The following is a 56,118-nucleotide window of genomic DNA, read 5'->3' as shown; positions in this document are numbered from 1 at the left end:
CTCTCCCCCCCCCCCCCCCCCCCCCCACCCCCCCCCCCCCCCCCCTCCCCCCCCCTTCCCTCCTCCCCCCCCCCCCCCCCCCCCCCCCCCCCCCCCCCCCCCGCTACGCCGTCAGTTCCTGGTGCAGCGCTTCCAGCAGGCGGGCGGCCCGCTCGGCCACCTCGGCCGGCCCCAGCTCGACCGCCCGCGCACACCAGCGCTGCCCCTCGGTGAGCTCGCCGCGTCGGGCGGCGAGCAGGGCGAGGCGCAGGGCGGCCCGGCCGTGCCCCTCGTTCGCCGCGCGGCTCCACCAGAGCGCCGCCTCGCGCTCACTGCCCTCGCGGGCCAGCAGCAGCCCGAGGTTGAAGGCGCCGTTGCGGCTGCCCGACTCGGCGGCCTCCCGGTACCAGTGCGCGGCGCTCTCCATGTCGCCGCGCGCCGCCGCGAGCATCCCGACCCGCACCTGCGCACGGCGGTGCCCCTGCTGGGCGGCCCGCTCGTACCACTCCTCGCACTCGGTCTTCTCCGGCATCGGCTCCCCGAGCGCGGGCGCTCCGGGCGGCGGCTGCCGCGCGTCCAGCAGACCGGCCAGCCGGAACGCCGCCTCGGCGCTCCCGCCGCCCGCGGCGCACCGCAGGTGACGCTCGGCCTCCTGGCCCTTGCCGTCGCGCAGCAGCGCCATGCCGACCTGGAGGGCCGCGTCGGTGTGCCCCGCCGCAGCGGCCCGCTCGTACCAGGCCAGCGCCGTACGGTCCTCGTCACGCCCCGCGTGCAGGATGCCGAGGTTGAACGCCGCGTCGACACTGCCGGCCTCGGCCGCCTTGGAGAACCAGGGCTCCGCCCCGGTGTGGTCCCCGGCCTGGAGCAGGAGCACGGCCAGCGCGTTGGCCGCCTCGCGGTGCCCGGCGTAGGCGGCACGGCGATACCACTGCTCGGCCTGCGGCGTCCGGTCCTGGGCGGCGCAGAGCAGACCGAGGTTGTACGCGCCGTTGACATCGCCCGCGTCCATGGCGGCCCGGTACCAGCGCTCGGCCGTCTGCTGCTCGCCACGGGCAGCGTGGAGTGCGCCCAGGGCGTTGGCGGCGTTGCCGTCGCCGTCCTGGGCGGCACGCAGCCACCACACGGCCGCGCTCTCCTCGTCGCCCGCGTCACGCAGCAGGAATCCGAGCGCGCAGGCGGCACGCGCCTCACCGTCCTTGGCGGCGGTGAGGTACCACCGGCCTGCCTCCTTCAGCTCACCGCGCTGTTCCAGGATGGCGCCCAGGTGCAGCGCCGCCCGCCGGTGCCCGCGCGCGGCGGCCTGGCGGTACCACTGCTCGGCCTCGCCCATGCGCCCGGCGGCCGGACCCGCCACCGGCCCGTCGTCACTCCGCCCGCGCTCGCCACCGGCCTTGCCGTCACCGGCCCTGGCCTGCTTGACGATGCCCGTGCGGGGAGCGCTCGCGGCCCCCTCGGTCTCCGGTGCCTCGACGATCTCGGGCGCCCCGAGCACATGGCCGGTGGCATGGGAGCCCGTACCGTGTCCGAGGCCGAAGGCGGCGTGCGGGTCGTCGAGGACCTTGCGCTCCAGGGTGCGTGCCAGGCGGTACGCGGCCTCCCGGTGCCCCTGCTCGGCGGCGGCCCGCAGCCAGCGCTCCGCACCGACGTCGCTGCGGTGCTCCAGCAGGTCGGCCAGGGCGTAGGCACCCAGTGCGTGGCCCTGCTCGGCGGACTGGCGCAGCCAGTACTCGGCACCGGGCTCGTCGCCGCGCTCCCGGAAGTGCCGGCCGAGGGCGTGGGCGGCGGCCGCGGAACCCGCGACGGCGGCGATCCGCCACCAGCCGGCGGCCTCCTCCGCGTAACCGCGCTGGTGGAGCAGAACCCCCAGGTTGTTGGCCGCGGCCCGGTCGCCTTCCGCGGTGGCCGCGCGCAGATACCGCTCGGCGGCGTCCAGGTCGCCGCGGCGCAGCAGCAGAGCGCCGAGGACGCTCATCGAGGCGGTGTCACCGGCGTCGGCCGCACGACGGTGCCGCGCTTCGGCCTCGACGCCGTCCGCGGTCTCGGCGGCGTAGGTGGTGTCGGCTGCGCAGGTGGCGTCGGTGGCGTCGGTGGTCTCGGCGATGGCGGCGACAAAAGCCGCGTCCGACATGCTTTCCGTCTTCTGGACGCGTCGCTGCACAAACCGCCCTGTCTCCAACAGAGTTGCCCTGTCCCCCATAAATACCATCGTCGCACCACCTGTTACCCGCGTACACCTGGTATATCGCGGCCAGTGAGGTCACTTCAGCGTTTTGTCGACATGCCCACAGAGAGATAAGTCAAACACGCCCGGGTCCAACTCATGCCCCGCGAACCGCACTTCACGCGGATGGCTCCGGAAAGACTGACAACATGACAAAGGCCCGAATCCTGTTGGATTCGGGCCTTTGTCTTTTCAGTAGCGGGGACAGGATTTGAACCTGCGACCTCTGGGTTATGAGCCCAGCGAGCTACCGAGCTGCTCCACCCCGCGTCGTTGTGTTCAAACAGTACCACGACGCGGGGGTGGGTTTTCTCAGCTGCCCTGGTCAGCGCCCTTCTCATCGGCCTCGTCGGCCTTGTCGGCCGCCTTGTCGGCCGCCTCGGCGCCGTCCGCACCACTGCCCGGCTTGGGCTGAGCCGCGGCCGCCCTCCGCAGGGCGTCCTCCAGATCCGCCTGGGCCTTGCCGTAGGCGGCCCAGTCCTGCTTCTGGAGTGCCGCCTCGCCCTCCGTGTACGCCTTCTGGGCGTCCGCGATGGCCTTCTTCAGCGCGGCCTCCCCGGTTGCCGGAGGCTCGGTGGTGTCGCCCGGCGGCTCCGTGGGCTCCGTGGGCTCCGTCGGGCCGGTGTCCTCGACCCCGAAGACCGCGTTGAGCGCCTCACCGAGACTGTTCTCGAAGACGATCTTCGACCCGTAGGAAGCGGCCACCTTGCGCAGCAGCGGGTAGTTCTGCGTGCCACCGCGCGTGTACACCGGTTCGATGTAGAGGAAGCCACCGTCGAGCGGCACGGTGAGCAGATTGCCGTACTCGATGTCGGAGTCGGTGCCCTTGAGGTTTCTCACGAACTCGGCGACGTCGTCGTTGCCGTTGAGCTCACTCTGTACCTGACCCGGGCCCTTCACCGTGGTGGTGACTCTCAGCAGCCTCATGGTGCCGTAGTCCTTGCTGGCCGCGTCCGCGTCGACCGCCATGAACGCCCCGAGGTCGGGCCGCCCCTTCGGTGTGAACGTCGTGGTCAGTGAGAACTTCTGCGCGTCCTGGCCCGGCATCTTCATGCTCAGGTAGTACGGCGGAACGGCCCCCGGCTCCTTGTTGGTGGGGTCGTCCGGCACCTGCCAGGCGTCACTCCCGCTGTAGAACTGGGCGGGGTCCTGGACGTGATAGCGCGTGAGCAGCTCCCGCTGGACCTTGAACAGGTCCTGCGGGTACCGCAGATGGTCCATCAGCTCGGCGGGGATGTCCCCCCGGGACTTCACGGTCCCCGGGAACGCCTTGCGCCAGGTCTTCAGGACCGGGTCCTTGGTGTCCCACTCGTACAGCTTGACCTTGCCGTCGTAGGCGTCGACGGTGGCCTTCACCGAGTTACGGATGTAGTTGACCTGGTTCTGCTGGGCGACGACCGCACGCTGGTTGGTGGTCAGCGAGTCGGCCGTGGTGTCGCCCAGCGTCGTGCGCGAGGCGTACGGATAGCCGTTGGTCGTGGTGTAGGCGTCGACGATCCACTGGATGCGGCCGTCGACGACCGCCGGGTAGGCGTCTCCGTCGATGGTCAGCCACGGGGCCACCGCTTCGACGCGCTCCTTGGGCGTGCGGTTGTACAGGATCCGCGAACCCTCGCCGATGGCTCCCGAGTACAGGATCTGCGGCTCGCTGAAGGAGACGGCGTAGGCCGCGCGGTTGAACGCGTTGGCGAGACTGACGCCGCTGTCGCCCTTGTAGCTGGTGGTCTTCTCGCCGTCCTCCTCGTAGTCGAGCTCCTTCTGGGGCCCTCCGACGATGGAGTACTGCGTGGTCTTCTCGCCGTAGTAGATCCGCTGCTCGTACGTGCCCAGCTGGCCGCTGGCCGGCAGACCCGACTCGGTGAAGTCCGGAGAGCCCGCCGGGTTCGTGCCCGTCGTGGTCCCCCGGGCCGCGATCGCGCCGTAGCCGTGGGTGTACGTGAAGTGGTCGTTGATCCAGTTCCGCTTGGGCAGGCCTTCGAGGTTGAGCTCCCGAAGACCGATGACGGTGTCCTGCTCCTTGCCGTCCGGGCCCTTGTAGCGGTCGACGTCCAGCGTCTTGGGGAACTGGTAGTAGTTCCTCTTCTGCTGAAGCTGCTGGAAGGCCGGGGACACGACGTTGGGGTCCATCACCCGGTAACTGGCGGCCGCGTCCGCGTCGGTGCGCAGCTTGGCGTCGTCGGTCTCCGTGCTCTTGCCCGTGTAGTCGTCGACCTGCGCGTCATCGATGTCGTACGCGTCGCGTGTGGCGTCGATGTTCTTCGCGATGAACGGCGCTTCCTTGGCCTGCTCGTTCGGCTGGACCTGGAACTTCTGCACGATCGCCGGGTAGAGCCCGCCGATCAGGATCGCCGAGAGCACCATCAGCCCGAAGCCGATCACCGGCAGCTGCCAGGTGCGGCGCCACAGCGTCGCGAAGAACAGCACGGCACAGATCGCGGCGATGCAGAAGAGGATGGTCTTCGCCGGCAGGTAGGCGTTGGCGTCGACGTACCGCAGACCCGTCCAGTTGTCGGTGGCCTTGAAGTCGCTCGACTTCACCGCCAGGCCGTAGCGGTCGAGCCAGTACGCCACGGCCTTCAGCGAGACGAAGATGCCGAGCAGCACCGACAGATGACCGGTGGCCGCGCCGGTCGCCCGCGCGCCCGGACTGGTGATCCGCAGTCCGCCGTACAGGTAGTGCGTCACCGCGGCGGCGATCAGCGACAGCACGGCCGCCGCGAAACCGAAGCCGAGCAGGAAGCGGTACCAGGGAAGGTCGAAGGCGTAGAAGGACACGTCCAGTTTGAACTGGGGGTCCTTCTGGCCGAAGGCCACGCCGTTGACGTACATCAGCCACGTACGCCACTGGCCCGAGGCGGACGCTCCGGCGATCAGCCCGACGAGCGCGGTGATCGCGAGCAGCACCCACTTCTTGTAGGGGGCAACGCTCATCCGGTAGCGGTCCAGGCTCTGCTGTTCCAGTGACATCGCGCTCAGCGGCGGCCGGAGCCGGTGCGCGAGCCAGATGTTCACGCCGACGGCGATCGCCATCAGCAGTCCGAAGACGAGGAACAGTCCGATCTTGGTCCACAGAGTGGTGGTGAAGACGGACGAATACTCGACCGACCTGTACCAGAGCCAGTCCGTCCAGAACCCCGCGAACATGACGAAGGCCATGGCGAGGACCGCCAGGACACCCAAAGTCATGAGCAGGGTACGGACGCGCCGGGACGGGCGGCCGACTCTGATCCGTGGCCCGGTCGGGCCTCCGCCGCGGTCCGGCATCTGGAAAGCCAACGTGCGCACCTCGAAGTTCGCGGTCGTGTGGAGCAGGCCCAGCGATCGTAGAGCCCACCTATGCAACTTACTGAGGCTTTACCTAGTTCCCGTTACCGGGGCGGAAGGAGGCAGGATATTGACCATGCCCAACGTTTCCCCCTCCGGCCCTCCGATGGCCGCGAGCCCCCTCACTGTCGCCGTACTCGAAATCGACGCCTATGCAGCCAACCTCGGCTGGGACCAGCCGGCCCGGCTCTTCGCCCTGGTCGACACCGCCCGGCTGCGCGCCCAGGAGCCGGGTCTCGCCGCCCAGCTCGGTCTGGACGACACCGGTTCCACGACCGCGGCCCTCACACCGATCGAGCAGGACGAACTGCCCGCGGGCACCGCGCTGGACGAGTTCCTCGCCACCATCGCCTGGCCCGACGCGGTGGTCGGGTGCGCGATGACCGTGGAGCGGCTGATGCTGCCGCCGTCCGCCGAGGCTTCCGTACCCGAGGGGCTGAGCGATGCTCAGCTGACCAAGTGGGTCGCCAAGCACCCGGACCGCCAGGAGGTCCGGATGACGGTGGCCGTCCTGCGCGACGGATCGCGGGACTCGGCCGTACGGCTGCGGGAGAAGGACTCCCCCACCGAGGTGCTGACGGGCGCGGGCCTCGTGCCCGGGCTGGCCGAGGCGCTCGCCGCGACGTTCGAGTCCTGACCCCGGGGCCCTGACTCCGGGGCCCTCACGTCAGTGCCGTGACCTTCGCGTCCTGACCTTCGCGTCCCGGCCCCTCCGGCCCGGTCCTCCGGGCCGGAGGGGCCGGCCGTCAGCTCGCCGAGCAGCTCGGCAGGCCCGCGGTGTCTCCCGCCCGGATCTTCTCCACCGACTTCTTGGCGTCGTCGAGCGTCTTCACCCGTACCAGCGTGAGACCGCTGGGGATGTCGGACGCGGCGGCCGCGCAGTTGTCGTCGGGGGTGAGGAAGTACCGCGCTCCCGCGTCGCGGGCACCGACCAGCTTCATGTTGATACCGCCGATCGGGCCGACCTTGCCCTCGTCGTCGATCGTGCCGGTGCCCGCGATGAACTTTCCGCCCGTCAGATTCCCGGGGGTGAGCTTGTCGATGATGCCGAGGGAGAACATCAGGCCGGCGCTGGGGCCGCCCACGTCGGCGAGCTTGATGTCGATCTCGAACGGGAACGTGTGGTCCGTCCCGGCCTGGATGCCGACGATCGCCCGGTTCCCCTTCGGCGCCTTCTCCGTCGTGATGACGATCTTCCGGGTGGAACGGGGCTGCCTGCCCGCCTTCTCGGCGGCGGCCGCCTCCTTGGCCGGGACGACCGTGAAGGTGACGTCCTCGCCCGGCTTGTGCTTGGTGACGAGCTCGGCGACGTTCTCGGGCTGCCTGACGGCCGCGCCGTCGACCGCCTTGATCACGTCGCCCGCGTGCAGCTGCCCCTGAGCGGGGCTGTCCTTGATGACCGTGGACACCACGACCCGGGACGTGACGGGGATGTCCAGCTCCTCCAGGGCGGCGACCTTGGCGCTCTCCTGGGACTGGCTGAACTCCTCGGCGTTCTCCTGCGTCGACTCCTCCTCCGTCTTGCCGTCCGGATAGAGGGTGTCGTGCGGTACGACCACGCTGTCGTGAGCCAGCCAGCCGTAGACCGCTTCGACGATGTTCATCTCGTAGTCCGCACCGGTGACGCGGACCGTCGTCATGTTCAGGTGCCCCGAGGTGGGGTACGTCTTGCGTCCGCTGATCTGCAGCACCGGCTCGCCCCTGGCTTCACCCAGCGTGTTCACGGTCGGCCCCGGGGACATCTCGGCATACCGCACGGGAATCAGCACGCCTGCGCAGAGCAGCGCGATGAGGATCAGGGTGGAAGCGAGCATCGTCGCGGTGCGGCGTGGCATGGAACGACAGTACGGGAATGGCCTGTCAGTGCACCGTCGGGGCCGGTCCGTACGAGGACGGCGGCGAGGCGACGGGCGGCATCACGCGGCGAGAGGCGAGGTCATGCGGCATCGGAACCGGAGTGCGATTTCTCCATCGCGTCACGGAACCTTGCGTATCCGGCGAGTTCGGAGACATCGCCGGTCGTGCGGTTACGCGCGGCCCAGCTTCCCCATATCGCAGCGCCGACAGCAGCGAGAAGTGGAATCAGCAACCAAGCGAGTGCCGCCATGACGACCTCCCTACCCCGTGAGTGATCGCAAGTGACCGATCAGCAGATTAACGATCCGGAAGGCCAACGCTCACGGCAGGGGGGCGGTTACGCAAATCGGGGCTGATCCTCCCCGGTGCGGTTTGCGCTCAGCAGGCTCCGACCCACTCCTCCGTACCGTCCGAGAAACGCTGGTGCTTCCAGATCGGAACCTCGTGTTTCAGGTCGTCGATCAGCTTCCGGCAGGCGTCGAACGCCTCTCCCCGGTGTGCGCAGGAGACGGCGACGACCACCGCCAGATCGCCTACCGCCAGTTCACCCACACGGTGGACGGCGGCCAGCGCGCGGACCGGGAACTCGGCGACGACCTTCTCGGCCACCTTCCGCATCTCGTCCTGCGCCGAGGGATGACAGGAGTAGCCGAGCGCTCCGACGTCCTGCCCCTCGTCGTGATTGCGCACGGTGCCAACGAAGAGCGCGAGGCCGCCGGCCGCGTCGTCCCCGACTGCTCGGAAGATCTCGTCGACGGAGAGCGGAGTGTCACGGATCTCCAGCAGCCGGATGGGGTCGTGAGCCGCCTGCTCGCCGGGGTGGTCATGGGTGCGTGCCATGGGGTCCATCGTGCCGCACCGCACTGACATCGCGGAATAGCGTTTTCGACCGGCGGGCCGCCGGCCGTCTTGGAGCCTCCTACAGGCGCCCCTGAGCGGCCCCGCCGCCCGACCGACGGGACCAGGGGCCCGTCCGTCGGATCAGGGCCGGGGCCACACCCCCTGGCACGGCGCCTCGCGGCGGGCAGACCCTAGATGCGGCGGCGTGCCTTCCGGGCGCGGCGGACCAGCGCGGCGGTGCCGAGCAGGGCGACGGTCGCACCGGCCGCGCCGGCCGCGGTGGCGTCCTTGCGGCCGAGCCGGCGTCCGGCGACCGTGTGGCGACCCTCCACCTCTTCGAGGAGCGCCCCGAGGACCTCCTCGTTGGTCCACTTGGGCCGCCATCCGACGTCGTGCAGCCGGCTCACACTGACCACCCAGGGATGCATGGTGTAGGCGAGGTCGCCCGCCGGGGACGGCGTGAGACCGATCCGGTGGAGCCGTGCCGCCGCGCCGAGCGCGACGGCGGACGGGAGCTCCATACGGCGTACGCCGCTGAGCTCCTCGACCTCCTGCTGCTCCAGCCACCCGTCGCAGCCGACGGCGAACTCTCCGTCGATCTTCTCCAGGGCGGCGTACTCCAGAGCGGTCACCAGGTCGTCGACGTGGCAGAACTGCCAGGTGGGACGTGATCCCGCGACGACCAGCAGCCGGGGGGACTCGAAGTAGCGGGTCAGCGCCGTGTCCGTACCGCCGACCAGGACCGTGGGCCGCACGACGGTGACGTTGAGCCCGGGGTGGGCGCGCGGCGCGCGCCTGCCGAGACGTTCGATCTCCAGCAGGTCCCCGACCCCGGTTGCCTCCGCCGTGGCGCGCAGCTCGGCGTCCTCGGAGAGCGGGATGTCGTTGTCCGGCAGGGCCCCGTAGACCATCGCCGAGGTGCACAGCACGACCCGGTGGACGCCCACCGCGGCGGCGGCCGTCAGTACGGTCTGGGTGCCGCGCACGTTGTACGCCGTACGGGCGGCGGGGTCGGTCTCCAGGTCGAGATCGAGCGCCAGGTGAATCACGACGTCCGCGCCGCGCAGCTTCTCCGCGATGGCGGGGTCGCGTACGTCCAGGATGTGCCAGGTCGCCTCCGAGACGTCGCCCCGGCGTTCGTCGATGGCGATGACCTGCTTGATCTCGTCGGATGCGACGAGATGTGCGGTGAGGAGCTCACCGACGCCGCTCGCGGCACCGGTGACCGCGACGACGGGGCCCCGGCTCCTGGAGCGCTTCTTTTCGGGCTTGCTCTCGGACGAGGGGTCGGCCAGGTTTCGCGCTGCGCGAACCTGTGGATCTGGGGAACTCACCGGGCGTCTCCAGCGGTTGTCTTCAGTACGTACCCGAATGACGCGTACGTACCAGGTGGCGTCCATCCTGCCGCAGGCCGGGAGCCGGCGGAGCACTGAGGCCCTAAGCGGGCTTGGTGTCTACGCTGGATGGTGATGTCGGGCAGTCGCCGTCGGTTCGAGCCGGCGGCCCTACGAGCCGAGGAAACCCGTGAGTGACACCCCATTCGGATTCGGCCTTCCGCCGGAGGAGCCGGAGAACGGCGACGAAGGCAAGAAGAAGGACCCCACCGGAGGTGGGCAGGGTCCGGGCGGTCCGGGCAACCCGCTCGGCTTCGGTCCCGGCGCGGGCGGTGACAATCCGTTCGCAGCCATGTTCGGTTCGATGAACCCGAACGACCTGGGCGCGGCCTTCCAGCAGCTTGGCCAGATGCTCAGCTACGAGGGCGGTCCCGTGAACTGGGACATGGCCAAGCAGATCGCCCGCCAGACGGTCTCGCAGGGCACTCCGGACGGCACCAAGGACGCGAGCGTGGGTCCGGCGGAGCGGACTGCGGTCGATGAGGCGCTGCGGCTGGCGGACCTCTGGCTGGACGGCGTGACGTCGCTTCCGTCCGGTTCGGTCTCCACCGTCGCGTGGAGCCGCGCGGAATGGGTCGAGGCGTCCCTCCCCGCCTGGCAGCAGCTCGTCGACCCGGTGGCCGAGCGTGTCGGCCTGGCCATGGGCGATGTCCTGCCCGAGGAGATGCAGGCCATGGCGGGCCCGCTGATCGGCATGATGCGGTCGATGGGCGGCGCCATGTTCGGCCAGCAGATCGGGCAGGCCGTGGGCGTGCTCGCCGGTGAGGTGGTCGGTTCCACGGACATCGGGCTGCCGCTGGGGCCGGCCGGCAAGGCCGCGCTGCTTCCGCTGAACGTCGAGCTGTTCGGCAAGGACCTGAGCGTGTCCCAGGACGAGGTGCGGCTCTATCTCGCCCTGCGCGAGGCCGCCCACCAGCGGCTCTTCGCCCACGTGCCGTGGCTGCGCTCGCATCTCTTCGGTGCGGTCGAGGCCTACGCACGCGGCATCAAGGTCGACACCAGCAAGCTGGAGGACGTGGTCGGCCAGTTCGACCCGACGCAGCCCGAGCAGTTGCAGGACGCCCTCCAGCAGGGAATGTTCCAGCCGGAGGACACCCCGGAGCAGAAGGCCTCGCTGGCCCGCCTGGAGACGGCGCTCGCACTGGTCGAGGGGTGGGTCGACGCCGTGGTCCACGAGGCCGCCAAGACGCGCCTGACCTCGGCCGACGCACTGCGCGAGACCCTGCGCAGGCGCCGGGCCTCCGGTGGTCCCGCGGAGCAGACCTTCGCCACCCTGATCGGGCTCCAGCTGCGTCCGCGCCGGCTGCGGGACGCCTCGCGGCTGTGGGCCTCGCTCACGGACGCACGGGGCGTCGACGGCCGTGACGGCCTGTGGGAGCACCCGGACATGCTGCCGACGGCCCATGACCTGGACGACCCGGACGGCTTCGTGCACCACGAGCAGCTGGACTTCTCCGAGCTGGACAAGATGCTCGGTGAGGCCGCCAAGGGGCCGCAGAAGCCCGCCTCCGGCGCGGAGGGCACCGACGGTTCCGGCACCGACGGCCCCGGAACCGACGACAAGGACAGCAAGGACGACACCGACCAGTGAGCCTGCACGACGACGGCTTCCTCGTACTGAAGAGCTACGCCCCCGGGCCCGGCACGGCGCAGGACGGACTGCGCCAGGTCTACCTCGACCACCTGGCACAGCACCCGGACGGCATGTGGAAGGCCTGCGAGGCCGGGCATCTGACCGCCAGTGCTCTGGTGGTCGACCCCGGCCGCGGCAGGGTCCTGCTGACCCTGCACAGGAAGCTGGGGATGTGGCTCCAGATGGGCGGACACTGCGAGCCGCAGGACTCCACGTTGGCCGCCGCCGCCCTGCGGGAGGCGACGGAGGAATCCGGAATCGAGGGCCTCACGCTCCTGGCGGGCGGTCCGGTGCGGCTGGACCGGCACCCGATTCCGGCGCCCTGTCACTGGCACCTCGACGTGCAGTACGCGGCACTGGCCCCGGCGGGGGCCACCGAGCAGATCAGCGACGAATCGCTGGACCTGCGGTGGTACGCGTACGACGAGGTCGCGGCCGTGGCCGACGCCTCGGTCGTACGACTGCTGGAGGGGACCCTCGCGGCGCTGGAACAGCGCCCGTAGCCGTGCGCCGGTCCGCTACGGCGTAAGGGGCGGTCTCCTGAGAGACCGCCCCTTACGCGATGCCGCTGTGTACGGATCAGTTCCAGGCGTTGTTCTGGTTCTGAGCGTGCGCCCCCTGCTGACCGACACCGAACTGGGCGCGGGCGCCCTGCCCGATCTCGGCGTGCTGCGGGGGCATCACCTCGCTGGGCTGGACGAGAGCGAAGCCCTGTCCGAGGAAGCTGAGCTCCCAGCCCTCACCGGTGCTGCCACGACGACGCCTGACCCCGGAGGAGTGCGTCTGGGCCTGCATCTGGACGCGCAGCGAGCTGGACCAGGCCACGATCGCGTCGGCGTCGACGTTCACGTACTTGTCCGGCGTCACCTGCATCATCAGCGGCTGGCCGGAGGTCATCAGCGCGACCTTGCCGGTGCCGGTGATGCTGAGCTGGTACTTCCCGGTGCCCGAGACGCCGTACTGGCTGTCCACCGCGATGACCTCGGTGTGCAGCGTGGAGTCGAGGGCGAGGACATACGCGCTGTCCACGGTCATTCCCTCGTGGCCGACGTCCACGACGTGGATGTACTGGGCGAGGTTGGCCAGGTAGACGGTGCCCTGACCCGTGCAGCGCATCAGGTCGAGGCCCTCACCCGTGTTCGCACGGGCCCGGCGCTGGCCCTGCGAGCGGTACTCGCCGTCGAACTCCATCAGCCCCTGGTACGCGACCATGGCCCCCTTGCGGGCGAGGATGTCGTCGTGGCCGGTCAGCGAGACCCGCAGGAGCTGCGGGTTCTGGATGGTGTACCGGCCCTGGGACTGCTGCTCGGTGTGAGCGAAAAGCGGACTCTGCATGGTGTGTTCTCCTCCCCCTCAGTTCCGGACCCGAAGGCGGTCGGTACTGTCCTCGCTCGGCTGGACGACGACGATGCCCTGTCCCGAGAAGGCCATCTGGTACGCCTCTCCGCTGCCCCGCCCGATGAGCGAGGAAGCCTTGAAGCTGCGCTTGCCCTTCACCTTGAGGTTCGGGGACCACGCGACGAGGGCGTCCGGGTCGACGTACGTCTCGTCCTCGCCACGGCCGCAGTCGACGACGATCGGAGTGCCGCGGGAGGTGATGGCGACCCAGCCGGTGCCCTGGATGCCGACGTTCCACAGGCCCTGGCCGGCGAACTTGGCGAGGCCCTTGACCCGTTCGACACCCCAGGTGAGGTGGGCGTCGAAGGCGAGGAGGTTGGTGCCGTTGACCGAGAGGGAGTCGTTGTCGAGGTTGATGACGACCACATCGGCGCCGTAGTCGGCGAGGTAGAGCAGTCCGTCACCCGAGCACTTCATGACGGGTGCGCCCTCACCGGTGACCCACTGGGACGCGGCCTGCCGGACGGCGGGCGGATTGGGTTCGTACTGGATGAAGCCCTCGTACGCCACCATCGAGCCGGTGCGTGCGTACAGGTCCTGGCCCGTGGCCATGGCGACCTTGAGCATCGTGCGGCCGTGATTCTCCATCCGGGCCGTGACGGGGGTCGGGGCGAAGCCCGCGAGTTGCTGGTTCATGACGGGCTCCCTCACACCTCGTAGGGCTGGACGACGATGAAGTTCCCGGGCGCTCCCCGGAACTGGAGGTTCACGGTCTCTCCGCTGTGTCCCGGATACGCGTTGCGGCGCAGCCGGACCTGGCTGGAGAGGATCACCTGGGACGCCGCCGACCAGGCGACGACGGCGTTGCAGTCGGCGAACGTGGTCGGAGTGACCGGCAGGACGACAGGGACGCCGTGGGTCTTCACGACCACGGTGCCTGTTCCCTGGAACAGCATGGTGAACAGGGCGCCGCCGGGAATGCCGTGGCCCTCGATCCTGCGGACCTCGTACTGGAGAGACTCGTCGAACGCGAGAACGCTCTCGGCGGAGACGCAGATGCCGTCGCCCTGCAGCTCGATCGGATGCAGATGCGAACCTTCCTCGGCGAGGAAGACCTGGCCCCGGCCCGTACAGCGCATCAGCTGCATTTCCTGGCCGGTGGCGTTACCGACCACCCGGCCCGCGAAACCCGCGCTCTTGTAACCGAAGTCGACCTTGCCCTGGTACATCACCATGCTGCCCTGACGGGCCAGCACCGGCGTGCTGCCCATGGTCAGGTCGACCCTCATGAGCTGCTGGTTCTGAGGGGTCCAGCGCTGGCCGGTCGGTGTCTCCTTGTACAGCTGGAGAGCGGCTTGCAGACCGGCACCACCCTGCGGCACCCCCTGGGGCACGCCGTGCGGCATACCGGGAGGCTGCTGTCCGTAGGGGGCGGGCGCCTGCTGGCCGAACGGGGCCGGAGGCTGCTGCCCGTAGGGGGCGGTGGGCGGTGCACCCTGGCCGGGAACCTGCCCGAACTGCGGCTGCTGCGGTGGCTGCGGCTGCCCGTACGGGGACGGGGCCTGCGGGGCCATCGGGGCAGCCATGGTCGGCGCGACATGCATCGGCTGCTGCGGCGGCGCGGGCGCGGCTGCGGCGGGGGCGCCGAAGGACGGTGCGGGCTGAGGAGCCTGCGGGGCCGGGGCTCCGAAGGCCGGGGGCGCGGTGGCCTGCGGGGCCGGGGCTCCGAAGGCCGGGGGCGCGGTGGCCTGCGCGGGAGGCGCGAACGACGGGGCGGCCGCCTGCGGTTGCGGAGCGGCCGGAGCCTCTTCCGCGACCTCGCCGCCGAAGTTCTTCAGCAGCGCGTCCAGACCACCGTCGAAGCCCTGCCCGACGGCGGCGAAACGCCAGACGTCCTTGAGGTAGAAGTCGCCCAGCATCACGGCGCGCTCGGTGGTGAACTCCGAGCCGGTGAAGGCGTACCTCACCACCTCTTCGCCGCCTGCCACGATCCGGATGTATCCGGGTCCGACCTGCGACATCTGTCCCGCACCGTCGAGAGTCGCGGTGAACGACAGCTTGTGGATGTTCGCCGGAATGCGGTCGAGCGTGACGCGGAACGACTCGGTGTCACCGGACTGGGCGCCCAGCAGCTGAATGGACTCCTCGGGCGACTTCGGCTGGTTGAAGAAGATGAAATACCGGTCGTCCGAGAGCTGCTCATTGGCGTCGAGGCCGAAGCAGCTGATGTCGAAGGTCAGTCCGGGTCCGGCGATCTGCACACCTACGTACAGATCCGTACCTGGCGTGAGGTCACTGATCTTGGCCTTGTGGCCGCGTTGGAATTCCCTGGCCATGCGTAACGACCGTCCCCCATCCCGAATGTGAATGCGTCGCGTCAGGCTAACCGCAAACGACGACATCGAGCCAAGTCGGTACACACCCGGTACAGAATCACCGAACGTCACTCCTCGCGCGCGGCCGGCAGGTGCGGAAGCCGGTCGGCCGCCACGACACCTTCGAGATAGCCCCGGGCCCGCTCGGTGCGCGGGTACGCCTCCAGCAGCCGCCAGAAACGCGGGCCGTGGCCGGGCACGAGCAGGTGGGCCAGCTCGTGGACGAGTACGTAGTCGACGACGTACTCCGGCATGCCCTGCAACCGGTGCGACAGACGGATGGAGCCCTCGGCAGGGGTGCAGGAACCCCATCGGGTGTTCTGGTTGGTCACCCACCGCACGGAAGCGGGCCTCGCACGGCCCTCGAAATACTGGGCGGACAACCGCTCGGCGCGCTCGGCCAGCTCGCTGTCGCCGATGACGCGCTTGCTCTCCTGGGCGGCGAGCTTGTCGAGCATCACTGTCACCCAGCGCTGTTCCTCCGCCTCCGACATCCGGGCGGGGATCAGCACGATGGTGCGGTCGCCCTCCCGGTACGCGGAGACCGTTCTGCTGCGCCGGGCACTCCTGCGGACCTCGACCGCGCTCGTCGCCGAAGCGCGGGGCCGACGGGCGGCCGCGCTGCGCTGATCGCTTCCGGCGCTGGGCGCGGGGGTCCCCCCGGCGAGGCCGGGTGACGGTTCGGCGGGCACGCCCCGACGTTACCCGCTGTCAGTGGCGGAAGTCCCGACTGCCGAACGGTTCGGCGTTGATCCGGTCCATGGCATGCACCATTTGAACGACTAATACCCCCCGCCTGTGGATAACTTTTCGCGGACTTCGCTCCGCCACCGCATTCTGGCAAAGGATCTTCACACCGACCGGGGAGAAGTCATGCATCCGATGCTCAAGCCCGCACTGCGCCGCGCATGGCGCGGACGGAACACCGTCCAATTCGGAGTGACGCCGGCTCATGCGGTGACGCTCGGCCCCATGGATATCGCCACCGGGAGCTTCCTGGAACTGCTCGACGGTACGCGCGGCCTGCCACTCCTTCGCGAACAAGCCCGGTCCCTGGACCTGTCGGAGCGTCATGTGGACGTGCTGGTCGCGCGGCTGACGGAGGCGGGGCTGCTGGACGATCCCCGGGGAGGCGGCCCGGAGGCCGATGCGTTACGCGATCGCGCCGACGCCCTGGAGCGGCAGCGGCCCGATCTGGCGTCACTCTCGGTCGTGCACCCGGAGCCCGGCAGCGGACTGCGGCGGCTCGCCGCCCGGCGGGCCATACGTGTACAGGTGAGGGGTGCTGGCCGGGTGGGCGCCGTGATCGCCGCGGTGCTGTCCGGAGCGGGGGTCGGCCGGGTCGAGGTGCTGGACGGCGGCCGCGCCGAGCCGTGGGACGTCGCTCCCGGAGGACTCCCGGCATCCGCGGTCGGGGAGCGGAGGGACACGGCGGCCCGCCAGCTCGTCCGCAGGTCCGCCGTGGGCGGGACCCCGCGCGCCACCGAGACGGCCGGGACGTCGGCCGGCGGTGAACCGGGACTGTCCCTGATCGTGGTCGCGCCCCGGGACGGCCTCGCGGTGTACGCCCCCGACCCCGCCACCGCCGCGCCCTGGATCGGTTCGGGAACTCCCCATCTCTACGCGGGTGTGATCGAGGCCACCGGAGTGGTCGGCCCGCTCGTGCTGCCCGGGGGCACGGGATGCGCCGGCTGTCTGGCACTGCACCGCGCCGATCGCGACCCGCAGTGGCCGCGGATGCTGGCGCAGTGGCGCTCCGGGCGCCGCAGCACCGTTCCGGCCTGCGATGTGGGCTTGGCGACGGCGGTGGCCGGGCTCGCGGCCGCGCATGCGCTGTCCTTCCTCGACGGGGAGTTGCCCGCGAGTACGGGCGCCCGGTGGGAGGCGGCGATGCCACTGCTGGACTGGCGGTCGGAGCAGCTGGGACCGCATCGCGACTGTTCCTGCGGCGCGGCCGGGCACACTGAGGGGGAGCTCACCTCCGAGGCGGGTGCCGCACACGACACAATGGCCGGGTGACCGCTGTCGACGGCAACGCCGAAGACTCACGCGGCACGGTCTGGGAACTGGAGGGGCACATGTCTGATCTTCCCCGGAAGGCGGTCACCCGTACCGCCAAGCTGGCCGCCCTGCCGCTCGGCTTCGCGGGCCGTGCCACGTGGGGCCTGGGCAAGCGGATCGGCGGAAAGTCCGCCGAACTGGTGGCCCGCGAGGTTCAACAGCGCACTGCCGACCAGCTCTTCCGTGTTCTGGGCGAGTTGAAGGGCGGTGCGATGAAGCTCGGGCAGGCGCTGTCCGTCTTCGAGTCGGCGCTGCCCGAGGAGGTCGCGGGGCCCTACCGCGCCGCGCTCACCAAATTGCAGGAGGCGGCGCCGCCCATGCCCGCGCGCACGGTGCACGCGGTACTGGCAGAGCGACTGGGTGAGGACTGGCGGGACCTCTTCCTCTCCTTCGAGGACAAACCCTCGGCCGCCGCGTCGATCGGGCAGGTCCACCGGGCGGTGTGGCACGACGGGCGGGACGTCGCGGTGAAGGTGCAGTATCCGGGCGCCGGAGAGGCACTGCTCTCGGATCTGACCCAGTTGAGCCGTTTCGCCCGGCTGTTCGGCCCGCTGGTTCCGGGGATGGACGTCAAACCGCTCATCAAGGAGCTGCGCGAGCGGGTTGAGGAAGAGCTGGACTACGCGCTGGAGGCGGAGTCGCAGCGGCAGCACGCGGCGGAGTTCGAGGACGATCCGGACGTCGTCGTCCCTGACGTGGTCCACCAGTCCGAACAGGTCCTCGTGTCGGAGTGGATCGACGGCATCCCGCTCGCCGACGTGATCGCCGAGGGCACCACGGAACAGCGCGACCGGGCCGGCCAGTTGCTGGCGCGCTTCCTCTTCTCGGGTCCGGCACGCACCGGCCTGCTGCACGCCGATCCGCATCCGGGCAACTTCCGGCTGCTGCCGGCCGCGGGGATCGACGACGGGGACGGAGCGGACGGGGACGGTCCGGGAGAGAGCGGCCTGGATGGGGATCCCGGGCAGTGGCGGCTCGGGGTGCTGGACTTCGGCACGGTGGACCGGCTGCCGGGCGGGCTGCCGCAGACCATCGGTGACTCGCTGCGGATGACGCTGGAGGGCGACGCCGAAGCGGTGTACGAGCTGCTGCGCGAAGCCGGCTTCGTCAAGGAGTCGATCGAACTCGCGCCGGACGCGGTGCTGGACTATCTGCTGCCGATCATCGAGCCGGCCCAGGTGGACGAGTTCACCTTCACCCGCGGCTGGTTGCGCACGCAGGCGGCCCGTATAGCGGACCCGCGCTCCCCCGCCCATCAGCTGGGCAAGCAGCTGAACCTTCCGCCCTCCTACCTGCTGATACACCGGGTGACGCTGAGCACCATCGGGGTGCTCTGCCAGCTGGGTGCGACCGTGCGTCTGCGGGACGAACTCGAGTCCTGGCTCCCCGGTTTCGTTCCCGAGGAGGAGGGCGCGGCCGTCGAGGCCTAGAGCCGGCGGTCGAACGTGGCGCGGGCCAGAGGGTCAGGCGGCCCCACCGCCGTCACCACCAGTCGGAGTCGAGGCGGCTCTCGATCGCTCTGATGTGAGCGCGGGAGCAGTCCTCGCACAGGTAGTGGCGGCTGCCGTCCTCCACGGAACAGCTCCAGGTCGGCGGTGCGGTCCCGCCGTGGGCGGTGGCTCCGCACCGGGCGCACACCACACGCTCGGCACCTGGCTGTACGGGCTGAGTCTCCTCGTCCACCTGGTGACGATAACGCCGTGAGGGCTGCGCGGCGCGGCACAACGCACCGCGGGGCCGGCCTGTTCGGACCGGCCCCGCGGAGGGGATGGCTGCTCACCGGGCAGAGCGGTTGCCCTGGCAGCCTGTTGTGCTTTCGGGGCTCGGCCCCGGGGTCTCCTGCGGAGTCCCTAGTGCATGACCGCCATGGCCAGCGCACGGCGGGCGCGCATGGAGGCGCGCTCCGCACGGCGGTGCATCCGCCGGGCGGCGACGAGGCGTACGGCCTGCCGTTCCGCCTCGGCCTCCCTCAGGCGGTCGTGCATATGGGCACGAGCCATGGCTTCTGGGATGAGTTGCATCTCGCGGGTCCTGTTCTGACGCGAGTCGTTCGCGCCGGTGATCGTGACGTTCGGGGTTGCGGAGCCGATGGGCTCGTTCGTGGGGGAGGTCATTGGTGCCTGATTCCGGGGGTCATGGGTGTGGGGACGGTCGATGGTTCCGATGCGCTGCATTCGTGCGGGGGCGGGGACCCCCAGGCTGGCGGTCACGCCGCGACCGGGTTCTTGCGGGGGCGGCCACGCGGCCGCTTGCGGGCGACAACGACACCCTGGACGAAGAGCTCGCCGCCCCAGACGCCCCACGGCTCACGCCGCTCCTTGGCTCCGGCGAGGCAGGCCTCGACGAGCGGGCAGGTGCGGCAGAGGGACTTGGCGTACTCGACGTCGGCAGGCGACTCGGCGAAGAACACCTCGGGGTCGTACGAACGGCAGGGGACGGGCACACCGAGGTTCTCGATGGCGTCGTCGAGCGCGGTGAGCGCGGTGAGGGGGATCAAGGTGGAGTCCTCCGTGAGGCCGGGCGGGGAGATCGTGTCGGAAGGCGGTACGGACGGGGCGTGCGTGTCGAGTTGCACGGTGGTGGTGTCCTCGTCTGGTCGTGCCGGCCTGTTGGCCGGTTGGCGGCTGGTACCAGGTGCTGCTTGTCCCGAGGCTCCTTCGTCACGTCTCATCCCGTTCGGACAAAACAAAAGGGCCGCGGATCCCGAGTGGGGTTCCGCGGCCCTGAAGGCGCCGGCCTGATGCTGGATCAGGCTGGATCGCTCCAGGGTTCAGGCCCACGGAAGGCCCACATCGTGTGGTGCTGCGTCGTCTGCTTCTTGGCTCCGGCACCGACGGCCGCAAAGGCATAGGCCGGGGCCTGTCCCTTCGCTACTGCTGCTGCCGGTGCCTCGATCGGTCGCTCATTGCGCTGCCGCATCACGGGCAGGAGAGCGGCCGGAGACATCGGACGGGCGGCGGAAATGCCGGACAGACCGGTGCCACGAAGCAGGGATTCCGAAGAGCAGGCGAGGCCGAGCGAGTACGCGGAGACGACCGAGAGATCGGTCATTTTGCTGGTGCTGATGATGCTGATCACAGGAATCGCCTCCTCTCGGCGTCTAGGGGGACCGGCCGGGGCCGGTCCTGCGTATTCGGATAAGTACAGCACGGAATCAGGGCTTCAGAGAAGTCGCTGTTCCCGTGGTTAAGAACCTATGGTGATGACTGGGGCGGGCGCAAACTATTTTTTCGACGAGTTTTTCTCACACCTCGCCGTCGCCCTCCTCAGCCTCCTCACCCACGGCCTCACCTGCGCAGATGGCCAGCACGTCGGCGCCGAACCGGATCAGCTTCCGGTTGCCGACGCCGGCGATGGTGACGAGTTCGCCCTCGGTGGCCGGCACCCCCTCGGCGATCGCCATCAGGGTCTTGTCCGTGAAGACGCAGTAGGCGGGCTGGCCGATCTCCCGGGCCTGGCCGGCCCGCCACTCGCGCAGCCGCCCGTACAGCGCCTCGTCCATGTCGGACGGACAGTCCTCGCAGCGCATCAGCTTCATCTCACCGGCCTCGGTGAGCGTCCTGCCGCAGACCCGGCACCGCACGGGACCGCGGCGCGTCCGCCTCACCGCCGCGTCCGGGCCGCCGCCGGCCGTCCCCGTGCCGGAACCGGTACCTCGGTCGATGCCCCCGCCGCCGCCCGTGCCCCCACGGGCGCCGAGCGCGACCGATCCCGGCCGCAGTCCGTTCAGGAAGCGGGTGGGCCGTCGGCCGCCCCGGCCGCCGGGCGAGCGGGAGAGCGCCCACGACAGGGTGAGGTGGGTGCGGGCCCGGGTGACGCCGACGTAGAGCAGGCGCCGCTCCTCCTCGACCTGTTCGTCGGTCTTGGCGTACGTGATCGGCATCATGCCCTCGGTCAGTCCGACGACGAACACGGCGTCCCACTCCAGGCCCTTCGCCGAGTGCAGCGAGGCCAGCGTGACGCCCTGGACGGTAGGGGCGTGCTGGGCGGCCGCCCGCTCGTCGAGCTCGGCCACGAGATCGGAGAGCGTCGCCCCCGGCTTGGCCTGTTCGAAGTCCTCGGCCAGCCGCACCAGGGCTGCCAGCGACTCCCAGCGGTCCCGGACCGCACCGGAGCCGGCCGGCGGCCTGCTGGTCCAGCCCTTGGTGGAGAGCACCGCCCGCACCTCCGAGGGCAGACCTTCGGCCTGGTCGAGCAGGGAGTCGTTGCCTCCGGCCCGGGCTGCGCCGCGCAGGGCCATGCCCGCCTCCCGCACCTCCGCGCGCTCGAAGAACCGCTCCGCGCCGCGCAGCTGGTAGGGGACCCCCGCGTCGACCAGCGCCTGTTCGTAGACCTCGGACTGGGAGTTGACCCGGTAGAGCACGGCGATCTCCCCGGCCGGGACGCCCGCGGCGATCAGATCGCGGATGCGTCGTGCGGTGCCCTCGGCCTCCGCGGGCTCGTCCGCGTACTCCGTATAGACGGGGGCGGGGCCCTTGTCGCGCTGCGAGACCAGTTCGAGCCGGTGCTCGGCGGCCCTGCCGCGGGCCTGGCTCAGCAGACCGTTGGCCAGGTGGACGACCTGGGGCGTGGAGCGGTAGTCCCGGACCAGCTTGACCATGGTGGCGTTCGGATGGCGGGTGCGGAAGTTCAGCAGGTGGTCGGGGGTGGCTCCGGTGAAGGAGTAGATCGTCTGGCTGGCATCACCGACCACGCACAGGGTGTCCCGGTCGCCGAGCCAGAGGTCGAGCAGCCGCTGCTGGAGCGGGCTGACGTCCTGGTACTCGTCGACCACGAAGTGCTGGTACTGGGCGCGCACGTGGTCCGCGATGTCGTGGCGGTCCTGGAGGATGCCGACGGTGAGGAGCAGCACGTCCTCGAAGTCGATCACGGAGCGGTCGCGCTTCAGCTGCTCGTACGTCCCGTAGATCTGGGAGAGCTCGGCCGGGTCGCGCGGGGCGTCCCGCTGGGTCTTGGCGACCGCGGCCGGATAGTCGCCGGGCACCGTCTGGGTGACCTTGGCCCACTCGATCTCGCTCGTGGCGTCCCGCAGCTCGTTGCGGTCGAGCTTGAGGCCGCAGCGGGCCGCCGCCTCGGCGACCAGCTGGACCTTGCGTTCGACGAGCCGCGGAAGCTCACCACCGACTGCTTTCGGCCAGAAGTACTGGAGCTGGCGCAGGGCGGCGGAGTGGAAGGTCCGCGCCTGCACACCGGTGGCGCCGAGCTGGCGGAGGCGGCCGCGCATCTCCCCGGCCGCACGGTTGGTGAAGGTGACAGCCAGCACCGTCGTCGGCTGGAGTATCCCCGCGCGCACCCCGTACGCGATGCGATGGGTGATCGCGCGCGTCTTGCCCGTACCGGCTCCGGCCAGCACACACACGGGTCCGTTCAGAGCGGTCGCGACCTCGCGCTGCTCCGGGTCGAGCCCGTCGAGCACGGCGTCCGGGGACTCGGGGACCTGTGGGAAGAGGGTGGAATGCGTTGCTGCTGTCACCCCGCCATGCTGCCAGGTCGCAGGAGGCGGGCGCGGAAGTTGTCCACAGGCGTGAACGATCCGTCGTACTAATCCCCGGCGGCCCGACCGCGCCTCCGCCCGCCCGTCGTCGCCCGGCAGGCCCCGATCCCCCTGGGGGCACGGATTTCCCGGGGTGCGGCGGGAATGGGAGACGGGGTCCCGTACGTTCCCTTGCGTGCGGGAACGCACAATCTCAGCTTTACAGCGAGACGGACGAGACAGAGGAGCGCGAGACATGCAGGGCACTGTGACGATGTACAGCACCACGTGGTGCGGCTACTGCCGTCGGCTCAAGGGTCAGATGGACCGCGAGGGCATCGCCTACACCGAGATCAACATCGAGCAGGACCCGGAGTCCGCCGCGTTCGTCGAGAAGGCGAATGGCGGAAACCAGACGGTGCCGACCGTGCTGTTCCCGGACGGTTCGACCCTGACGAACCCGTCGCTGGCCCAGGTCAAGCAGAAGGTCGGCGTCTGACTCGCTGCCGCGTCCGCGCCGAAAAGCCCCCGCCGTCGCGGGGGCTTTTCGCTGTGCCCGTGAGCCGTACGGCGACACGGCGGGTCAGGCCGTGCCGCGCGGCCTCGGCAGCGGCTTGCCGTACCAGAGCTCGATGAGCCGGGCCGCGATCGAGATGCCGAACGGCGGCATGACCTCGCCCGACTCGAAGGCCGCCGTCAGGTCCTCGCGGGAGAACCAGCGGGCCTCCTCGATCTCCTCGCCGTCCACGTTGATCTCCGACGTGGTCGCCCGCGCCATGAAGCCGAGCATCAGGCTGGACGGGAAGGGCCACGGCTGGCTGGCGATGTACTCGACCTCGCCGACCGTGATGCCCGCCTCCTCGAAGACCTCGCGCGCCACGGACTGCTCGATCGACTCCCCCGGCTCGACGAAGCCCGCGAGGGTCGAGAAGCGGCCTTCCGGCCAGTGGACCTGGCGACCCAGCAGGGCCCGGTCCTGGTCGTCCGTGACCAGCATGATCACCGCGGGGTCGGTGCGCGGGTAGTGCTCGGCGCCGCATGCCTGGCAGCGGCGGATGTGACCGGCCGCCGCGATGACGGTGCGCTCGCCGCAGCGCGAGCAGAAGCGGTGCAGACGCTGCCAGTTCTCCAGGGCGACCGCGTGGACCATCAGTCCGGCGTCGCGGGCGCCGAGGAGGAGACCTGCCTCGCGCAGACCAGCCGGACGGGCCGACTGGTCCATGCGGCCCGGCAGGGAGTCCTTCTGGAGGGCGAAGTAGCTGACGCCTTCCTCGTCGGTGCCGAGGAAGTAGCGGTGGGTCTCGGTGACCGGTGCCTCGAAGGCCGGGGTCATCACGATCTCGGTGCCGCCGTCGGCCGTGTCGTCGATCAGCACCTGACCGCCGGAGACGACGAAGACCCTGGTCGTGGGGTGGCTCCAGGCTGCGGCCAGCCATGCCTCGTCGAGGCGGTGATGGGCGGCGCGGTCGATGCCGCTCGGTGCGGTGAGACCGATGGGCCGGTCTGCGGTCGCGTTGTCGAAGGTGCTCACAGGTGCTTCCTACTCCCCCGGGATGGATCGGGTGCCATGAGGTCTCAGCGGAGTGCCGCGGCCAGCTCGCCCCACAGATGGGCGGCGGTCTCCACACCCTTGAGAAGGAGGTCGAGCTCGACCTTCTCGTTGGGGGCGTGCCAGCCGTCGGACGGTACGGAGATGCCGAGGAAGAGGACGGGGGCGCCGAGCACGTCCTGGAGGTCGGCCGCGGGTCCTGAGCCCCCTTCACGGGTGAAGAGGATCTTCTTCCCGAAGGCCCGGCCCATCGCGCGGGTCACCGCTTGGAGCGCGGGGTGGTCCAGCGGCGTCAGACAGGGCCGGGTGGCGGGCGAGAAGGTGATGCGGTGGCGGATGCCCGGCGGGATCTGCGCCTCGGCCCAGGTCCGTACGCACTGCTGGACGTGGTCCGGGTGCTGGCCGGCCACCAGCCGGAAGCTGAGCTTCACGAGGGCGGAGGACGGGATGATCGTCTTGCTGCCCGCGCCCTGGTAACCGCCGCCGATGCCGTTGACCTCGGCGGTGGGGCGGGCCCAGATCCGCTCCAGGGTGGAGTGGCCGGCCTCGCCCGACGCGGCCTGCGACCTGGCGGTGCGCAGCCAGGTGGCCTCGTCGAAGGGCAGCTCCGCGAAGAGGGCCCGCTCGGTGTCGGTGAGTTCGGCCACGCCGTCGTAGAAGCCGGGGACCGCGACGCGCCCGTCCGCGTCGTGGAGCGCCGCCACGAGACGGGCCACGGCGGTCGCGGGGTTGGGGACCGCGCCGCCGAACGATCCGGAGTGGATGTCCTGCTCGGGGCCGTACAGCTGGATCTCGCACTCGGCGAGGCCGCGCATTCCGGTGCAGACGGTCGGGGTCGTCTCGTCCCACATGCCGGTGTCGGAGACGATCACCGCGTCGGCCGCGAGGCGGGCGGCGTGCTGCTCGGCCAGGGCGCGGAAGTTCGGGGAGCCGGACTCCTCCTCGCCCTCGATGAGGAGCTTGAGGTGGACCGCGGGGGTGGAACGGCCGGTGGCGGCGAGGTGGGCCCGGACGCCGAGGGTGTGGAAGAACACCTGGCCCTTGTCGTCGGCCGCACCGCGTCCGTACATCCTGCCGTCGCGGATCACCGGTTCGAACGGATCGGTGTGCCAGCCGTCCTCGCGGGCCGCGGGCTGCACGTCGTGGTGGCCGTAGACGAGGACGGTCGGGGCCTCCGGGTCGTCGCTCGGCCACTCGGCGAAGACGGCGGGGGCTCCGGGCGTCTCCCAGATCTCGGCGACGGGGAAACCGGTCTCCCTGAGCTTGGCGGACAGCCACTCGGCGCTGCTCCGTACGTCCCCGTCGTGCTCCGGCTGGGCGGAGACGGACGGGATGCGCAGCCAGGCGGCGAGGTCTTCGAGGAAGTCCGCACGGTGCGTGTCTATGTACGTACGGACAGCGCTGTCCGGGGTGTCGCTCATGGTCTTGAGCCTATCGGCCCGGCGAGGGTGGCTCGTCCAGCAGGATGCGTTCCAGTTCGGCTCGGCCCGGCAGGTTCGTCGGGCGGACGGTCTCTCCGCTGCGTACGTAGAGGAACGTGGCCGTGACCGAGTCGAGCGGCAGCCCGTGGAGCTCCGCCCAGGCGAGGCGGTAGACGGCGAGCTGGAGCGGGTCGGCGGTCCTGTGGCGGCTGGTCTTCCAGTCGACGATCTCGTACGTGTCACCTGTGCGGTAGACCGCGTCGATCCGGCCCCGGATCACCCGGCCCGCGAGGCTCGTCTGGAAGGGCGTCTCGACGCGGTACGGGGTGCGGCGGGCGTACTCCGTGCGCTCGAAGGCCTCCTTGAGCTCCGCGAGGTCCTGCTCGTCCGCGATCTCGGCGTCGCTCCCGTCGCCGCCGGGGAGCTCGTCGGGGCCGAGCATGGGCAGCGGCAGCTCCTCGTAGCGGGACTCCACCCAGGCGTGGAAACGCGTGCCCCTGCGGGCCGCCGGCTGGGGCGGCCGGGGCATGGGCCGGGCCAGCTCCTGGGCGAAGCCGTCCGGGTCCTCCGCGAGGCGCAGGAGCTGGGTGGCGGAGAGCGAGGCGGGGACGACCACGTCGCGCACGGTGGCGCGGGCACGGCGCAGCTCCCCGGCGAGCGCTTCGAGATCGCGGTCCCAGGAGGCGAGGGTGCGGGAGTCCTCCGGGGTGAGGGTCGCGGGACCGGGGCCGGGGACGGGATCGACGGGGGCGCGCGCCGCGGGGACGTGGGGGGCTTGCGGGGCTGTCGGCTCCGGGGGCGCCGGTGTGAGGGCGGCGGGCGGTTCGGTGGCGAGGGCGTCCCAGTCCGCGGCCTCGTCCGGATACGGCTCACCGTCCGGGAACGGGTCGTCGTACGGGGCGTCGTACACGTCCGGTACGGGGGCGACGGCGGCCAGTGCTTCCAGATGGGCCAGCACCGTGTCCCTGGCCGCGCGGCGGCGGGTCATCGCCGCCGCGTCCAGCGGCAGCGGCCACGCCTGGTCGGCGTCCTTCTCCTGAAGGGCGGGGTTCTCCTCGTCCTCGGCCGGTTCGTCGGCCCAGACCTCGATCTCGCCGTACCCGGCGGCGCAGTGCTCGTACAGCGCGTCCAGGAAGTCGGACGGTCCGCGCGTCTTCTTCTGGGACGGCCCCCACCAGTGGCCGGAGCCGAGGAGCAGCGAGCGCGGGCGCGTGAAGGTGACGTAACCGAGGCGGAGCTCCTCGGTGCGCTGATGCTCCTTCATCTCCTCCTTGAACGCCTTGAGTCCCCTGGCGTCCCAGGAGTGCACCACCGGGAGCGTGGCCGTGTCACCGCGCAGGGCGTGCGGCAGGACCTTGGACTGGGAGGTCCAGGAGTCCCGGGTCTGGCCGCTCGGGAACTGGCCGGTGACGAGCCCGGGCACCGCGACCACGTCCCATTCGAGGCCCTTGGACTTGTGCGCCGTGAGGACCTTGACGGTGTTCTCCCCGCCCGGCAGGGCGTTGTCCAGCCCCTTCTCGTACTGCGCGGCGGTGCGCAGGTAGCCGAGGAAGGCGAGGAGTGTCGCTTCGCCGTCGACGGAGGCGAAACCAGCCGCTATGTCCAGGAAATTGCTCAGGGTCTCCCGGCGTCGGGCGGCCAGGGCCTGCGGTGACGCGGAGAGTTCGACCTCCAGGCCGGTGGTGGCGAGGACGCGGTGCAGCACGTCCATGAGGGGATCTGCCAGGGAGCGGCGCAGGTCGCGCAGTTCGGCGGCGAGCCGGGCGAAACGGACGCGGGCCTCGGCGGAGAAGGGCAGGCCGTCGTCCTCGCCGCCACCCGATTCCAGGAAGGTGTCGAGGGCGTCGGCGAGGGAGATCACCTCGGCGGGATCGATGCCTTCGACGGCCTCGGCGAGCCGGCGGTCGGGGTCGGCGTCCTCGTCGTCGTGGGAGGCACGGTGCACGAGGAGACGGGCCCTGCGGCCGAGGAGGGCGAGGTCGCGGGGGCCGATCCGCCAGCGCGGTCCGGTGAGCAGCCGGACCAGGGAGGCGTTGGCCCCCGGGTCCTGAAGGACCTCGCAGACGGCGACGAGGTCGGCGACCTCGGGGAGGTGCAGCAGTCCGGACAGGCCGACGACCTCGACGGGGATGTCCCGGTCGACCAGCGCGGCCTGGATCTCGGCGAAGTCACCGGCGGTGCGGCACAGGACGGCGATCTCACCGGGCGCCCTCCCCGTCGCCACGAGATGGGCGATCGAGTCCGCGAGCCACGCGATCTCCTGCGCGTGGGTGCGGAGCAGGGCACAGCGCACGGTGCCGTCGTGCTCGGCGCCGGGGGCGGGGCGCAGGGCCTCGACGCCCTCGTGCATGGCGCGCAGCGGTTCGGCCAGGCCGTTGGCCAGGTGGAGGAGACGGCCACCGCTGCGCCGGTTCTCGCTGAGCGAGTAGCGCGTGGCGGGGGTGCCGTCGGCGTGCGGGAAGTGCACCGGGAAGTCGTCGAGGTTGGCGACGGAGGCACCGCGCCAGCCGTAGATCGCCTGACAGGGGTCACCGACGGCGGTCACCGCGTGCCCCGCCGCACCCTCCTCGTGCCCGCCGAACAGTGCGGAGAGAAGCAGCCGCTGGGCGACGGACGTGTCCTGGTACTCGTCGAGGAGGACGACCCGGAACTCGTCGCGCAGGATGGCGCCGACCTCGGGCCGGGTGAGGGCCAGCTCGGCGGAGAGCGCGATCTGGTCACCGAAGTCGAGGAGGTCACGGCTGCGTTTGGCCGCCCGGTAGCGCGTGGTTAGGCCGAGCAGCTCCCGGCGGGCCTCGGCGGCCTCGGGGAGCTTGCGCAGCTCCGCGTTGCTGAGTTTGGCCGTTTCGAGTGTCCGGAGCAGCTCGGTGTCGAACTCCGCGAGCTGCTCGGGGCGTACGAGATGTTCGGCGAGCTCGGCGTCGAGCGCCAGCAGATCGCTCACCAGGGTGGGGAATGACCTGGTCAGCGCCGGATAGGGGCCGGGTGCCTCGCGCAGTACGCGGGCCGCGAGCTGGTAGCGGGTGGCGTCGGCGAGGAGGCGTGTGGTGGGTTCGAGGCCGATGCGCAGCCCGTGCTCGGTCAGCAGTCGGCCGGCGAACGCGTGGTACGTGGAGATGCTCGGTTCGCCCGGGGGGTTGTCCGGGTCGATCACGTCCGGATCGGTGACTCCGGCCGCCACCAGGGCCTTGCGGACCCGCTCGGAAAGCTCGCCCGCCGCCTTGTTCGTGAAGGTGAGCCCCAGGACCTGCTCGGGAGCGACCTGTCCGGTGCCGACCAGCCAGACCACGCGCGCCGCCATCACCGTGGTCTTCCCCGACCCGGCTCCGGCCACGATCACCTGCGGGGCGGGCGGCGCTGTGATGCAGGCCGTCTGCTCCGGGGTGAACGGAATCCCGAGAAGCTCCTTGAGCTCCTCGGGATCGCTGATACGTGAGGACACTCCAGAAAGGCTAACCGGACCCACTGACAACGTGCGGCGAGCGCCCCAGGACCGCTCAGTCCACGACCTGGCGGCCCTCCGGCTGCGCACTGCACGCGTTACGGAACGTGCAGTGCGCGCAGTGCTGGCCGGCCGTGGGGGTGAACCGTTCGTCCAGGACCCGTCCCGCCGCCGTCGCCAGCAGACCGGAGACCCACTCGCCGGACAGGGGTTCCTGGGCCTGTACGCGGGGAAGAGCGTCGCCGCCCTCCTTCTTCGGGGCGGGCTGACGCAGCTGTACGAGTTCGGCGCCGCCGGACTCCGGCCGGCGCCCGTCGAAGACCTCGTCGACCGCGCCTTCCCTGACCGCCAGCTGGTACACGGCGAGCTGGGGATGGGCGGCCACCTCGTCCTTGGTCGGCGCCGCCTTCCCGGTCTTGAAGTCGACGACGTACGCCCGGCCGTCGGTGTCCTGTTCGACACGGTCCATGGAGCCCCGGATGCGTACCGCGTACTCGCCCGCTTCGAGCGTCACGTCGAAATCGTGCTCGCTCGCGACGGGGGTGCGGCCGGTGCGGTCCATGACGTGCCAGCGCAGGAAGCGTTCGAGTGCGGCGCGTGCGTGGTCCTTCTCCTGCTGGGACTTCCAGGGCGCGTCGAAGGCCAGCCCGTTCCAGACGGAGTCCAGGCGCTCCATCAGCACGGCCAGGTCGGCGGGGGTCCGGCCGGAGGCGACCTCGTCCGCCAGTACGTGGACGACGTTGCCGAAGCCCTGGGCGGCGGTCGCCGGGGCGTCGGCCTTCACCTCGCGTCCCAGGAACCACTGGAGCGCGCAGGTGTTGGCCAGCTGGTCGAGCGCGCTGCCCGAGAGGGCGACGGGGTGGTCCCGGTCGCGCAGCGGGACGGCCGAGCGCGTCGGTTCGTCCAGGCCCCACCAGCGGTACGGGTGCGCCGAGGGGACGAGCGGCTGGCCCTCCTCGTCGGTCAGCGCGGCCAGGCGGGCGAGCCGGTGGGCGGCGGCCTCGCGCAGGGCGTCGGAGGCGGCGGGGTCGACGGTGGTGGCGCGGAGCTCGGCGACGAGCGCGGCGACGGCCAGGGGGCGGCGGGGGCGGCCGGTGACGTCCCGGGGCTCCTCACCGAGCTCGGTGAGGAAGCGGGACGGCTGGTCGCCGTCGTCGGCCGGGGCCTTGACCGCCGTGACGACGAGACGGTCCCGGGCGCGGGTCGCGGCGACGTAGAAGAGGCGGCGTTCCTCGGCGAGGAGCGCGCCCGGGGTGAGGGGTTCGGCCAGACCGTCGCGGCCGATCCGGTCGGCTTCGAGGAGTGATCCGCGGCGGCGCAGGTCGGGCCAGAGCCCTTCCTGCACACCAGCGACGACGACGAGGCGCCACTCCAGTCCCTTGGCACGGTGCGCTGTCATCAGGCGCACGGCGTCCGGGCGCACCACACGCTTGGAGAGGGTGTCGGCGGCGATGTCCTGGGCGTCGATCTCCTCCAGGAAGTTGAGTGCGCCGCGCCCGCCGGTGCGCTCCTCGGCGCGGGCCGCGGTGTCGAAGAGGGCGCAGACGGCGTCGAGGTCGCGGTCCGCGTTACGGCCGGCTGCGCCGCCGCGCAGGGCGGACCGTTCGAGTCGGCCGGGCCACGGGGTGCCGTCCCAGAGCACCCAGAGGGCCTCTTCGGCGGTGCCCCCGCCTTCGAGGAGTTCGCGCGCCTTGCGCAGGAGGGCGCCCAGGCGCTGGGCGCCACGGGCGTACGCGGGGTCGTGCGCGACCAGGCGTTCGGGTTCGGCCAGGGCCCGGGCCAGCAGCTCGCCGGAAGGCGGCGGTACGCGGTTCCCGGCGGCACGCTCCTCGTCGCGCAGGGCGCGGCCGAGGCGGCGCAGGTCGGCGGCGTCCATGGAGCCGAGGGGGGAGGCGAGGAGGGCGAGGGCGGTCTCGGTGTCGAGCCAGGACGGCGCGTCGCCGGTCTCCGCGGTGTCCGTCGCCTCCGCGGTGTCGGTCGTCCCCGCGGCGGTGGGCGCCGTCCCGTGCAGGGCGGCCGTGGCGACCGTACGGAGCGCCGACAGAAGAGGCGCGACCGCCGGTTCGTGGCGCAGGGGGAGGTCGTCTCCGTCGACCTCCAGGGGCACGCCGGCGGAGGTGAGGGCACGGCGTACGGAGGGGATGGAGCGGCCTCCGGCCCGTACCAGCACCGCCATCTCGTTCCACGGCACACCGTCCTCCAGGTGTGCCCGGCGCAGCAGGTCCGCGATGTTGTCGAGCTCGGCCGACGCGGTCGGATAGGTGTACGCCTCCACCCGGCCGCCCTCCCGGGCCGCGACGAGCTCGCGGTGGGCGCGCACCTTGTCCGAAGGCAGCCGGGTGAGCGGCATCCGGCGGGTGAGCAGCCGGGTCGCGGCCAGCAGCCCGGCCCCGGAGCGGCGCGAGGTGGTGAGCACGGCGACCGGCGCCGGCGCTCCGTCGGCACGCGGGAAGGCGTCCGGGAAGTCGAGAATGCCGTTCACATCGGCGCCGCGGAAGGTGTAGATCGACTGGTCCGGGTCGCCGAACGCGACCAGGGTCCGTCCGCCGCCGGCCCCCGCACGGCTCCCCCGGTTCCCGGCCAGCGCGTGCAGCAGCCGTACCTGGGACGGGTCGGTGTCCTGGTACTCGTCGACGAACACCGCGTCGTAGCGCTCCGCCAGCAGGGCCGACACCTCGGGACGCTCCGCGAGCAGCACCGCCCGGTGGACCAGCTCCGCGTAGTCCAGGACTCCCTGCGCGTCCAGGACGTCCAGGTACTCGGCGAGGAACTGCGCGGCGGCGCTCCAGTCCGGACGGCCCGTGCGCCGGGCGAAGGCCGCCAGGGCGTCCGGGCCCAGGCCCAGTTCCCGGCTGCGCGCCAGCACCGCCCGGACCTCGTCGGCGAAGCCGCGCGTGGTGAGACAGGCCCGCAGTTCGTCGGGCCAGCGGACGTGGGCGAGGCCCTCCCGCTCCAGCTCGACCTGACCGGCGAGCAGTTCGCGGACGGTCACGTCCTGTTCCGGGCCGGAGAGCAGACGCAGCGGATCGGCGAACAGATCGGCGTCCTGGTGGGCGCGGACCAGCGCGTAACAGTACGAGTGGAAGGTGGTGGCCTGCGGTCCCCTGGCGGCGCCGAGGCGGGCCGCCATCCGGTCGCGGAGCTCCACCGCGGCCTTGCGGCTGAAGGTGAGGACGAGGATGCGCGCCGGATCGGTCCCGCCCGACACCTTCGCCGCGACGGCCTCGACGAGGGTCGTGGTCTTGCCCGTACCGGGTCCCGCGAGGACCAGAAGCGGCCCTCCGCGGTGGTCAACCACGGCGCGTTGCGCTGCGTCCAGGAGAGGGGGGCCCACGGAGCCCGGCGGGGTACGCACCAGTCGGTACGCGCCCGGGGCCCGCCGCCTGGCCTGGCGGTGCGGACTGTGCCGGGTGGAAGGGGAGGAGCTCACGTGGGTCGCCGGTCCTGGTGGGTGTACTCGGTGTACGGGTGTTTCGGGTGCGGTGATCTGGTGACGCGGGGTTCTCGGACGGTTCCCCGCCCGGTGCGACGAGGAGGCGGAGCGTGCCGCGCGTGAACGACGCTACGCCAGCCACGGCCCGGGACGCAGCGAGTCCGTTGCGTCCCTCGTCACGTGTCCGGCCGTCCGGGAGCGCACGGAACGCCGTGGACCCGACGCGCACCCCTTGCGGGCCCGGCGCCGCCCCTGCGGAGGGCGGATGGCCGAAGCTGTCAGATGTGAGCTTCCTCGCCCTCGTCGCCGCCACCGGTCCCGCCCGTGCCGCCGTCCCACCTCGCACGTCTCATGTCGAGGCGCGGGAGGTGCCCTTCAGCGGTGCGCGACGCCTCGCGCAGCGGGGTGCTCTCCTCGCGGTAGTGGTCCAGGGCCCGCAGTTCGTGGCCGGGCAGCAGCGCCCCGTCGGCCCTCACCACCCGCCACCAGGGCACGGCGGAGCCGTACAGCGCCATCACCCGGCCGACCTGCCGGGGCCCGCCCTCACCGAGCCACTCGGCGACGTCCCCGTACGTCATGACGCGGCCGGGCGGGATCAGGTCGGCGACGTCGAGGACCCGTTCCGCGTACTCCGGCAGGGCCGGGCTCATCTGCTCGGCGCCGCCACCGCTCGTCCGGTTCTCGCTCATCCGGCACATCCTGCCGTACGCCACCGACAGCGCGTCCACGGTCGTGTTCCCTCGGTCACAGCGCGTGCGCGGGCGGGCAAAGGGGCGTATCTTGCGCTTCGCGCGCCCATGGGATGCACCCTGATGCCCCCCTCTGTCCGCAGGCCGTGCCACCATCATGCGGGCGGTGACCGGTGATACGAGAACACGAAGACCAATCAGAGGCGACGAAGGAGCAGGGCGTGCAGCCACCGAAGGCGGCGGGCGCCTCTGATGCCGAGTCCCACCCGGACGCGCCGGACTCCCAGGGCAAGGAACCGGACACCCCGGGACCCGCGCCGGACCGCGCGGACCAGGAATCCGGTGATCTCTCCGGGTCGACCCTCTCGACCGCGGGCGACGAGCTGACCGACCGCGTATCCGGTGACGAACCGCTGCTGCCCGCCCGGGTGCACCGCCCCGCCGACCTGATGCGGCTCCTCGTCGGGGTCCTCGCCATCGTCGTGCTCTTCTCGATCGCGGCGTTCGCCCAGGGCACCACCACCGGCCTTGAGGACGACATCACCAAGGGCACGGACCAGGCGCCCGACCTGCTGATCAAGATCGCCGGACTGGTCTCCAGCATCGCGGTGCTGCTCGTCCCGGTGGCCTTCGCCATCGAGCGCCTCGTCAAACGTGACGGGCTGCGCATCGCGGACGGGGTACTCGCCGCCGTACTGGCCCACGGAGTCACGCTCGCGACCGACCTCTGGGTGGCCCGGTCCGCCCCCGGCACCATCCAGGACGCCCTGACCCAGCCCCAGCCCGGGGACGCGCTCACCGACCCGGTGCACGGCTATCTCGCTCCCGTCATCGCCTATATGACGGCGGTCGGGATGGCGCGGAGGCCACGCTGGCGGGTCGTGCTGTGGGTGGTGCTGCTCCTGGACGCCTTCGCGATGCTGGTGGGCGGTTACACCACACCGTTCTCCATCATCCTCACCGTGCTGATCGGCTGGACCGTGGCGTACGGGACGGTGTACGCGGTCGGCTCGCCCAATGTCCGGCCGACCGGCCAGCACCTGATGGCCGGCCTGCGCCACGTCGGTTTCCGCCCGGTCGCCGCGATGCGCGCCGACGACGCCCCCGACAACCCCGACCACAACGACCGGGGCCGGCGGTATCTGGTCACCCTGGAGGACGGGCCACCTCTCGATGTGACCGTCGTCGACCGCGAACAGCAGGCCCAGGGATTCTTCTACCGGGCATGGCGCAGGCTCACCCTGCGCGGCTTCACCCAGCGCCGCTCCATCCAGTCGCTGCGCCAGGCCCTGGAGCAGGAGGCGCTGCTCGCGTACGCGGCGATCGCCGCCGGGGCCAACGCGCCGAAGCTGATCGCCACGTCCGAGCTGGGCCCCGACGCGGTGATGCTCGTGTACGAGCACATCGGCGGGCGCTCGCTGGACGCGATGGCGGACGAGGAGATCACCGACGACCTGGTGCGGGGTGCCTGGCGGCAGGTGAAGGCCCTCCAGTCGCGGCGGATCGCCCACCGCAGGCTCACCGGCGACGCGATCCTGGTGGATCGTTCCGGCAAGGCGTTCGTCACCGATCTGCGCGGCGGCGAGATCGCTGCCGGTGACCTCATCCTGCGGATGGACGTCGCCCAGCTGCTCACCACCACCGGTCTGCGGGTGGGCGCGGAGAGGGCCGTGGCCGGTGCGCTCGCGGTGCTCGGCCCGGACGCCGTCGCCGACTCACTGCCGCTGCTCCAGCCGATCGCGCTCAGCCGCTCCACCCGGGCGACGCTGCGCAGGATCGCCCGGGAGCGCTCGCAGCGCGAACGCGAGGCCGTGCTGGAGGCTTCGCAGGCGGCCAAGCACGCCAAGGAGCCCGAGGCGGAACCGGCGGGCAACGGCGACCGCAAGGCCGCGCGGAAGTCCCTGCGTACCGAGAAGCAGGCGGAGAAGCGGGCGATCGACGACGCCCTCGACGAGGCCCGCGAGGAGGACCTGCTCGCGCAGATCCGCCGTCAGGTGCTGCTGATCCGGCCGCAGGCGCCGGTCGAACCGGTCCGGCTGGAACGCATCAAACCGCGCACGCTGCTCAGCTTCATCGCCGGTTCGATCGCCGCGTACTTCCTGATCTCGCAGGTCACCGAGGCCGACTTCGGCACGGTCGTCGAGCAGGCCGAGTGGGGCTGGGTGGCCGCCGCCCTGGGCTTCTCGGCGCTCAGCTACATCGCCGCCGCGATGAGCCTCCTGGGCTTCGTGCCGGAACGGGTGCCCTTCGGCAAGACCGTGCTGGCGCAGGTCGCGGGGTCGTTCGTGAAGATCGTCGCCCCGGCCGCGGTCGGCGGTGTCGCACTGAACACCCGCTTCCTGCAACGCGCCGGAGTGCGCCCCGGGCTCGCCGTCGCGAGTGTCGGCGCCTCGCAGCTGTTCGGCCTCGGCTGCCACATCCTGCTGCTGGCCCTGTTCGGCTATCTGACGGGCACCGAGAAGACCCCGGACTCGCTCACACCCTCCCGGACGGTCATCGCCGGGCTGCTCACGGTCGCGGTCCTGGTGCTGGTGGTGACGGCGATCCCGTTCCTGCGGAAGTTCGTGGTGACCCGGGTGCGGTCGCTGTTCGCCGGAGTCGTCCCGCGCATGCTCGACGTGGTGCAGCGCCCGCAGAAGCTGCTCACCGGCATCGGCGGCATGCTGCTGCTGACCGGCCTCTTCGTGCTCTGTCTGGACGCGTCGATCCGGGCCTTCAGCGGCCCTGACGTGCCCCAGCTCAGCTATGCGAGCATCGCGGTGGTCTTCCTCGCGGGCAACGCGCTGGGCTCGGCGGCACCGACCCCGGGCGGAATGGGAGCGGTCGAGGGCGCGCTGACCCTGGGCCTGATCGCGGTGGGCCTGCCCAAGGAGGTCGCGGCGCCCGCCGTCCTGCTGTACCGCGTGATGACGCTGTGGCTGCCGGTGCTTCCCGGCTGGATCTGTTTCAACCAGCTGACCCGCAAGGGCGAGCTCTGAGACACGGCGTGCGGGGCGGCAGCGGCCGTCACCACCCGCTTGGACCGCGCCCCGCGCGCTCCCCCGCGCCCCGCAGCACGATGGGCTCATGAGGACTTCCCCCGCCCTTCGTGCCGCCGCCCTCGCCGCCACCGCCACCGTGCTGCTGCCCCTGACGGCTTGTTCGGACAGTGCGGACGGCGACAGTGCGGAGCGGTCGAAGCCCTCACCGGCCTCGACCGCCTCCCCCGCGTCGACGGCGGACGAACTGTCTTCCCAGAAGCTCGACTGGAAACCCTGTCCGGCCCCGAACGAGGCCCAGGGCGGTGGCGACTCGCCCTCCCCTCTGCCGGGCGGCTCGGTCTGGGAGTGCGCGTTCATGGACGCCCCGCTCGACTACGCGAAGCCGGACGGCAGGACGATCGAGCTGGCGCTCGTACGGGGCAGGGCCCGGAACCAGGAGCGGCGGATCGGTTCCCTCATCTTCAACTTCGGCGGCCCGGGGGCCTCCGGGGTCGCCACCCTGCCCTCCTTCGGCACGGACTACGACAAGCTCAGGACCCGCTACGACCTGGTGAGCTTCGACCCGCGCGGCGTCGGACGCAGCGAGGGCGTCGAGTGCGCGGACGACGCCCAGCTCGACGAGCTCTACGCGCAGGACGCCACCCCGGACGACGAGGCCGAGGAGAAGACGTACATCGACGGCCTGAAGTCGTACATCGCCGACTGCGAGGAGAACTCGGGCTCCGAACTGCCCTACGTCGGTACGACGAACGCCGCCCGCGACATGGATCTGCTGCGCGAGGTGCTCGGCGACGACAAGTTGTACTACTTCGGCATCTCGTACGGGACCGAGCTGGGCGGTGTCTACGCCCATCTGTTCCCCAAGACGGTCGGCAGGGCGGTCCTGGACGCGGTGGTCGATCCGGCCGAGGACGCCCGGCAGTCCTCGCTCGGCCAGGCCAAGGGCTTCCAGCTCGCCCTGGACAACTTCACCGCGGACTGCGCGGAGCGCGACGACTGCAAGCTCCCCGGCTCCACGGGGAAGGAGGTCGAGACGTGGATCGCCGATTTCCTCGACCAGTTGGACAAGGAGCCCATCGAGGGCCTGGGCGGGCGGAAGCTGACGCAGACCCAGGCCACCACCGGCATCGCGTCCTCCCTCTACTCGCAGGAAACCTGGCCGCTTCTCGAACAGGGCCTCGACGAGGCGGACGGCGGCAACGGCGGCCTGCTCCTGGCCCTGGCCGACTCGCTGAACGGACGCTCGCAGGAAGGCCGTTACGACAACTCCAACGCGGCCAACGCCGCGATCAACTGCGCCGACTCCAAGGAGCGGTTCACGGCCGCGCAGACCAAGGCGGCGCTCCCCGACTTCCGCGAGGCATCGCCCGTCTTCGGTGACTACCTGGGCTGGGGGCTGATGGGCTGCACCGGCTGGCCGGTCGCGGGCGCCTGGGACACGCCGGACGTGAGCGCCCCGGGAGCCGCCCCGATCCTCGTCATCGGCAACACCGGTGACCCGGCGACCCCGTACGAGGGCGCGAAGGCGATGGCCGAGGAACTGGGCAAGGGCGTGGGGATCGAACTCACCTACAAGGGCGAGGGACACGGCGCGTACAACAGCGGCAACGCCTGTGTGCAGAAGGCCGTGGACGGCTACCTGCTGGACGGCAAGGTCCCGGCGGACGGCACCGTCTGCGGCTGAGCGACCGGCCGGGGCGGCGGGGGCGGGCTGTCAGTGGCGGCGATTAGCATGGCCGCACATCTGTACAGCCCGGCGTGCGTTCCCACGCCTTCGGGCATCGGGGAGGGAACGCACCATGCGCGTACACGGACGGATTCGGCGGGCCGTCGCCCTGGCCGGGGCGGCTCTGCTGGTGACGGGGGTGCTCGCGGGATGCGACGTCAGCGCGGAACCCGAGGCCTCGGACACGGCCACCGGCCGCCCCACGCCGTCGGCCACCGCCGAGGGCGAACCGGACTCGCCCGGTCTGCCCGCCGCTCTCACCTCCCAGCGCCCGGACTGGAAGCGCTGCGAGGCTCCCGAGGGCGGTAGCGACCCCGGCTCCGGATGGCGGTGCGCCGACGTCGACGTACCGCTGGACTACGCGAAGCCGGCCGGCGAGACGATAGGTATCGCGCTGATCCGCAAGGAGGCCCGCGACCAGGGCCGACGGCTCGGTTCGATGCTCTTCAACTTCGGCGGGCCCGGTGGTTCGGGCGTCGGCATCCTGCCCCGCGCCGCCGCCTCGTACGAGAAGCTCAACTCCCGTTACGACCTGGTGGGCTTCGACCCGCGTGGGGTCGCCGCCAGCTCCGGGGTCAGGTGCCGCACCGACAAGGAGCAGGACACCACCAACCGTACGGTCGACATGACGCCGGACACCGCGTCGGAGGAGGCCGCCTTCGTCAACGACGGCGCGGCCTTCGGAGCGGGCTGCGAGCGCCGCTCCGGCGCACTCCTCCCGCACGTCGGTACGTCGAACGCGGCCCGCGACCTGGACCTGATCCGCCAGGTCCTCGGCGACGACAAGCTCTCCTACTTCGGCATCTCCTACGGTACGGAGCTGGGCGCGACGTACGCCCACCTCTTCCCCGAGAACGTGGGGCGCACCGTCCTGGACGCGGTCGTCGACCCGACGGCGGACACGGTGGGGCACGCCCGGAACCAGGCCACCGGCTTCCAGCGGGCGCTGGAGAACTACCTCAAGGACCGCGGCCAGGACCCGAAGGCGGGCACGCAGCGCATAGCGCGGCTGCTCCAGCGGATCGACGGCAGCCCGCTGCCGACCAGTTCGGGGCGAAAGCTCAACGAGTCCCTGGCGATCACCGGCATCGTGACACCGCTCTACTCCAGGAGCAGCTGGCCCTCGCTGACCGCCGCACTGGACGAAGCCGAGAAGAGCGGCACGGGCAACGGGCTGCTCCAGCTCGCCGACGCGTACAACGGCCGGGACGCGGACGGGCGTTACGACACCCAGAGCCACTCGCAGCGCGCCATCTCCTGTGCCGACACCAAGGCCCGGCCGACGGCCGACGAGGCCAGGGCGCTGCTGCCCGAATTCCGGAAGCTGTCCCCGGTGTTCGGGCCGTTCCTGGCCTGGGACACGGCCGGCTGGTGCGCGCGGTGGCCGGTCGACGGCGAGCACGAGACGCCGGAGGCGAGTGCCCCCGGCGCGGGCCCGGTCCTCGTCATAGGCACGACCGGTGACCCGGCCACGCCGTACGAGGGCGCGCAGAAGATGGCGGACGAGCTGGGCGAGGGCGTCGGCATCATGGTCACCAACAAGGGCGAGGGGCACGGCGCGTACGGCGAGAGCGCGTGCGTGACCTCGACGGTCGACGACTACTTCCTGGACGGCGAGGTCCCGGCGGACGGCAAGACCTGCTCGTAGCGGCGACGCGTACGAGAAGGGGCCGGCCCGCGGATGCGCGGACCGGCCCCTTCCTGTACCGCGGGTCTAGTAGACCGGCTTCTCGGGCTCGATCTGGTGGACCCAGCCGATCACGCCGCCGCCCACGTGCACCGCGTCGGCGAAGCCCGCCGACTTGAGGACCGCGAGGACCTCGGCGCTGCGGACACCGGTCTTGCAGTGCAGGACGATGCGCTTGTCCTGCGGCAGGTCCTGGAGGGCGTTGCCCATCAGGAACTCGTTCTTCGGGATCAGCCTGGCGCCCGGGATCGAGACGATCTCGTACTCGTTCGGCTCGCGGACGTCGATGATCTCGATCTTCTCGTCCCCGTCGATCCACTCCTTGAGCTGCTTGGGAGTGATCGTGGAGCCGAGCGCCGCCTCCTGGGCCTCTTCGGACACGACGCCGCAGAAGGCCTCGTAGTCGATGAGCTCGGTGACGGTCGGGTTCTCGCCGCAGACCGCGCAGTCGGGGTCCTTGCGGACCTTCACCTGGCGGTACTGCATCTCCAGCGCGTCGTAGATCATCAGACGGCCGACGAGCGGGTCACCGATACCGGCGAGCAGCTTGATGGCCTCGTTGACCTGGATGGAGCCGATGGACGCGCAGAGCACACCCAGGACACCGCCCTCGGCGCAGGAGGGAACCATGCCGGGGGGCGGCGGCTCCGGGTAGAGGCAGCGGTAGCAGGGACCGTGCTCGGACCAGAAGACGGACGCCTGGCCGTCGAACCGGTAGATCGAGCCCCATACGTACGGCTTGTTCAGCAGAACGGCCGCGTCGTTGACGAGATAGCGGGTGGCGAAGTTGTCCGTGCCGTCCACGATCAGGTCGTACTGGGCGAAGATGTCCATCACGTTGTCGGCTTCGAGCCGCTCTTCGTGGAGGACGACCTTCACGTACGGATTGATGCCCAGCACCGAGTCCTTGGCGGACTGGGCCTTGGACCGGCCGATGTCGGCCTGGCTGTGAATGATCTGGCGCTGCAGGTTCGACTCGTCGACCTCGTCGAACTCCACGATGCCGAGCGTGCCGACACCGGCCGCGGCCAGGTACATCAGGGCCGGCGAGCCGAGGCCGCCGGCGCCGACACACAGCACCTTCGCGTTCTTCAGCCGCTTCTGCCCGTCCATCCCGACATCCGGGATGATCAGGTGGCGGGAGTACCTGCGGACCTCGTCGACGGTGAGCTCAGCAGCTGGCTCGACCAAGGGTGGCAGCGACACAGGAACCTCAACAATGCAGGTGGTCGGTTTCTACGTACTTCAGCTACGTACGGTTGTGCTTGCGGTAACACTGCCACGCCCCCTCTCATTCCGAGATACCGGGTCCGATCCGCGAGACGATTTCGTCCCAGTAACTGGGCAGCGCCGTGAATGGATCAGTTTGTCCGCCTTCGTGAACGTGGGCGGTCCGGTCTGTGAAGAAGATCGTCCCCGCCCCCTGCCAGCGGGCGATGCGCATGGCCTCGTCGAGGTGGGTGCGCGGGACGCCGTGCACGAAGTGCGCGAACCGGTCGGGCGGGTAGGCGGCGGTCCACTCCGCCACCTGCGACCAGCGGTAGTCGGTCCACGGCCCCCGGAAGGTGACGAGTTGACCGGCCGTCTCGGCGTAGCCCGGATACGGGTGGGTGCCGTGCCCCAGGACGAGCCGGCCACCGCCGTCCGCCTGGTCACCGCCGCTGTCCGCACCACCGCTGCCGCTGTCCGCCAGGACGGCGGAGAGTGTGCTGGTGAGCCTCCGGACCGCCGGGAGGCCGGCGCGCTCGGCGGGACACCGGTCGAGGTAGAAGCCCCCGACCCGGTACCAGCTGACGAAGGACCGGGCGTCGGCGACGATCTCGTCGAAGGGCCGGTCGCCGTGGGCGAGATCGAGGTGGCCGAGCAGCCTGCCCCCGGCGGCCCGGACCGTGTCGTCCCGGGCCTCGCCGCGCAGGGCCCGTTCCCTGGCGTTACGGAGTCGGCCCGCGGCCTCCAGGCAGTGCGGGTCGGGCCGGGCACCGGGCCCGTTGTCGATGTTGAGGACCGCCCAGTGCAGCGGCGTGCCCGGCCTGGTCAGTTCGGCCCATTCGGTGGGGGCGAGCAGCGGGTGCGCGTAGCCGGGGACACCGAAGCCGAGCTGGTCGCCGCCGTTGGTCCGCCGGGCCGTACCTGTGGTGGTCAGATGCGGCATGCCGCCTCCATCCAGATGTCCGCGAGGGACTCCTCCAGGTTGATCCGGGGGCGCCAGCCGAGCCGGTCGCGGGCCGTGCGGACATCGGCCTGCTGCCAGGCACCGCAGCCGTCCGGGTAGGGGGACGGGGTCGCCGAGAGGTGTTCGACGACGGTCTCGACGGAGGCGCGGGGGGCGCCGATCGGGAGCCTGGACGCAGGGGCGTCCAGTTCGTGGAGCGCGCCCGCGTAGCCGGCGACCCGGGCGAGGACGGCGGCCGCGTCGCGGAGCCGGACGGCCCTGCCCGTACCGATGTTGACGACACCCTGGGCGGCCGAGAGCGAGGCGGCGTGCACGGCGCGCGCCACGTCGCGCACATCGACGAAGTCGCGCTGCACTCCGAGTCCGCTGAGCTTGAGTTCGCCGTCGCCGGACTGCATGGCCCGGCGCATCGCCTCCGCGAGGCGGCCGAGCGGGGAGCCGGCGGGGGTGCCCGGGCCGACGGGTGAGAAGACCCGCAGCACGACCGCGTCGAGGTCGGAGCCGAGGACGAGTTCGGTGGCGGCGAGCTTGCTGACCCCGTACGGGCCGCCGGGGCGGGGGATGGCGTCCTCGGCCGTCGACGAGCCGGGCTGCGAGGGCCCGTACTCGGCGGAGCAGCCGACCTGGACGAGCCGGGCGCCGCAGCCGCTCCGGCGCAGGGCCTCGCAGACGGTGGCGACGGCGACGGTGTTGTGGCGGGTCAGGTCACGGGCGCCGCCGCGGGTGGCGCCCGCGCAGTTGACGACGACTCCGGGGTGGACGGCGTCCAGGAAGCGGGTGAGCGCCCCCGGGCTGCCGCCCGCGAGGTCGAACCGGACGTCGGCGTCGTCGCCCCGGCCGAGCGCCGTGAGGTGTACGGCCGGGTCGGCGAGCAGCCGGTCGGCGACGAAACGGCCGAGGAATCCGTTGGCTCCAAGCAGCAGCACCCTCATCGTGCGCCCCCTGGGTGCCGACGGCGGGCTGCCGGTGCGGGGGATTGGGGCGTCATGTCCGGTTTCTCCTTGAGGCTGTTGTCGATATGTACGGGGTGTGAGAGACCCGCGGCGTCGGCTCCACGGGCGTGCGGCGGTGGATCGGGGTCACTTCGCGTCCGCTCGCGCCGTGGCGTGAGCGGACGCCCTGGAGAGGGCTACTGCGGCGTGGATCAGCAGCCCGATGGCGGCCGCGCCGCAGGCGAGGGCCGGTACGGCTCCGGGGCCGGCCGCCGCGACGAAGGCGTCGACGGGCCGGGCGAGGGAGTCGAGGCCGGGCAGGCGCCCGGCCAGGATCAGGGCGGGGGCCGCCACTTCGACGGCGCAGGCGGCGGCGAGACCGGTGGTGGCCGGCTCGGGGAAGCCGTGCACGGTGAGCAGGCGGGCCAGGAAGAGCAGAACACCGAGTGCGGTCGCCGCGACGGGCACGCCGTCGCCCCCGTACGCGAGACCGGCGAGGGACAGCAGGACGAGGAGGGCGAACAGGAAGAGCGCGACGACTCCGAGCAGTACGGGGCGCACACCCGCGCCGAACTCCTCCAGTGCGCGGCTTCCGGCGAGTTTGCGGTGTGCGTGTACGGAGAAGAGGTGGGCGCACCAGGCTGCGGGGGCGACGGCGAGCGCGAGGCCGAGCAGCGGGGCGGGGTCACCGGCCCAGCCGCCGTCCGGGCCACCGGTCATGACCTGGGCGAGCAGGCCCTCGCCGTACATGGCGTACCCGAGGAGCCAGCAGCCGTACGCCGTGGCCGCCCCGATGGGACGGCTCTCGGCGCGCAGGGGGCCGCGGTGCAGACAGAGCCGTAGCCCGAGGAGGGCAAGAAGCACTCCGGCGCCCGTCACCGCGGACCGCGCGCCCCCGTCGAGCATCCCTTCGGTGACCCGGAGCACGCCCGCGGTCGCGAGGCAGGCGGCGCCCGGCAGCAGGGCGAGCAGCGTCCACCCCGCCCGGCCTTCCGAGTCGCGCCCGGCGTGCGGGGGCGGCGCTCCGGGCTCGCGCACGATGCCGGGGGCCCTGGCGTAGAGCTCCTCGGCGAGCGAGAAGACGTCACGGTGCCGGTAGCGGGCGGCGGTGCGGTCGGTGAGTCCGTGGGCCTCCAGCCCGGCGGCGATCTCCAGCGGATCGACGGCCCTCTCGCAGAGCTCGCGGTGCCGGTGCATGAGCGACTTCACGGGGTCGGCGGTTCCGCGCCGCGCGGCGGGTTTGCGCACGGCGATCCCTGGGGCGACCTCGGGCGCCCGGTGGAGCGGGACCGGTGCGGGCGCGGGGGCCGAGGCGGGGGTGGGGTCTTCGGCGTCGGCGCTTCCGACGGGCGCGTCGGCCCCGGGGAGCCCCACGGCCTCGGCCTCCTCGTCCGCGGCAGCCGAGTCCGGGACACTGTCCGGCAAACCCCAGGGCGGCTCGGACATCTCCGTCAGGTCCGAGACCGAGGTCGCGTAGACCAGCGCCTCCGAGCGCGGGTCCCAGCCCCCGTCGGCGCGGGGGGCCGCAGGGGCGTCCGTGGCTTCGGTCGTTGGTCGGCCCATCGGGGGTCCTCCGTGGTCATGGCCGGTCTCGTGGTCACCCATCGCCGTCCCCCGACCCCGCGGCGGCCGCGCACACGCCCTCGGGCTCGGCGGCCCAGCTCGGCAGCCGGGCGGCGCCCCGCCCGGCCGGAGCCGCGGCGGGGGTCTGCGCGACCGTCCAGTGGCCGAGCACATGGGCCTCGGGCGGGGTGGCGAAGGGGCGCGGTTCGCCGTCGGCGTCCAGCGCGTCGGCTTCCCTCCACGCGGGGGAGCGCGAGATCAGCTCCAGGTAAATGCCGCGAAATGCCGCGAGGTTCTGTTCGACGGTGAAGAGTTCGAGCGCCCGGGCGCGCGCCGCCGCGCCGAGGCGTGCGCGCCGCTCGGGGTCGCGCAGCAGTGCGACGCAGGCATCGGCGAGCGCCCGCGGATTACGCGGAGGCACCACGAGCCCCGTGCCCCCGATGACCTCGACGACCGCGCCCACGTCCGTGGAGACGGTGGCCCGGCCGCAGAACATCGCCTCGACGAGGCTGATGGGGAAGCCCTCGACGACGCTGGACAGGACGATGACGCCGCCCGCCGCGTACGCCTCGGAGAGATCGGGGACGTCGGGACCGCCGATCTCCTCGAACGAGACCGGGTTGTCGCCCACGGCGTGCGCGCCGGTGGCCTCGTCGGGGAAGAGCTGCGCGGCCAGGGCCCGGCAGGTCGCGAGGTAGGCGTCTCCCTCGGCCCCCTGCGCCGGGGCGCCGAAGATCCGGAGCCGGGCATCCGGCTCGGCCCTGCGTACCTCGGCGAAGGCGTGCAGCAGTGCGATCAGGTCCTTGGCGGGCTCGATCCGGCCGACCCACACCAGCGTGTCGGGGCCGCCGCCGTCGTCGCTCTCCCCCACGCGCCGGAAACGCTCCGCCGCCATGCCCGGGTAGACCGTGCGCAGCTTGGCGCGGTCGGCGCCGCACCGCTCCTGCCAGCGGCGTACATGGGTGTTGCCGGGGGTGATGATCGCGGCCTGGCGGTAGACCTCGGCGGCGAGCTGTCCGTGGAAGCTGGCGAGCAGCGCGCGCACCGGTGCGGTGAACGGCTCGCCGGGCGTGGCGAGGTAGTGGGCCCGCAGATGCACGCCGTGCTCCGTGACCAGCAGCGGCACTCCGAAGAAGCGTTTGGCCAGAAGGCCGGGCAGGGCTGCCGCGCCTCCCGATGCGGCGTGGCAGAGGTCGACGGCGCCGAGGCCCTCCTCGTCGTACCAGTCGAGGGAGAGGGGGCGCAGCATCCGCTCCAGTTCGGCGGCGAAGGTGAGGAGGTCGGGCACGGTGGCGGTCTGGACGGTCCGCCCGGTGCCCCGGGCGCGGCACGCCGATTCCAGGATGCGCATGGTGGTCTCGGAGCGGAGCGCGGTGTGCAGTCCGCCGCGTTCCCCGGCCAGTTCGGCGAGCCCGTACAGGGCTTCCGTGAAGGGTGTACCGGCCGTGCCGCCCGCCGCCGCATCCGCCGCGGCGGACGCGCCGCTGTCGTCGGCGGCGCAGACGGTGGCGGCGAGCGCCGTCAGATGCTCCGTGAAGCGCCGGCGCTCGCGGCGCCCGAAGGACCGTCCGTCCCCGGTCAGGATCCTGGCCAGCATCCCCTTCGGGCTGCTGCCGCGCAGCGCGTCGTCGTCGGAGGTCCACAGGGGAGCCGTCCGCACCCGGCGGATCTGGGGCGGGAGTCTGACCCAGCCCTGTTCCTCCTGGTGGGCGGAGCGGCTGAGCGCGTAGAGGTCGAACTCGTGCTGGGGAAGGCCGCGCACCAGCCGGTCGCACCAGAGCCGGGATTCACCGGTCGCATACGGATAACCACCGTCGGTGAGCAGTCCGATCCGCACGAGTACACCCCCGATCTCCCTTGTGGACGGCCGCCGTTGGAATGGCGACTCGCAGCGGGACGACCGTAAGCGGATACGCCGGTGGGGGGGGGGGGGGGGGGGGGGGGGGGGGGGGGGAGGGGGGGGGGGGGGGGGGGGGGGGTTTTTTTTCCCCCCCCCCCCACCGAAAGGGGTGAACCGTCGTAACTTTCCTGCCCCGGTGGCGTTCTGTCGCGGTAAGGAGCCGTAGGGTTACGCAGGGTCAGGCTGCGGCCAGCTCCTTGCGGGCGGCCCGGCGCACCGCCGCGAGCGCCGGATCGAGCGCGGGCACGGCGGCCAGGAGCTGCTTGGTGTACGGATCGCGGGGATCGCCGTACACCTCGTCGGCCGGCCCCTGCTCGACGATCCGGCCCTGCCGCATGACCGCGACCCGGTCGCTGACCTGCCGTACGACCGCGAGGTCGTGGGCGATGAAGACGAGCCCGATGCCCAGCTCGCGCTGGAGTTCGGCGAGGAGCGCGATGACCTGTGCCTGGGTCGTGACGTCGAGTGCCGATACCGGCTCGTCGCAGACGATCAGCTTCGGTCCGGCGGCGAGCGCGCGGGCGATGCCGACGCGCTGGCGCTGTCCGCCGCTGAACTCGTGCGGATAGCGTTCGTACCGGTCGGGGTCGAGTCCGACCCGCTCCAGCAGTTCGCCCACCCGGGCCCGGATGCGGGTCTCGTCGCTCTCCCCCGCCGCCCGCAGCGGGTCGGCCACGGATTCGCCGACCGAACGCCGCGGGTTGAGCGAGGACACCGGGTCCTGGAAGACCATCTGGAGGTCCCGCCGGTACGGGCGCATCGCCTTCTCCGACAGTGCGCCGATCTCCGTACCCGCGTAGCGGAGCCGCCCCGAGCTCGGGTCGAGCAGCCGTACGAGCATCCGCCCGAGCGTCGTCTTGCCGCTGCCGCTCTCCCCCACGATGCCGAGGGTCTCGCCCGCGTGGACGGTGAGCGAGACCCCGTCCACCGCGGCGGCCTTCCCGCGTCCCCGGCCGAACTCGCGCCGCAGGTCCACCGCTTCGAGCAGCGGCGGCGCACCGGAGTCCGCCCTGGGCCGCGGGACCGGCGCCTTCCGTGGCGCGTCCACCCGGGGCACCGCCGAGAGCAGCTCCCGGGTGTACGGCCGGCGGGGAGCGCCCAGCACCCCGGCGACGGGGCCGCGTTCGACCTCCCGGCCCGCCCGCATGACCAGCACCTCGTCGACGCTCTCCGCGGCGACGCCCACGTCATGGGTGACCAGGAGCAGCCCCATGCCCGTCTCGTGGCGCAGGGTGTGCAGGAGGTCCAGGATCTGGGCCTGCACGGTGACGTCCAGCGCGGTCGTCGGTTCGTCGGCGATCAGCAGCCGCGGTTCGCAGGCCAGGGCCATCGCGATCAGGGCGCGCTGGCGCATCCCGCCGGAGAACTCGTGCGGCCGGGAGTCCGCCCGTCGGGCCGCGTCGGGGATGCCGACCCGGTCCAGGACCTCCACCGCCCTGGCCCGTGCGGCGCGCCTCGAAGCGGTGTGGTGCACCCGGTACACCTCGGCGATCTGGTCGCCGACCGCGTAGTACGGGTCGAGCGAGGACAGCGGGTCCTGGAAGACCATGGCGGCCTTCGCTCCCCGCAGGGCCCGCAGTTCGCGGTCGTCCGCGGCGCCCACGTCCGTACCCGCGACGCGGACGGTTCCGGAGACCCGGGCCCCCGTACCGCGGTGCAGACCGAGCAGGGCGTACGCGGAGGCGCTCTTGCCGGAACCGGACTCGCCCACGATGCCGAGCGCGCCCCCGGCTCGCAGGGTGAACGAGAGGCCGTCCACGGCCCGGACGTCACCGAAGTCGATGGTGAGGCCCTCGACCTCCACCAGGGGCTCCGGACCGGCTGCCGTCCCCACCGGGAGTCCGGCTCCGGCCGTCGCCAGGCGTTGCGTCATGACAGGACCACCCGTCGGTCGGCCGCCGCGTACAGCAGGTCCGCGACGGCATTGGCAAGCACCACGAAGAAACCGGTCACCAGCACCATCCCGACGACCACCGGCAGGTCGACGACCTTGACGGCGTGGACCAGTTCGCGCCCGATCCCCGGAATCCCGAAGAGCGACTCGGTGAGCACCGCGCCGCCGAACATCGTGCCGACGTCGAGGGCGCCGAGCGCGATCACGGGCGCGAGCGCCCCGCGCAGCGCGTGCCGGCCGATGATGGCGCGTTCGCCGACCCCGTAGGCGCGGAAGGTGCGCACATGGTCGTCGGCGAGCGTCTCCAGCATGGAGCTCCTGGTCAGCCGGGCGTACTTGGCGGACTCGATGAGGGCCAGCGACACCCACGGCAGCAGCAGTCCCCAGGCCCACTGTTCGGGGTCCTCGCCGAAGGGCACGTACGTCGGCGACGGCAGCCACTGGAGGGTGGAGCAGAAGACGATGATGAGCAGCAGCCCGATCACGAAGACGGGGGTGGCCGTGCCCGCGAGGGTCAGCCAGGTCAGTACCCGTTCGGTGATCCGGCCCCGCCGCCACACGGACAGCACTCCCGTGCCGACGCCGAGCAGGACGTAACCGGCGAAGGCGCCGACGACGAGCGACCCGGTGACGGGCAGCTTGGCCAGGATGAGCTGGGTGACCTGCTGGTCGCTCTGGTACGAGACGCCGAGGCAGGGCGCGGAGCAGTGCTCGACGCCGGTGCCGGTGGAGAAGTCGCGTCCGGCGACGATGCCCTGGAGGAAGTGCCCATACTGCACGTACACCGGGTCGTCCAGTCTCAGTTGCTCGGTGACCTGGGCGACCTGGGCGGGTGAGCAGCGCGGGCCGCAGGCGAGCTGGGCGACGTCGCCCGGGGCGACGTAGAAGATCGCGTACAGGATGACGGTGAGCGCGAGGAGCACGAGGACGGCGCCCCCGAGCCTGCGGAGTGCGAATCCGGTCATGAGGACTGGTCCTTCTTCCGTCCGGTGCCGATCCGCAGCCGCGACGCGGCACGCGGGTCGAGTGCCGTGCGGACGCCTTCGCCGAGGACGGTCAGCGCCAGCACGGTGACGAAGAGCAGCCCGGTGGGGAGCAGCAGGTAGGTGGGCGCCGCCTGGTACCAGGTGTCGGCCTCGGTGAGCATCTGGCCCCAGGACGGGGTGGGCGGTCTGATGCCGACGCCGAGGAAGGACAGGGCCGCCTCGACGACGATGTTGGTGGGGAACATCAGCGCCGCGTAGGTGATGACGGGTGCGGCGAGCGAGGGCAGCAGCTCGCGCCTGGCGATGCTCCACGTGCCGCGCCCGCCGAGCCGGGCCGCCGCGACGAAGTCGAGGGATTTCAGGGCGAGCGCCTGGGCCCGCACGATCTTCGAGGTGCCGGCCCAGTTGATCCCGCCGATGACGAGGGCGATCAGGACGGGCCGGGGGAAGGTCTCCGGGACGATCGCGAGGAGCGCCAGCGCGATCACCATGATCGGCAGGGCGACGTTGATGTCGGTGATCCGGCTCAGGACCTGGTCGACCCAGCGGTTGCCGAGGGCGGCCGCGAGTCCGACGACGAGGCCGATGGCGACCTGGAGGACGGTCGCGACGACGGCGACTCCGAGCGAGACGCGTGCCCCGTAGACGATGCGGGCGAACAGGTCGCGGCCGGTCTGGGGTTCGACGCCGAGCCAGTGCTCGGCGCTGATGCCTCCGAAGGAGCCGATCGGCACACCGCCGGCCGCCGAGTCGACGAGATCGGGGTGGTACGTGTCGGGGTCCTGGCCCGCCAGCGCGGCGAGGAGCGGCGCGGCGAGTGCGACCAGGACGAGCAGGAGGACCACGGCCGCCGCGGCGGTGGCCGCGCGCTGAGCGCGCAGCCGCCGCCAGAACAGCCGGGCCCCCGAGGCGGGGGCGACGACCGGCGCCGCTCCCGCCTCCTGGACCAGAAGTGCCTCGGACATGATTACTTGACCGAGACCTGGGAGATGTCGAGGACACCGGTCCAGTCGCTGATGACGACGTTCTTGATGTCCTTGCCGTAGAGCCGCTTGTACACCGGGTGGAAGAGCGGCACGGTCAGCGCCCGCTCACCGATCTTCTTGTCGAGCGCGCCCCAGCGCTGGGCGGCGGCGCTCAGGTCGGTCAGCTTGTTGATCTCGTCGATCTCCTTGTTGACCGAGGCGTCGTTCAGGAAGCCGGTGTTGAAGTTGGCGCCGTCCTTCACGATCTGCCGGCCGTCGAAGATCGGCGCGAGGAACGGGCCTCCGGAGGGCCAGTCGGCACCCCAGTGGGCGAGGAAGAAGCCCGGCTCCTTGTCGGCGCTGTGGATGGTGTCGGAGTAGTCGTTGCTCTCCAGACCCTGGAGCTCGACCGTGATCCCGGCCTTCTTGAGCGCGGCCTGGAGGGCCGTGGCGATCTCCGGGCTGGTCTCGAAGTCCTTGTCGTTGGAGTGGGTGAGGGTGATGGTCAGCCCCTTGGGGTGACCGGCCTCCTTGAGCAGTTCCCTCGCCTTTTCCGCGTTGCCCGTCTTCCCCGCCGGGAAGTGGTCGTACGGCGTGTGTCCGAAGGACTTCTGGTTGGGCAGATAGGTGGTGGCGGGCTCGGCGAGCGAGGAACCGCCGGCCGCGTTGACGACCGAGGAGCGGTCGACGGCGTACGCGATCGCCTGCCGCACCTTCGGGTCGTCGAACGGCTTCACCTTCGGGTTGAACGCGATGTAGTTCGTGTATCCGAAGCGGCCGGTGCCGACCCGGGACGCGAGTGCCTTGTCGCCGGTGACCTTGGCGAGTTCGGCCGGACCCAGGTTGGTGTCGGTGGTGACGGCCGCGGCGTCGGCGCCCTGGGAGGCGGAGAGCCGCTGGTTGATGACGGCGGAGTCGAGCCCGGAGCGTACGTCGATCCGGTCGGGGTATGCCTTGCGCTCCTCGTCGGTCGCCGCCGACCAGTGGGGGTTGCGCTCCAGGACGAGGCGCTCGCCGTCGTTCTCGTTCGTGACGACCTTGTACGGCCCCGACGAGACCGGGTGCTCCTCGTACTTCGTGCCGGTGTCCTTGGCCTTGGGCACGGGGGTGGTCTGGGTCTGGGTCGCCAGGTAGGGGAATTCACCCTCGGGCTTGTTGAGGCGGAAGACGATGGTCTTCGCGTCCGGCACCTCGATGGAGTCGAGGCCCTTCTTGTCCTTGTACGGGCCCTGGTAGTCGGCTCCGCCGATCAGCCAGTCGCGCAGATACGGGGCGCCGCCGGAGAGTTCGGCGGCGAACGAGCGCTCGATGCCGTACTTGATGTCCGCGCTGGTGATCGCGGTGCCGTCCTCGTACTTCAGCCCGTCCTTCAGGGTGTACGTCCAGACGGTGGCGTTCTCGCTGGGCGTGCCCAGGTCGGTCGCGAGGTCGGGGACGACCTTCGCACCCGCGGCGCCGTCCTCGCGGTTGCGGGTGGTGAGCGTACGGAAGACGAGGGAGGGGACGTTGCCGCCGCCGGAGGTGTAGAGCCGGGCGGGGTCGAAGTCCTCCTGCGGGTTGCTGTTGAGGACGGTGAGGGTGCCGCCCTTCTGCGGCGTGCCCCCGGCGCCCGGGCCGCCGTCGCTCCCCTTGCCGTCCTGGGGCCCGGCGCAGGCCGCGGCGCCCGCAGCCAGGACAAGACTGACGGCTGCCGCTGCCACGCGGCGCGATATGACGGACGTTTGACGCATCGGAAGATGACCTCTCGGTGTACTGCTGGCAGGGAATGCGGAAAGGGGTCCGTGCGCAGGCGGCAGCGAGAAGAACGGGACGGAACACCGAAATGCCGCGCCTGCGGGCGGAATACGCCCAGGCGCGGCAGTCATGAATGGCCGAGGAACCGGGAACGGTCCGGAAGAAACCAGGACGGGTCCGGGAAAAGGGCCGACGCGCGCTCGGGCAGGCGTCAGCGACAGAGAACGTCGGCTACGCAGATTCCGGTCACGCCGAGGAGCGCCAGCTCAATGGCGGCGCGCTCGTAGGTGACAGGGCTGCGTGACATGCCGAGAAATATGGACGACCCGATCGTCGATGTCAACGCGGAATAAGACGCCCGTCTCACCATCCGGACAAGGGGTGGACGGGGCCCCCGGGCGGGCGCGACCGGGGGCACGGACGCCGACCTCAATTACCGGGATGCACCCAGGGGTTGGCCCGGCACTTGATTCCGCCGATGTCCAGCGACTTGGTCTGCTGCTGCATCACGGGCGCCAGCGCACCGGGCGTCCGGCAGTTCGTGTGCCCGTATCCGAGCCGGTGGCCGACCTCGTGGTTGATGAGCATCTGACGGTAGGCCATGAGCTTCTCGGGGCCGTAGGTCGAGGACCCCTGGGCCCAGCGGTAGGCATTGATCATGACGCGTTCGGTCGCGGCCGAATCGCAGGAGACATTGTCCTCGGTCGTATCCAGACCCGATTTCGCACACCAGGCCCCCGTGGTTCCAGGACTGGCCAGCGTGATCACGAAATTCGCTTCGCCCGAGGAGATCCGCTCGAATGTCATGGCACCGTTGTGTGCCCAACTCCGGTCGTCGTTCAGCGTCTTCTGAACGGCGTCGGCGAACAGTCCCGCGTCGAGGGCGAGACCCTTTTCGACATCGATCCGATAGCGGAACTTCTGCCCCTTGCCCGGCGCCTTCGCCAGTCCCGGAACCGCCTCGAATTTCCCGGTGGCCGCGAGGTCCGGAGCCAGCGGATAGGGCTTCGCCAGCTTCTGCGCGTACGAGAGCGGCTTGACCTGGGCCGCCTTCGGCTGCGGCGTGGGCCGGGTGTCGGAGCGGGAGGCGTCCTCGCCCGCCTCGCGGTCCACCCCGGCGGCCTGCGAGGCGATGTCCCGGTCGTCCGTGTCCTGGGCGACCTGCCCGGCCACCACGACGGCGAGCACGGTCGTGACGGCGGCGGCGGCGATCCCGGTGAACGTACGCCCCTTGCCGCCCTTGCCCGGTACGGAACCCTCGGCCTCGTCCGCGCCGTCCGGGGACGACTGCCCGTCACCCCGCTGGGTGAGCGGGGTGTGCGGATCGGCGGGGGGCGGTGAAGCGGGCGGGGCACCGTCGAACGCGTCGACGAACTCCCGCCGGGGTCCCGGGAACACCGGGGCCCCGGTGGACCGCGGGCCCGTGCGCCGGTCGGCAGCGCGCTGCGCCGCCTCCTGGGCCGACACCTGCCGGGCCACCGCCTGCTGGGCGGACGCCTGTTGTGCGGGAGTCTGCCCGGTGCCGGACATCTGCGGCGCCGCCCCTCGCGGGGCCCCGCCACGGGCCGCTCCGGCGAATCCCGCGGGCCCGGAGGGCCCCGCCTGTGCCGGTGCGCCCGGCCGGCCCTGCCGCCCGGGCGTCTGCCAGTCGCCGTACCGCTGCTGCGGCCCGGTCCCCCAGCCGCCGCCGGCCTCGCGCTGCTCGGGGTGGCCGCCGCGCACCTGCGGCACACCGTGGAACGGAGTGTGTCCGTCACCACCGGGCGGCGTGGCGGCTCCGCGCCTGCGCCGTCCGTTGCCGGCCCCGGACGGGGCCGCCCCCGCCGGAGCGGCCGTTGACGGGCCCGTCCCGGGATCGCCCTCGTCGCTCGTACTGCCCTGGCTCCTGGCCTCGGGGCCCTTTCGGCTATGTCGTCCCACGCCCCGGATCAGCTCCCGCCGCATTCGTCGAGCAGATCCCGGAACGCCTGGGCGACCGTCTCCGGGTACTCCATCATCGCCACGTGCCCGGCATCGGGCAGTGTCACCAGCCGGACGTCGCGGAAGGCCGCGGACGCCCTGCGTGCCATCCGGTACGAGACGAGCTGGTCCCGTCCGCCGTACACCAGCAGGGTCGGCGCGAGCACCCGCTCGGCCTGGCGCCACAGTCCGTGCTGCCCGCCCAGTGTGTAGGCATCGACGATGCCACGGGCCGAGCGTGTCATGGCGTCCCAGAAGTACGGCAGCTCCAGCCGGCGCTCCATTTCCGCCACCGCGTGACGGAATCCTTCTTCGGAGACCCGTGCCGGATCTCCGTAACAGAGTGCCATGACCCCACGCGTGCGTTGTTCGGCGGTCCAGTCCTTCGTGAGCCGGGAGAAGAGGGACGCGATGCCGGGGAGGGCCAGCAGACCGGTCGGCACGGCGGACCGCTGCACGCGCAGTTCCGGCAGCGCGGGCGAGATCAGGGCGAGGGTGCGCACCAGGTCGGGGCGGACGGCCGCGACCCGGGTGGCGACCGCGCCGCCCATGGAATTACCGAAAAGGTGGACGGGCCCGCGCCCTCCCGCGTCGATCAGCCGGATCACGGCGCGCGCGTGCCCGGTCACCGAGTAGTTACCGTCGTCCGGCGGCGGCGAGTCACCGAAACCGGGCAGATCGAGCGCCTCGCTGTCGAGCACGTCCCCCAACAGCGGCATCAGCGCCGACCAGTTCTGGGACGAGCCGCCGAGCCCGTGGACGTAGAGGGCGGGGGCGAGGCCCGTGCGCAGCGGCGGCCGGGAGCGGACGGTCAGGGTGAGGCCCGCCAGCGTGACGGAGCGCAGCCTCTCCCCCTCCGCGACCCTGACGGCACTGACCGTGGGGGCGGCCGCGGCAGCGGCGGCGCGGGTACCCGGCAGCTCGGTCGAAGACATGCGGCAATGTTACGAGACGATCACGCGCCGATTCGTGTGTTCGCGGTCACAGACCGCGTAGCGGCTCCGCACGCTTACTCCTAGGCTTCAAGGGAGGGAAGGGAGCCACCATGACGGTCGACCCCAGCGACCCGGACACCTTCGAGGACGTCCAGCCGGACGAGCCGCACCAGGAGACCCCCGACGCCGACGCCGCCGAACAGCGCGCGGACGTCCAGCCACGGGACGACGATCCGCCGGCGGGCATCGACCGGGAGAGGGCGAACGAGGCGGATGCCGCGGAACAGAGCCGCGTGGTCCCCCAGGACGAAGACGATTACCGGTAATACGACCCGCTTTGCTCCCCGACTCCGTACATCTGCGGCTATCGCAGTCGTCCGGTCCATGAAATTCTGCGTCCGCGCCGCGCATACCCGGGTTACCCAAAAGTACGATGGCGGCACGGCGCGACGTGCACGGAACAGCTGTGCCGGAACACAATTTTGGGAGGCGGCGTGACAGCCATCGAGCAGACAGAGGCAGCGCGCCCGCGGGGCACTCGCCTGCCCCGCCGCGCCCGACGCAATCAGTTGCTGGGCGCCGCGCAGGAGGTCTTCGTCGCGCAGGGCTACCACTCCGCCGCGATGGACGACATCGCCGAGCGGGCGGGCGTCAGCAAGCCGGTGCTCTACCAGCACTTCCCGGGCAAGCTGGAGCTCTACCTGGCCCTGCTGGACCAGCACTGCGAGTCGCTTCTCCAGGCGGTGCGCACGGCGCTCGCGTCGACGACGGACAACAAGCTGCGTGTCGAGGCGACGATGGACGCCTACTTCGCGTACGTGGAGGACGAGGGCGGGGCCTTCCGGCTGGTCTTCGAGTCCGACCTGACCAACGAGCCCGCGGTGCGGGAACGGGTCGACCGGGTCTCGCTCCAGTGCGCGGAGGCCATCTCCGACGTCATCGCCGGCGACACGGGCCTGTCCAAGGACGAGTCCATGCTGCTCGCGGTCGGCCTGGGCGGAGTCTCCCAGGTGGTGGCCCGCTACTGGCTCTCCAGCCCCTCGGGCATCCCCCGCGACACGGCGGTGCAGCTGCTGACCTCGCTCGCCTGGCGGGGCATCGCGGGATTCCCGCTGCACGGCATCGAGCAGCACTGAACCACGCCGAGCCGGGCCGCACGCCGGTGATCACCTCCGGTGTTCGCTGCGGGCGTTGCCGGTCGGGCCGTGGTCGGTCCCCTCACCGGGCTAATGTGTGCTGCGTACGGCGCGGTTCACCGCGCAGAGACTGACCGTCGGAGGGACATAGCCGTGGAGGTCAAGATCGGGGTGCAGCACACGCCCCGGGAGATCGTTCTGGAGAGCGGGCTTTCCGCCGAAAAGGTCGAGAGCGCGGTCGCCGAGGCGCTCTCCGGCAAGGCGCAGCTGCTCAGCCTCACGGACGACAAGGGCCGCAAGGTTCTGGTGCCGGCCGACCGGATCGCGTACGTGGAGATCGGCGAGCCCAGCACCCGGCGGGTGGGGTTCGGCGCGCTCTAGGCGCGACGCAACGAACAGCAGGAGGGGCCCGGCGGATATCCGCCGGGCCCCCCCCCCGTGTGCCCCACGGGGCGAGTCACAAGTTGGGACGTCGCCCATCCCCCGGAGGTGTTTCCGTGGACCCCGAGAAGGGTGTG

Annotated in this window: 43 protein-coding genes and 1 tRNA gene; 12 read left to right on the top strand and 32 right to left on the bottom strand. The window is 71.5% G+C overall.

Annotated features, from left to right (window positions below; translation table 11 throughout):
- Window positions 1-103 precede the first annotated feature (103 nt).
- The 3 genes from AC07FA_RS14385 to AC07FA_RS14375 all read right to left on the bottom strand — a co-directional run bounded on the left by AC07FA_RS14385 (window position 104) and on the right by AC07FA_RS14375 (window position 5,464).
- Entirely contained in the window at window positions 104-2,185 is a 2,082-nt protein-coding gene (locus AC07FA_RS14385; RefSeq protein WP_479075587.1) for a tetratricopeptide repeat protein, read from the bottom strand.
- A gap of 211 nt (window positions 2,186-2,396) precedes the next feature.
- Window positions 2,397-2,470 (bottom strand) — tRNA-Met (locus AC07FA_RS14380).
- Between the two features lie 42 nt (window positions 2,471-2,512).
- Complete coding sequence (locus AC07FA_RS14375) at window positions 2,513-5,464, bottom strand: UPF0182 family membrane protein (protein ID WP_479075937.1); 2,952 nt, start codon at window positions 5,462-5,464, stop codon at window positions 2,513-2,515.
- Between the two features lie 136 nt (window positions 5,465-5,600).
- Between AC07FA_RS14375 and AC07FA_RS14370 the strand changes: the two genes are divergently transcribed.
- Window positions 5,601-6,161, top strand: a complete 561-nt coding sequence (locus AC07FA_RS14370; protein WP_479075586.1) for a PPA1309 family protein — start codon at window positions 5,601-5,603, stop codon at window positions 6,159-6,161.
- 109 nt (window positions 6,162-6,270) lie between these two features.
- Here AC07FA_RS14370 and AC07FA_RS14365 read toward each other — a convergent pair whose 3' ends face one another.
- From AC07FA_RS14365 to AC07FA_RS14355, 3 genes are all read right to left on the bottom strand, one after another.
- Window positions 6,271-7,359: a YlbL family protein gene (locus AC07FA_RS14365; RefSeq protein ID WP_479075585.1), complete on the bottom strand. Its 1,089-nt coding sequence runs from the start codon at window positions 7,357-7,359 to the stop codon at window positions 6,271-6,273.
- Between the two features lie 400 nt (window positions 7,360-7,759).
- Complete coding sequence (locus AC07FA_RS14360) at window positions 7,760-8,221, bottom strand: molybdenum cofactor biosynthesis protein MoaE (protein ID WP_479075584.1); 462 nt, start codon at window positions 8,219-8,221, stop codon at window positions 7,760-7,762.
- A gap of 191 nt (window positions 8,222-8,412) precedes the next feature.
- Window positions 8,413-9,555 (bottom strand): SDR family oxidoreductase, encoded by a 1,143-nt coding sequence (locus AC07FA_RS14355; protein WP_479075583.1) that lies wholly within the window; start codon window positions 9,553-9,555, stop codon window positions 8,413-8,415.
- Window positions 9,556-9,745: 190 nt separating this feature from the next.
- On the opposite strand from AC07FA_RS14355, the gene AC07FA_RS14350 reads away from it, so the two are divergent.
- Both AC07FA_RS14350 and AC07FA_RS14345 read left to right on the top strand, forming a co-directional pair.
- Window positions 9,746-11,206, top strand: a complete 1,461-nt coding sequence (locus tag AC07FA_RS14350) for a zinc-dependent metalloprotease (protein WP_479075582.1) — start codon at window positions 9,746-9,748, stop codon at window positions 11,204-11,206.
- On the top strand, window positions 11,203-11,751 hold the full coding sequence (locus AC07FA_RS14345) for an NUDIX hydrolase (RefSeq protein ID WP_479075581.1): 549 nt from the start codon (window positions 11,203-11,205) through the stop codon (window positions 11,749-11,751). Before AC07FA_RS14350 ends, AC07FA_RS14345 begins: the two co-directional genes overlap by 4 nt.
- 76 nt (window positions 11,752-11,827) lie before the next feature.
- On the opposite strand, the gene AC07FA_RS14340 is transcribed toward AC07FA_RS14345, so the two are convergent.
- The 4 genes from AC07FA_RS14340 to AC07FA_RS14325 form a co-directional block, all read right to left on the bottom strand.
- Window positions 11,828-12,583: an AIM24 family protein gene (locus tag AC07FA_RS14340; protein WP_479075579.1), complete on the bottom strand. Its 756-nt coding sequence runs from the start codon at window positions 12,581-12,583 to the stop codon at window positions 11,828-11,830.
- An 18-nt stretch (window positions 12,584-12,601) separates the two neighbouring features.
- Complete coding sequence (locus AC07FA_RS14335) at window positions 12,602-13,282, bottom strand: AIM24 family protein (RefSeq protein ID WP_383789211.1); 681 nt, start codon at window positions 13,280-13,282, stop codon at window positions 12,602-12,604.
- Between the two features lie 11 nt (window positions 13,283-13,293).
- Window positions 13,294-14,922: a TerD family protein gene (locus AC07FA_RS14330; protein ID WP_479075577.1), complete on the bottom strand. Its 1,629-nt coding sequence runs from the start codon at window positions 14,920-14,922 to the stop codon at window positions 13,294-13,296.
- A gap of 107 nt (window positions 14,923-15,029) precedes the next feature.
- Window positions 15,030-15,653 (bottom strand): M48 metallopeptidase family protein, encoded by a 624-nt coding sequence (locus AC07FA_RS14325; protein ID WP_479075576.1) that lies wholly within the window; start codon window positions 15,651-15,653, stop codon window positions 15,030-15,032.
- Between the two features lie 181 nt (window positions 15,654-15,834).
- Here AC07FA_RS14325 and AC07FA_RS14320 point away from each other — a divergent pair, with 181 nt between their 5' ends.
- Together AC07FA_RS14320 and AC07FA_RS14315 are read left to right on the top strand one after the other, a co-directional pair.
- A complete protein-coding gene (locus AC07FA_RS14320; RefSeq protein WP_479075574.1) occupies window positions 15,835-16,980 on the top strand; it encodes a ThiF family adenylyltransferase in 1,146 nt (381 codons plus the stop codon).
- Window positions 16,981-17,039: 59 nt separating this feature from the next.
- A complete protein-coding gene (locus AC07FA_RS14315; protein WP_479075936.1) occupies window positions 17,040-18,452 on the top strand; it encodes an ABC1 kinase family protein in 1,413 nt (470 codons plus the stop codon).
- Between the two features lie 52 nt (window positions 18,453-18,504).
- On the opposite strand, the gene AC07FA_RS14310 is transcribed toward AC07FA_RS14315, so the two are convergent.
- The 5 genes from AC07FA_RS14310 to AC07FA_RS14290 form a co-directional block, all read right to left on the bottom strand.
- Entirely contained in the window at window positions 18,505-18,705 is a 201-nt protein-coding gene (locus tag AC07FA_RS14310; protein ID WP_479075573.1) for a hypothetical protein, read from the bottom strand.
- Between the two features lie 167 nt (window positions 18,706-18,872).
- Complete coding sequence (locus AC07FA_RS14305) at window positions 18,873-19,196, bottom strand: hypothetical protein (protein ID WP_479075935.1); 324 nt, start codon at window positions 19,194-19,196, stop codon at window positions 18,873-18,875.
- 32 nt (window positions 19,197-19,228) lie between these two features.
- On the bottom strand, window positions 19,229-19,597 hold the full coding sequence (locus AC07FA_RS14300; protein ID WP_328905728.1) for a WhiB family transcriptional regulator: 369 nt from the start codon (window positions 19,595-19,597) through the stop codon (window positions 19,229-19,231).
- A 173-nt stretch (window positions 19,598-19,770) separates the two neighbouring features.
- Window positions 19,771-20,100, bottom strand: coding sequence for a hypothetical protein (locus tag AC07FA_RS14295; protein WP_479075572.1), 330 nt, complete (start codon window positions 20,098-20,100; stop codon window positions 19,771-19,773).
- Window positions 20,101-20,266: 166 nt separating this feature from the next.
- The gene (locus AC07FA_RS14290) at window positions 20,267-22,495 is read right to left on the bottom strand and encodes an ATP-dependent DNA helicase UvrD2 (protein WP_479075570.1); all 2,229 of its coding nucleotides are present in this window, start codon (window positions 22,493-22,495) and stop codon (window positions 20,267-20,269) included.
- 256 nt (window positions 22,496-22,751) lie between these two features.
- Between AC07FA_RS14290 and AC07FA_RS14285 the strand changes: the two genes are divergently transcribed.
- Complete coding sequence (locus AC07FA_RS14285; RefSeq protein ID WP_328905725.1) at window positions 22,752-22,994, top strand: mycoredoxin; 243 nt, start codon at window positions 22,752-22,754, stop codon at window positions 22,992-22,994.
- An 84-nt stretch (window positions 22,995-23,078) separates the two neighbouring features.
- Here AC07FA_RS14285 and nudC read toward each other — a convergent pair whose 3' ends face one another.
- The 5 genes from nudC to AC07FA_RS14260 form a co-directional block, all read right to left on the bottom strand.
- Window positions 23,079-24,026 (bottom strand): NAD(+) diphosphatase, encoded by a 948-nt coding sequence (nudC, locus tag AC07FA_RS14280; RefSeq protein WP_479075569.1) that lies wholly within the window; start codon window positions 24,024-24,026, stop codon window positions 23,079-23,081.
- A gap of 44 nt (window positions 24,027-24,070) precedes the next feature.
- Window positions 24,071-25,465 carry a dipeptidase gene (locus AC07FA_RS14275; protein ID WP_479075567.1) on the bottom strand — a complete coding sequence of 465 codons (1,395 nt, stop codon included), beginning with the start codon at window positions 25,463-25,465 and terminating at the stop codon, window positions 24,071-24,073.
- Between the two features lie 10 nt (window positions 25,466-25,475).
- Window positions 25,476-28,907, bottom strand: a complete 3,432-nt coding sequence (locus AC07FA_RS14270) for a UvrD-helicase domain-containing protein (RefSeq protein ID WP_479075566.1) — start codon at window positions 28,905-28,907, stop codon at window positions 25,476-25,478.
- 55 nt (window positions 28,908-28,962) lie between these two features.
- Complete coding sequence (locus AC07FA_RS14265) at window positions 28,963-32,337, bottom strand: ATP-dependent helicase (RefSeq protein ID WP_479075564.1); 3,375 nt, start codon at window positions 32,335-32,337, stop codon at window positions 28,963-28,965.
- A 281-nt stretch (window positions 32,338-32,618) separates the two neighbouring features.
- A complete protein-coding gene (locus tag AC07FA_RS14260) occupies window positions 32,619-33,029 on the bottom strand; it encodes an MGMT family protein (protein WP_479075934.1) in 411 nt (136 codons plus the stop codon).
- 221 nt (window positions 33,030-33,250) lie between these two features.
- Between AC07FA_RS14260 and AC07FA_RS14255 the strand changes: the two genes are divergently transcribed.
- The 3 genes from AC07FA_RS14255 to AC07FA_RS14245 all read left to right on the top strand — a co-directional run bounded on the left by AC07FA_RS14255 (window position 33,251) and on the right by AC07FA_RS14245 (window position 39,384).
- A complete protein-coding gene (locus tag AC07FA_RS14255) occupies window positions 33,251-36,007 on the top strand; it encodes a lysylphosphatidylglycerol synthase domain-containing protein (protein WP_479075563.1) in 2,757 nt (918 codons plus the stop codon).
- An 88-nt stretch (window positions 36,008-36,095) separates the two neighbouring features.
- Entirely contained in the window at window positions 36,096-37,694 is a 1,599-nt protein-coding gene (locus AC07FA_RS14250) for an alpha/beta hydrolase (RefSeq protein ID WP_479075562.1), read from the top strand.
- Window positions 37,695-37,809: 115 nt separating this feature from the next.
- A complete protein-coding gene (locus AC07FA_RS14245; RefSeq protein WP_479075560.1) occupies window positions 37,810-39,384 on the top strand; it encodes an alpha/beta hydrolase in 1,575 nt (524 codons plus the stop codon).
- A gap of 66 nt (window positions 39,385-39,450) precedes the next feature.
- Here the strand turns inward: AC07FA_RS14245 and moeZ are convergent, their stop codons facing one another.
- The 12 genes from moeZ to AC07FA_RS14185 form a co-directional block, all read right to left on the bottom strand.
- Window positions 39,451-40,629 carry an adenylyltransferase/sulfurtransferase MoeZ gene (gene moeZ, locus AC07FA_RS14240; protein ID WP_479075559.1) on the bottom strand — a complete coding sequence of 393 codons (1,179 nt, stop codon included), beginning with the start codon at window positions 40,627-40,629 and terminating at the stop codon, window positions 39,451-39,453.
- A gap of 85 nt (window positions 40,630-40,714) precedes the next feature.
- Window positions 40,715-41,575 carry a spherulation-specific family 4 protein gene (locus AC07FA_RS14235; protein ID WP_479075557.1) on the bottom strand — a complete coding sequence of 287 codons (861 nt, stop codon included), beginning with the start codon at window positions 41,573-41,575 and terminating at the stop codon, window positions 40,715-40,717.
- Window positions 41,563-42,528, bottom strand: a complete 966-nt coding sequence (locus tag AC07FA_RS14230; protein ID WP_479075556.1) for an NAD-dependent epimerase/dehydratase family protein — start codon at window positions 42,526-42,528, stop codon at window positions 41,563-41,565. Before AC07FA_RS14230 ends, AC07FA_RS14235 begins: the two co-directional genes overlap by 13 nt.
- Window positions 42,529-42,675: 147 nt before the next feature.
- Complete coding sequence (locus AC07FA_RS14225) at window positions 42,676-44,091, bottom strand: hypothetical protein (protein WP_479075555.1); 1,416 nt, start codon at window positions 44,089-44,091, stop codon at window positions 42,676-42,678.
- Window positions 44,092-44,125: 34 nt separating this feature from the next.
- The gene (locus tag AC07FA_RS14220) at window positions 44,126-45,928 is read right to left on the bottom strand and encodes a DUF3492 domain-containing protein (RefSeq protein WP_479075554.1); all 1,803 of its coding nucleotides are present in this window, start codon (window positions 45,926-45,928) and stop codon (window positions 44,126-44,128) included.
- Window positions 45,929-46,169: 241 nt separating this feature from the next.
- A complete protein-coding gene (locus tag AC07FA_RS14215; RefSeq protein WP_479075552.1) occupies window positions 46,170-47,864 on the bottom strand; it encodes an ABC transporter ATP-binding protein in 1,695 nt (564 codons plus the stop codon).
- A complete protein-coding gene (locus AC07FA_RS14210; protein WP_479075551.1) occupies window positions 47,861-48,850 on the bottom strand; it encodes an ABC transporter permease in 990 nt (329 codons plus the stop codon). Before AC07FA_RS14210 ends, AC07FA_RS14215 begins: the two co-directional genes overlap by 4 nt.
- The gene (locus AC07FA_RS14205; RefSeq protein WP_479075550.1) at window positions 48,847-49,836 is read right to left on the bottom strand and encodes an ABC transporter permease; all 990 of its coding nucleotides are present in this window, start codon (window positions 49,834-49,836) and stop codon (window positions 48,847-48,849) included. The genes AC07FA_RS14210 and AC07FA_RS14205 overlap by 4 nt, the downstream gene beginning before the upstream one ends.
- 2 nt (window positions 49,837-49,838) lie before the next feature.
- Window positions 49,839-51,566: an ABC transporter substrate-binding protein gene (locus AC07FA_RS14200; protein ID WP_479075548.1), complete on the bottom strand. Its 1,728-nt coding sequence runs from the start codon at window positions 51,564-51,566 to the stop codon at window positions 49,839-49,841.
- Window positions 51,567-51,781: 215 nt separating this feature from the next.
- Window positions 51,782-51,877 carry an Ms4533A family Cys-rich leader peptide gene (locus tag AC07FA_RS14195; protein WP_479075547.1) on the bottom strand — a complete coding sequence of 32 codons (96 nt, stop codon included), beginning with the start codon at window positions 51,875-51,877 and terminating at the stop codon, window positions 51,782-51,784.
- A gap of 122 nt (window positions 51,878-51,999) precedes the next feature.
- The gene (locus tag AC07FA_RS14190) at window positions 52,000-53,490 is read right to left on the bottom strand and encodes a DUF3152 domain-containing protein (RefSeq protein WP_479075546.1); all 1,491 of its coding nucleotides are present in this window, start codon (window positions 53,488-53,490) and stop codon (window positions 52,000-52,002) included.
- An 8-nt stretch (window positions 53,491-53,498) separates the two neighbouring features.
- Window positions 53,499-54,464 carry an alpha/beta fold hydrolase gene (locus AC07FA_RS14185; RefSeq protein WP_479075545.1) on the bottom strand — a complete coding sequence of 322 codons (966 nt, stop codon included), beginning with the start codon at window positions 54,462-54,464 and terminating at the stop codon, window positions 53,499-53,501.
- Window positions 54,465-54,574: 110 nt separating this feature from the next.
- Here AC07FA_RS14185 and AC07FA_RS14180 point away from each other — a divergent pair, with 110 nt between their 5' ends.
- The 3 genes from AC07FA_RS14180 (at window position 54,575) to AC07FA_RS14170 (ending at window position 55,981) form a co-directional block, all read left to right on the top strand.
- Window positions 54,575-54,790, top strand: a complete 216-nt coding sequence (locus AC07FA_RS14180; RefSeq protein ID WP_479075544.1) for a hypothetical protein — start codon at window positions 54,575-54,577, stop codon at window positions 54,788-54,790.
- Between the two features lie 168 nt (window positions 54,791-54,958).
- The gene (locus tag AC07FA_RS14175; protein ID WP_479075542.1) at window positions 54,959-55,600 is read left to right on the top strand and encodes a TetR/AcrR family transcriptional regulator; all 642 of its coding nucleotides are present in this window, start codon (window positions 54,959-54,961) and stop codon (window positions 55,598-55,600) included.
- Window positions 55,601-55,753: 153 nt separating this feature from the next.
- Window positions 55,754-55,981, top strand: coding sequence for a DUF3107 domain-containing protein (locus tag AC07FA_RS14170; RefSeq protein ID WP_328905704.1), 228 nt, complete (start codon window positions 55,754-55,756; stop codon window positions 55,979-55,981).
- Window positions 55,982-56,118 lie beyond the last annotated feature (137 nt).

The sequence above is a fragment of the Streptomyces sp. NPDC045968 genome, from assembly GCF_056430475.1.
The sequence above is the reverse complement of the archived record's forward strand: the minus strand, read 5'-3'. Positions and strand labels throughout refer to the sequence as shown.

Coding starts and splice junctions, on each gene's coding strand:
- AC07FA_RS14305 (WP_479075935.1), bottom strand. CDS start 19,196: ATGCAGCGCATCGGAACCATCGACCGTCCCCACACCCATGACCCCCGG.
- AC07FA_RS14365 (WP_479075585.1), bottom strand. CDS start 7,359: ATGCCACGCCGCACCGCGACGATGCTCGCTTCCACCCTGATCCTCATC.
- AC07FA_RS14205 (WP_479075550.1), bottom strand. CDS start 49,836: ATGTCCGAGGCACTTCTGGTCCAGGAGGCGGGAGCGGCGCCGGTCGTC.
- AC07FA_RS14260 (WP_479075934.1), bottom strand. CDS start 33,029: ATGAGCGAGAACCGGACGAGCGGTGGCGGCGCCGAGCAGATGAGCCCG.
- AC07FA_RS14210 (WP_479075551.1), bottom strand. CDS start 48,850: ATGACCGGATTCGCACTCCGCAGGCTCGGGGGCGCCGTCCTCGTGCTC.
- AC07FA_RS14385 (WP_479075587.1), bottom strand. CDS start 2,185: ATGGTATTTATGGGGGACAGGGCAACTCTGTTGGAGACAGGGCGGTTT.
- AC07FA_RS14360 (WP_479075584.1), bottom strand. CDS start 8,221: ATGGCACGCACCCATGACCACCCCGGCGAGCAGGCGGCTCACGACCCC.
- AC07FA_RS14235 (WP_479075557.1), bottom strand. CDS start 41,575: ATGCCGCATCTGACCACCACAGGTACGGCCCGGCGGACCAACGGCGGC.
- AC07FA_RS14275 (WP_479075567.1), bottom strand. CDS start 25,465: ATGAGCGACACCCCGGACAGCGCTGTCCGTACGTACATAGACACGCAC.
- AC07FA_RS14340 (WP_479075579.1), bottom strand. CDS start 12,583: ATGCAGAGTCCGCTTTTCGCTCACACCGAGCAGCAGTCCCAGGGCCGG.
- AC07FA_RS14250 (WP_479075562.1), top strand. CDS start 36,096: ATGAGGACTTCCCCCGCCCTTCGTGCCGCCGCCCTCGCCGCCACCGCC.
- AC07FA_RS14370 (WP_479075586.1), top strand. CDS start 5,601: ATGCCCAACGTTTCCCCCTCCGGCCCTCCGATGGCCGCGAGCCCCCTC.
- AC07FA_RS14225 (WP_479075555.1), bottom strand. CDS start 44,091: ATGGGCCGACCAACGACCGAAGCCACGGACGCCCCTGCGGCCCCCCGC.
- AC07FA_RS14215 (WP_479075552.1), bottom strand. CDS start 47,864: ATGACGCAACGCCTGGCGACGGCCGGAGCCGGACTCCCGGTGGGGACG.
- AC07FA_RS14285 (WP_328905725.1), top strand. CDS start 22,752: ATGCAGGGCACTGTGACGATGTACAGCACCACGTGGTGCGGCTACTGC.
- AC07FA_RS14195 (WP_479075547.1), bottom strand. CDS start 51,877: ATGTCACGCAGCCCTGTCACCTACGAGCGCGCCGCCATTGAGCTGGCG.
- AC07FA_RS14245 (WP_479075560.1), top strand. CDS start 37,810: ATGCGCGTACACGGACGGATTCGGCGGGCCGTCGCCCTGGCCGGGGCG.
- AC07FA_RS14335 (WP_383789211.1), bottom strand. CDS start 13,282: ATGAACCAGCAACTCGCGGGCTTCGCCCCGACCCCCGTCACGGCCCGG.
- AC07FA_RS14200 (WP_479075548.1), bottom strand. CDS start 51,566: ATGCGTCAAACGTCCGTCATATCGCGCCGCGTGGCAGCGGCAGCCGTC.
- AC07FA_RS14230 (WP_479075556.1), bottom strand. CDS start 42,528: ATGAGGGTGCTGCTGCTTGGAGCCAACGGATTCCTCGGCCGTTTCGTC.
- AC07FA_RS14375 (WP_479075937.1), bottom strand. CDS start 5,464: ATGCCGGACCGCGGCGGAGGCCCGACCGGGCCACGGATCAGAGTCGGC.
- AC07FA_RS14320 (WP_479075574.1), top strand. CDS start 15,835: ATGCATCCGATGCTCAAGCCCGCACTGCGCCGCGCATGGCGCGGACGG.
- AC07FA_RS14330 (WP_479075577.1), bottom strand. CDS start 14,922: ATGGCCAGGGAATTCCAACGCGGCCACAAGGCCAAGATCAGTGACCTC.
- AC07FA_RS14315 (WP_479075936.1), top strand. CDS start 17,040: ATGTCTGATCTTCCCCGGAAGGCGGTCACCCGTACCGCCAAGCTGGCC.
- AC07FA_RS14180 (WP_479075544.1), top strand. CDS start 54,575: ATGACGGTCGACCCCAGCGACCCGGACACCTTCGAGGACGTCCAGCCG.
- AC07FA_RS14185 (WP_479075545.1), bottom strand. CDS start 54,464: ATGTCTTCGACCGAGCTGCCGGGTACCCGCGCCGCCGCTGCCGCGGCC.